This window comes from Brevundimonas sp., assembly GCF_035627475.1.
Taxonomy (GTDB): Bacteria; Pseudomonadota; Alphaproteobacteria; order Caulobacterales; family Caulobacteraceae; genus Brevundimonas.
Map to the genome: position 1 here is coordinate 1 of NZ_DASPLR010000002.1, position 55,551 is coordinate 55,551.

Consider the following 55,551-nt stretch of genomic DNA (forward strand, 5'->3'; position numbering starts at 1 on the left):
GATGGCGCTGTCGTCAATGAGCTCAGCGAGGGCGATATGGGGATTGTGGTACTGGACCACACCCCCTTCTATGCCGAGTCTGGCGGCCAGGTGGGCGATCAGGGCATGCTGCAGGGTGCTGACGGCATATTCTCGGTTGAAGATACCCAAAAGCTCCAGGCTGCCGTATTCGGCCATCACGGCACGCTCAAGACAGGCAGCCTCAAGGTCGGTAGCCAGATCACGGCCAAGGTGGACCTAGTTGCGCGCGGCCGCACCATGCGTAATCACTCCGCCACTCACCTCATGCACAAGGCCTTGCGCGAAGTGCTGGGCGGCCATGTGCAGCAGAAAGGCTCGCTGGTCGACGGTGAAAAGACGCGTTTCGACTTCGTGCATAACGCGCCCATGACGGCGGATGAAATCCGCAAGGTGGAGCAGCTCGTCAATGCCGAGATTCTCGATAATCACGCCACACAGGCGCGCGTGATGCCCATTGACGAAGCCCAAAAAACCGGCGCCATGATGCTGTTCGGTGAAAAGTACGGTGATGAGGTGCGCGTGCTGGACATCGGCTCCTCGCGCGAGTTGTGCGGCGGTACGCATGTGACGCGCACGGGCGATATCGGCTTCTTCAAGATCACCGGCGAGTCTGGTGTCGCCGCAGGGGTGCGCCGTATCGAAGCGACTACTGGTGACATCGCACTGGCCTACATCCAACAGGAAGAAGCCCTGCTCTCGAAAGCGGCTTCCATGTTCAAGGCTCCGCCGCAGGAGCTGCCGGGCAAAATCAGCCAGCTCATGGAAAACGTCCGCACCCTGGAAAAAGAGCTGGCACGCCTCAAATCCAAAGCTGCCGCTAGCCAGGGCGATGAGTTGCTCAGCCAGGTGGTGGATATTGCCGGCATCAAGGTACTGGCCGCAAAGCTGGAAGGCGTGGATGCAAAAGGCCTGCGTGATATGGCTGACAAGCTCAAGGACAAGCTGGGCCGTTGTGCACTGCTATTGGCCGTCACCGAAGGCAGCAAGGTCAGTCTGGTCGCTTCCGTGAGCAAGGATCTGACAGACAAGATCAAGTCTGGCGAGCTGGTGAATTTCGTCGCCCAGCAGGTAGGCGGCAAAGGCGGGGGCCGCCCCGATATGGCCATGGCTGGCGGTACGGATGCCCGCCAATTGCCTCAAGCCCTGGCATCGGTGCCGGGCTACATTCAACAACAATTAGGTTAGAAATCCTTTTATGGCATTGATCGTACAAAAATACGGCGGCACTTCGGTCGCCAACCCCGAGCGCATCCGCAATGTGGCACGCCGTGTGGCACGCTTCCGGGCTCTGGGACACCAGGTTGTGGTCGTTGTATCCGCCATGTCAGGCGAGACCAACAAGCTCATCGCACTCGCCAAGGAAATCATGCCGGATCCCGATCCGCGCGAACTCGATGTGCTTGTCTCCACCGGTGAACAGGTCACCATCGCGCTGCTGTCGCTGGCCCTCATGGATCTGGGTGTCAAGGCCAAGAGTTATACCGGCGCGCAGGTACGCATATTGACTGATGGCGCCCATACCAAGGCGCGTATCCTGCAGATTGACGAAGACAATATCCGCCGCGATCTCAACGCAGGCCACGTCGTTGTAGTCGCTGGTTTCCAGGGTGTGGACGAAGCCGGCGATATCACCACACTGGGCCGCGGCGGTTCGGATACCACCGGCGTCGCGCTGGCTGCTGCGCTCAAGGCTGACGAGTGCCAGATCTATACCGACGTCGACGGCGTCTACACCACCGACCCGCGCATCGAGTCTCGCGCCCGCCGCCTCGAAAAGGTCTCCTACGAGGAGATGCTGGAGATGGCCTCGCTCGGGGCCAAGGTGCTGCAGACCCGCTCGGTGGAGCTGGCCATGGCGAAACAGGTTCCGGTCCGGGTCCTGTCCAGCTTCATCGAACCCGACGAGAATGGCGTCCTGCCCGCCAAGTCCGGCACCCTGATCTGCGACGAGGAGGAAATCGTGGAGAAACGCATCGTATCCGGCGTGACCATGAGCCGTGACGAGGCCCGCATCACCCTGCTGGGGCTGTCCGACCGGGTCGAGGCGCCGGCCGACGTCTTCACCCGCCTGGCCGAGGCCAACGTCAACGTCGACATGATCGTGCAGAGCCAGGCCCGCACCGAGGGCGCGGTCAACCTGACCTTCACCACCGGCCGCCGCGACGCGCCCCGCGCCGCCGAGCTGATGCGCGCCGCCCAGGCCGAGATCGGCTTCGAGGAAATCCGCGTCGACGAGGACGTGGCCAAGGTGTCGGTGGTCGGGGTCGGCATGCGCAGCCACGCCGGCGTCGCCCAGACCATGTTCCGGGCCCTCGCCGACAAGGGCGTCAAGTTCCAGGCCATCTCGACCTCGGAGATCAAGATCAGCGTCCTGATCGATGCGGCCTATGCGGAGCTGGCCGTTCGTGCGCTTCATTCGGCCTACGGTCTGGAAGCGGTCTAGAAACGAAGCCTGGCGGCGCCTATCTGCGCCGATCTGTTGGAGGGGCCATGCCGGTTGGCGGATTGACGACGAGGGGGCCGCGGAACCTCCTTCGCCAGATCCGCGAGGCTATGGCGGGGGCGGCGCCGGCGCAGGAGCGTCTCGACACCGTTGTCAAAATCATCGCCCAGTCGATGGTCGCCGAGGTCTGCTCCATCTATCTGCGCCGCGCCTCGGGCGAGCTGGAGCTGTTCGCCACCCAGGGCCTGAAGCCCGAGGCCGTGCACAGCACCCGCCTGCGACCCGGCGAGGGCCTCGTCGGCGAGGTGGCCCGGACAGCCGAGCCGATCAGCCTGTCCGACGCCCCGTCGCATCCCGGCTTCGCCTACCGGCCGGAGACGGGCGAGGATCCCTACCACGCCTTCCTCGGCGCCCCCCTGCTGCGCGGCGGCCGCGCCATCGGCGTCCTCGTCGTCCAGAACCGCTCCGAGCGTCGCTACGACGAGGAAGAGGTCGAGGACATCCAGACCATCGCCATGGTCCTGGCCGAGACCGTGGCCTCGGGCGAACTGCTGGCCCAGGACGAACTGCGCGACATCGAGGTGGCGCCCCACCGGCCCGAGCGCCTCAAGGGCCAGCGCTTCGCCGAGGGCCTGGCCTACGGCCATGTGGTGCTGCACGAGGCGCCCATTCCGCCCGAGAACCTCCTGGCCGAGAACCCGCAGGTCGAGGAGATCCGCCTGCGCGAGGCGCTGATCGCGCTGAAGGCCAATATCGACGGCCTGCTGGAGGGCGGACAGGGCAAGCTGGCGGGCACCTCGTTCGAGGTGCTGGAAACCTACCGCATGTTCGCCGACGACCGGGGCTGGAACCGGTCGCTGGAGGAGGCGGTGCGCACCGGCCTGACCGCCGAGGCGGCCGTCGACCGGGTCAGGAACGAACACCGGGCCCGCTTCGCCACGGCCCGCGACCCCTACATCCGCGAGCGGCTGCACGACTTCGAGGATCTCGCCAACCGGCTGCTGCGGCTGCTGGCGGGTGACCGGCCCGGCGAGCGTGACCTGCCCGACGACGCCATCCTCGTGGCCCGCAATCTCGGCCCCGCCGACCTGCTCGAATATCCCCGCCACAAGCTGAGGGGGCTGCTGCTCGAGGAGGGTTCGGCCGCCAGTCATGCGGCCATCGTGGCCCGGGCGCTGCAGATCCCCTGCGTCGGCCGTCTGATGGGCCTGCGCGACCGCCTGTCCGAGGGCGACCTGGTCATCGTCGATGGCGAGACCGGCGAGGCCTATCTGCGCCCGCGACCCGACATGCTCTCGGCGGTCCAGTCGCGGATCGAGGTGCGCAGCGAACGGCAGGCCGAGTTCACCCGCCTGCGCGACGTCGCCTCGGTCACCCTCGACGGCACCCGGATCACCCTGCTGACCAACGCCGGCCTCGCCGTCGATCTTGAGAACCTCGACGCCACCGGCGCCGAGGGGATCGGCCTGTTCCGCACCGAATTCCAGTTCATGGTCTCGGAGGAGCTGCCGCGCCTCGACAGCCAGGCGGCGCTTTACAAGCTCGTGCTCGACACGGCCGGCGACCGGCCGGTCACCTTCCGCACCCTCGACATCGGCGGCGACAAGGTCCTGCCCTATCTGGTCACGGAGCGGGAGGAGAACCCCGCCCTGGGCCGCCGCGCCATCCGTCTCGGCCTCGACCGCCCGGGCCTGCTGCGGCTTCAGCTGCGGGCCCTGCTGACCGCCGCCGCCGGGCGCGAGCTGCGGGTGATGTTCCCGATGATCGCCACCGTCGACGAATTCCGCGCCGCCCGCGAACTGGTCGATGTGGAGTGCGCATGGGCGCGGCGGCGGGGGCGGGCCCTGCCGGCCCTGCTGCGGGTCGGGGCGATGATCGAATGCCCGTCGCTGCTGTGGCACCTCGACGCCCTGCTGCCGCTGACCGATTTCGTCTCGATCGGCACCAATGACCTGTTCCAGTACATGTTCGCCGCCGACCGGACCAATCCGCTGGTCTCGGATCGCTACGACGCGCTGTCGCCGCCGGCGCTCAGGGCGCTGGCCGAAATCCAGAAGAAATGCGCCGACACCGGCACGCCGGTTTCGGTCTGCGGCGAGCTGGCGGGCCGGCCGCTGGAGGCGTTCGCCCTGCTGACGCTGGGCTACACGCGTCTGTCGGCGCCTGCGGGCGGGGTCGGGCCGGTCAAGCGAATGGTCCTGTCGGCCGACCTGCCCGCCGCCCGGCGCGGCATGGCCAACCTGCTCGGCTCGTCGTCCGGTTCCATCCGCGGCGAACTGGAATCGCTGGCCCGGAAATTGAACATCACGATCTGAAACGTTCCGGCCAGAGACGCTGGTACGGCTAACAAATCGTTGATCGGTCAGCTCAAATGAGTTATCCACAAGCCGGAACCGGGTGGGCTGCGGGGGCAGACCCGAACTGTCATCCCGATATGATACAGCCCCGGGGTTCGAGTACGGCGCGTGAGGACATCTTCGCGCCGAGTATGGGGTCAGGCCGGATGGCGCTGGATACGGGGAACACCCCCGACGAGTCTCGGGACCATCCCGACTGGAAGGACATGGTTCCTTCCGTCACGGACGCGCCGACTCTCGGTGACGGACTGCGCATCGCCAGAACCCACTCCGGCCGCTCGCTGGCCGAGCTTTCCACCATCACCCGGGTGCCCGCGCGCTATCTGACCGCGCTGGAGCAGAACGACTTCTCGGTGCTGCCCAACCGCGTCTTCTCGATCGGCTACGTCCGCGCCTACGCGGGCGCCCTCGGCCTGGACGAGCAACTGGCCGTCGAGCGCTTCAAGCGCGAGGCGCCCGATCCGTCGGTGCCGCTGCAGCCGCCGGTCGGCGTCGCCTTCGAGGAGGTGAAGCGCTATTCGCCCCGCCTGATCGCTGTCGGCCTGGCGCTGGTCCTGGCCGTCGTCGGCTGGAACGTCTTCCAGCGGGTCAGCCTGATGCGCGCGCCGCAGCCGTCCGACATCGCCGCCGTTCCGGAAAGCTGGACCCTCGGCGCCGTGCCCGGCCAGCAGCAGTTCATGCGCCTGACCGCCCCGCGCCCGGCCCCGCCGGACCAGACGGTGCCCGCCCTCTACATCACGCCGGGACTCGAGGCCGAGCTGACCGGGATTGATCCGGCCTCGCCTGAAGGCCTCGCGGCCGCCGCCGCCGCCGCGCCGCCCGTGCAGAAGGCGTTCAACCCGCGCGGGGCCATCTACGGGGCCCCCGCCAACGCGTCCCAGGTGGTGCTGCAGGCCCGCAAGTCCGCCTATCTGATCGTGCGCATGGCCGACGGGCGCGTCCTGTTCGCCCGGCAACTGGCGGCCGGCGACGCCTGGCGCGCGCCGGCGGGTGTGGCGGCGACGGTCGAGGTGCAGGACATCTCCGCCTTCGACGTCTATCTGAACGGCGAGCACGGCGGCGCCCTCGTGGCCGCCCAGACCCCGCTGAACCAGCTGAACCTGCGCGCCCAGGCTCTGGCCCGCCAGGCCGCCGCCGCCGTCGCCGCCCGCACCGAGGCGGCGCGCACGGCCGCCGTCCAGGCTCAGGCGCAGGCTCAGCTCGAGGCCGCCAGCCAGACCACGGGCGCGGTCGGGACTCCCGTTCCGGCCACCGTCGGAGGCTGATCGCGACGCCTTGTGTCGTGGCCATGCCGCAATCCAGCGCCTATGTTGTCGCCGACATGAGCCACGACCACGCATCCGAACTCGGGCACGTTCGCCCGTGGCGCCACATCGAGCGCCGCAAGAGCCGCCAGATCATGGTCGGCGCCGTGCCTGTGGGCGGCGGCGCGCCGATCACCGTCCAGTCGATGACCAACACCCCGACTTCGGACGCGGCCGCCACGCTCGACCAGATTCGCCGGCTGGAGGAGGCCGGGGCGGACATCGTCCGCGTCTCCTGCCCGGACGAGGACTCCACCGCCGCCCTGCGGACCATAGCCCGCGAGGCCCGCGTGCCGCTGGTGGCCGACATCCATTTCCACTACCGGCGCGGCATCGAGGCGGCCGAGGCCGGCGCCGCCTGCCTGCGCATCAATCCCGGCAACATCGGATCGCCTGACCGCGTGCGCGAGGTCATCCAGGCCGCCCGCGACCACGGCTGTTCGATGCGGATCGGCGTCAACGCCGGCTCTCTGGAGCGCGACCTGCTGGAGAAGTACGGCGAGCCCTGCCCCGAGGCCATGGTCGAGAGCGCCCTCAGCCACGCCCGCATCCTGCAGGACCACGACTTCCACGAGTTCAAGATCTCGGTGAAGGCCTCCGACCCCTTCCTGACCGTCGCCGCCTACCAGCAGCTGGCCGAGGCCATCGACTGTCCGCTGCACCTCGGCGTCACCGAGGCCGGCCCGCTGCGTCCCGGCACCATCAAGTCGGCGATCGGCATGGGGTCGATGCTCTGGGCCGGCATCGGCGACACCATCCGCGTCTCTCTGGCGGCCGATCCGGTCGAGGAGATCAAGGTCGGCTTCGACATCCTCAAGTCGCTCGGCCTGCGCCACCGGGGGGTCAACATCATCGCCTGTCCGTCGTGCGCGCGGCAGGGCTTCAACGTCATCGAGACCGTCGGGGTGCTGGAAGAGAAACTGGCCCACGTCACCACGCCGATGTCGCTGTCGATCATCGGCTGCGTGGTCAACGGCCCCGGCGAGGCGCTCTACACCGACGTCGGTTTCACCGGCGGCGGCAAGGGCTCCGGCATGGTCTATCTGGACGGCAAGATGGCCCACAAGCTGGCCAATGACGGCATGATCGACCGCATCGTCGAACTGGTCGAGGCCAAGGCCGCCGAACTGGACGCCGCCCGCGCCGCCGACCCTCGCCTCGTCGCCGCAGAATAGACGCGGGCTCGGATCGCGCTGGCGCCCGGACGCCCCGACCTGATAAAGCATCGGTTGCAGCCGTCGGGGCTGCGTTCAACCCTGAGGGGGGTCATGTCGTCTCGTTACCTCGCCGGCGCCGCGCTCGCGGCCGCCCTGGCTGTTTCCGCCTGCGCCACATCCGAAGACATCGTGCCGGTGCCCTACACCGTCAGCCAGGCCGCGCGCGTGCCCGGGGCGGAGTCGATCAATGTCTCGGTGGCCGGCGCCGACGCCCGCACTGAGAACCGGGCCCGCATCGGCGTGCAGATCAACGGCTACGGCATGGACATGGCCGCCATCCGGGCCACGGAAGAGGTGTCGGACATCGTCCGCAACGCCATCGCCGCCGAACTCAGCCAGCGCGGCTACAGCGTCGGCGACAGCGGGGCCCGGGTGAACGCCTCGGTCGAGACCTTCTTCAACGACTTCTCGACCGGCATGTGGGCCGGCAAGTCGACCGCCAACGTGGCCATGACCGTGACCGTCACCGGCCGCAGTGGCGCCGAGGTCTACAGCCGCCGGGTCACCGGCTCGGCCGAGCGGACCGTCCAGATCGCCAACGGCGGCAACGCCGCGACGACGCTGTCGCAGGCCCTGTCCCAGGCGGTGGGCACGCTGATGGCCGATCCCGCCTTCACGGCGGCGCTGGCCCGCTGATGGAAACCGGCGCAGGGCCGCGAGGACCCGGCGCCGGACCCGTCGGTTTAGGGGCGTTGGCCGAAGGCGCGCTCGCAGACGTCGGTCGCCAGGGCGGCGCTCATCTGCTCCTCCGCCTCGGCCATGGCCACGGCGGCGATCAGCCCGCCGCCGCCGACCGACCGCGACACGTCATAGTCGGCGACCTTCTCGCCGGTCCCGGGCTCGACCAGCGCGACCTGCGCCCGGATCACATTGGAGTCGCCGACCAGATAGGCCATGGCGGCGTTCGATCCCGTCAGCTCGATGATCCGGACCTCCATGCGCAGTGGCTGGCCGCCGCGGGCGCATTTGTCCATCTGCTCGCGCACCTCGCGCTGGAAGATGGCCGGGAAGTCGGCCGACACCGTCGCCGGCGCCCCGGTCAGAACGATGTCGCCGATCGAGGCCGTCGCGGCCCGCGCCTGCGGCAACGGCAGGATGACGTCGCCGCTGCTGTAGCTGACGCAGCCGGCCAGACCCAGCGCCGCCAGCGACGCGGCCAGAATCCATTTCATGGTGAAACCCCCGTGGTGCGGAACCCACAATCGGCTCCGCCGCGGACACGATAGAGGCGATGCTCCCGCCCCTGCAACCTTGGGCTGCCGGGGCGGGGCCTTCCGGTTCGACCGGCGGCGCGATAGACCGGCGGGATGAAACTCTACATCACGATCCCGTCGCCCTACGCCCGCAAATGCCGGATCGTCGCGCGCGAGAAGGGCCTCGCCGACCGCATCGAGGAAATCGCGGTCGATCCCTACGCCAACGCCCCCGAACTGCTGGCCTCGAACCCGCTGGTCCAGGTCCCGACCCTGATCGCCGGGGACGGCCTGCCGCTCAACGACAGCCCGGTGATCTGCGAATACCTCGACGCCCTCGGCGACGGCCCGCGCCTGCTGCCCGAGGGCGGCGCGGAGCGGCTGCGGGTGCGGCGGCTGGAGACCCTGGCCAACGGCGCGCTCGAAATGGGCGTCAAGCTGGTGCTGGAGAGGCGGCGGCCCGAACACGAGCGCTCGGCCTCGTGGATCGAGCGCTGGACGGTCAACATGGGCCGGGCGCTCGATGGCCTGGAAGCGGCCGCCCCGGACCCGGCCCGGCTCGACGTCGGCGTGATCACCGCCGGCGTGGCGGTGACCTGGATCGGCTTCCGCCATCCGGACTTCGACTGGAAGACCGGCCGTCCGGGACTGGTCGCGCTGCAGGCGGCGCTGGAGGCCCGGCCCAGCTTCATGCAGACCCGTCCGGACGCCTGAGGCGGGTCAGGCCAGCACGCCGGCCAGCTGGAGCGCCTGGAAGCCGGCCAGCGCCAGCAGCAGGCCGCCGACCGCATAGGTCAGCACCCTTCGCGGCACCCGTTTGGCGATCAGCCCGGCGAACGGCGCCGCCGCCAGGCCGCCGACCACCAGCCCGCCGACGGCGGCGGCGTGGTTCTGCAGCGCGTCGGCATCGCGCCAGTGGCCGGACACCAGGGCCCAGACGAAGGCGGCGCTGATGGCGACGGCCAGGAAGAATTCGGCGGTGTTGACGGTGCCGATGGCGCGGCGCGGCTCCTGGCCGGCCCCGACCATGGCGGAGGACACCGTCGGGCCCCAGCCTCCTCCGCCGATCGAGTCCAGAAAGCCGCCGACCAGCCCCAGCGGCGCCATCACCCAGGCGCGGATGCGCCGGATGCGGATGTCGTGCCCGGCCCGCCACAGGATGTAGACGCCCATCGCCATCAGATAGGCGATGACGAACGGCTTGATGACGTCGCCCTCGATCCCGGTCAGCACATAGGCGCCGATGCAGCCGCCGATCACGCCCGCCGTCGCCAGCGGGGCCAGCAGCCGCCAGTCCACATTCCTGTGCCAGACGTGGCTCCCGGCCGAGGCGGCGGTGGTGAAGACCTCGGCGCCGTGCACGCTGGCCGAGGCCGTCGCGGGCGGCACCCCGAAGGCCAGCAGGACCGACGAGGATATGACCCCATAGGCCATGCCCAGGGCGCCATCGACGGCCTGGGCCAGAAAGCCGACCATCAGAAAGAGCAGAAAGGTGTCCATGCGCCCCCAAGGCGTGCCCGAAGCCTTGCTTCTCCGATGAAAGCCGGGTCCGCGCAATTGGTTGCTGCGCCCTCCATCGACAGATCGCCGGCCATCGCGCTAAGGCAGGCCTCCCGCGAAACAGGATATCGCTCCCTTGCGACTGCCCCAGGCCCGGCTCGATCAGGTGCTCGACCGTTTCCACCAGGTGGAGGCGCGCATGGGCGCGGCCACGGACGGTCAGGAGATCGTGCGCCTGTCGAAGGAGCACGCCGAGATCAAGCCGGTCGCCGACGCGGTCATGGCCCTGGCCCGGATGCGGTCCGAGATGGCCGATCTCGAAGCCATGGCCGCCGATCCCGAGATGGCCGACATGGCCGCCGACGAGCTCGAGACGCTGAAGGCCCGCCTGCCGGAGATGGAGCGTGACGTGGCCCTGCTGCTGGCCCCGCGCGACGCCGACGAGAACGCCTCGGCCGTGCTGGAGGTCCGCGCCGGCACCGGCGGCGACGAGGCGGCCCTGTTCGCCGGCGACCTGTTCCGCATGTACTCCCGCTACGCCCAGTCGCGCGGCTGGCGGGTCGAGGTCGACAGCGCCACCGAGGGCGAGGCCGGCGGCTACAAGGAGATCATCGCCACCGTCACCGGCGAGGGCGTGTTCGGCCGGCTCAAGTTCGAGAGCGGCGTGCACCGCGTCCAGCGCGTGCCGACCACCGAGGCCGGCGGCCGCATCCACACCTCGGCCGCCACCGTCGCCGTCCTGCCCGAGGTCGAGGACGTCGAGATCGAGATCCACGACAAGGACATCCGCATCGACACCTTCCGCGCCTCCGGCTCGGGCGGCCAGCACGTCAACAAGACCGACTCGGCCGTGCGCATCACCCACCTGCCGTCCGGCATCGTGGTGACGTCCTCGGAGAAGTCGCAGCACGTCAACCGCGACAAGGCGATGAAGAATCTCCGCGTCCGCCTCTACGACATGCAGCGGCAGGAGAAGGACCTCGCCCGCTCCAGCGCCCGCAAGTCGCAGGTCGGCTCGGGGGACCGGTCCGAGCGGATCCGCACCTACAACTTCCCCCAGGGTCGGGTGACCGACCACCGCATCGGCCTGACCCTGCACAGCCTGCCCCAGATCCTCGAGGGCGACCTCGACCCCATGCTCAACGCCCTGATCGCCGAGGACCAGGCCGCGCGCCTGGCCGATCTGGAAGCGGAGCTGGGGTAAACGGAGTCCCTCTCCCGGCGGGAGAGGGCTTGAGCCTCCGGGAGCGAAGCGACCGGCAAGGCGAAAGGGTGAGGGGCTACGGTTCGAGGTGGCCCTTCACCATCCGACCCTCACCCTTTCACGCCGCCAATCGCCCTTGCGGGCTCTTGGGCGTTCAAGCCCTCTCCCATCGGGAGAGGGTTCCGCAGTCCCTACCCCTCCGCCGTCAGCCCCCCGCCCTCGACCCGCACGAACTGGGCCCGGCCGCGCAGCGGCTCGAACAGCTCCGCCTCCGTCCCGGTCATGAAGGCCTGCAGGCCCAGCGCCTCGATCTCGTCGAACAGGGCGGCGCGGCGGCGGGTGTCAAGGTGGGCCGGGGCCTCGTCCAGCAGCAGGATCGGCGCGGCGGCCTGACCCGACAGCCGGGCGATCTGGGCGAGGATCAGGTTCAGCACCAGCGCCTTCTGCTCGCCGGACGAGCCCTCGGCGGCCGGGCGGTTCTTCTCGCGGTGCAGGGCGGTCAGGTCGGAGCGGTGCGGGCCGTAGAGCGACCGCCCGGCGGCGGCGTCGCGGGCGCGGCTGCGGCTCATGCCCTCGCGGATCGCCCCGGCGATGGCCTCGACGCCGGCCCCGGCGGCGGCCATGGCCTCGGCCTCTCCGGCCAGGCCGAGGTCGGCCTGCGGGAAGGGGCGGTCGTTGCGGGCGTCGATGGCCGACTGCAGCGTGGTCAGGGCGGCGGCGCGGGCGAGGGCGGCGGCGGCCCCGGCCTGGCCGAGGCGCAGCTCCAGCGCATCCAGCCACAGGGGATCGGCGGGCCGCCCTTCCGCCCCGTCGGTCAGCAGCCGCAGCCGCTCGCGCAGCGCCTTCTCATAGGCCGTCACCGAGGCGGCGTGGTCGGGGTCGGCCGCGAACACCAGCCGGTCGAAGAATTTCAGCCGCTCTGCCCGGGCGTCCGAGAACAGCCGGTCCTGTTCAGGGGTGGCCCAGACCGGCCGCAGATGGTCGAGCAGCCGCCCCGGCGGGGCCGTCTCGCCGTCGATGCGCACGATCCGCCGCGCCGCGCCCGGCGACTGCACCCCGGTGCCCAGCCGGATCTCCCCGTCGCCGTCGGTCAGCACCGCCGCCACGGCCCAGGCCCGCCCCCCGGCCTCGCCCGGCTCGCGCCGTCCCATCTCCGGCGCGCTCGCCCCGCGCAGCCCCCTGCCCGGGGTGAACAGGCTCAGCGCCTCCAGCAGATTGGTCTTGCCGGCGCCGTTGGGGCCATGCAGCACCACCGTTCCCGCCGCGACGGGCAGGGTGGCGGCCGCATAGGAGCGGAAGTCGGTGAGGGTGAGGGCGGTGATCAAATGTCTGGCTCACCCCCGATCGGGGCGAGGCTCCGGCGCGTATCGCTTCTTCCAGCGAGACAGCAAGTCCCGCATCTTGTGCGGGGGATCGGGCCAACCGATGCCGATTGAACCATCAACCCCAAAGGTGCTGTTGATCCTCGCGGTCAAGCTCTTCTGACGAGCTTCTTCATGCAGAATCCACGACGCCATTTGTTGGCCCGAGCTTGACCATGTGACGAACCTTTCCACATCGCGCCATCGAACGTGCTGCGTCTGCTTCCAGTCTCTGAGCGTGAAGCCTTCAGGCGTCAGAGTCAGCCGATTTGGCCGGACGAAGCTGATTGCCCACCCGACGGTACAGACTCCGAAGAACACCAAGCCCACGAGGCCAACAAATTTGGCCACGATATCGGGGACCCCAAACAGGAAAATTGCCGATGGGACCAGCATAAGCGGGCAAAGGAGCAATATCCGAAACGCTTTCCAGCGGTCCGAACGGATCACCAGTAAATCCGGCTCCCTAGACCCGCTCTTAGACACGCAGCGGCATCAGCACATACTGCACGCCGGGATCGCCCGGATCGAGCACCAGCGTCGGCGAGGCCGGGTCGGCGAATTTGAAATGCGCGGTCTCGCCGGTGATCTGACCGGCGACGTCCAGCAAATAACGGGCGTTGAAGCCGATCTCGAACGGCTCTTCGGAATAGCCGATCTCGACCTCCTCGACGCCCTGGCCGGCCTCCATGTTGCGCACCGTCAGGGTGACGCGGTCGAGGTCGAAGGCCAGTTTCACCGACCGGCTCTTCTCGGCCGAGATGGTGGCGACGCGGTCGACGGCCTGGGCGAACAGGGTGTTGTCGATATCGGCCTGCTTGTCGTTGCCCTTGGGAATGACGCGCATGTAGTCGGGGAAGGCGCCGTCGATGACCTTGGACGTCAGGCTGGCCTGGCCGAACTCGAAGCGGATCTTCTGCGGGCTGACCATGATCTCGACCGGGCCGGAGCCGTCGTCGAGCAGGCGGCGGACCTGATCCACCGTCTTGCGCGGCACGATGACGCCGGGGCCGCCGGCGGCGCCCTCGGGGGCCGGGGTCTCGGCGAGGGCCAGGCGGTGGCCGTCGGTGGCCACGGCGCGCAGCAGCGGGATGCCGTTCTCGGCCACGGTGTGCAGATAAAGGCCGTTCAGATAGTAGCGGGTCTCTTCCGTCGAGACCGCGAACCGGGTCTTGTCGATCAGCCGGGCGAGGTCTTCCTTGGGCAGGGTGAAGCGTGCGCCCGAGGTGTCGGTCGACATCACCGGGAAGTCGCCGGCCGGCAGCACCGGCAGGTTGAATTTCGACCGGCCCGCCTGGACCACCAGCCGCGGGTCGTCGCCGGAATAGGACAGCGAAACCTCGGCCCCGTCGGGCAGTTTGCGGACGATCTCGTACAGGGTGTGGGCCGGGGCGGTGATCTGGCCCTCGACGTTCACCTGGGCCTCGGCCTCGTCGACCATTTCCATGTCGAGATCGGTGGCGGCGAAGCTGAGCTTGTCGCGGCCCGCGCTGAGCAGGACGTTCGACAGGATCGGAATGGTGTTGCGCCGCTCCACCACGCTCTGCACGTGCCCGAGGGCCTTGAGGAGCGCGGATCGTTCGATGGTCAGCTGCATGTCGTCTCGCCCGGGGTGCGGCGACTCAAGGCGTCACCGCGAATAGAGGGCCTTGGACACTAGCGGATTGGCGGCGCGGGGCAAGGAAGGGGCGGGGGCGGCGGGCCGCGTGATCAGGGACGAGGCCCTGTCTGTCTGTGGACAACCGGCCGCCGGCGTCCGCTTGACCGTGACGCTGTGTTGGCAATCCGCGGATCCATAGTCGGATTGGGCGGAAAACCGGCCGCCTTTCCAGACACATCGCCTTTTCTCGATGCGATCTTCCCGCCTGAGAGAAGAGGGGGCGCATAATGCGGCCGGTATTTGATTGGGTCTTTGAAAACCGAACCCCGCGGCTCCGCCACAGGAGCTGCAGTCGACCCGGCGAAATCGCCAGGTCGCCGGGAGTCCCCGCCGCCGATGCCGACTCTGCCGACTCTGACACAGCGAATTTCACGGAGCCGATGCCGACTCTGCCGACTCTGACACACCGTTTTTTCCTCGCGGACCCGAAGGAGGCCGGGCCGGGGGTCTAACCCCGCAGCTTGCGCGTCAGGGCCTCGACGTCCCGGGCGATCTGGTCGTCCTGGGCCATCAGCTCCTCGATCTTGCGCACGCCGTGCAGGACCGTGGTGTGGTCGCGCCCGCCGAAGCGGCGGCCGATGTCGGGATAGGACCGCGTCGTGTGCTGCTTGCACAGCCACATGGCGATCTGTCGCGGTCGGGCGACGGAGCGCGTGCGGCGCTCCGACAGCAGGTCGGCCTGCTTGAGGGTGAAATGCTCGGCGACCGTCTTCTGGATCTCGTCGACGGTGATGCGGCGCTCGGGTCCGCCGCGCAGGGCCGAGCCGAGCAGGGACTGGACCTCGTCGATGGTCAGGGCCGACAGCCGGGCGCCGGCGACGGCGGCCAGGGTGTTCACGGCGCCTTCCAGCTCGCGCATCGAGCCGGGGGTGCGGTCGACGAGGTGTTCCAGCACATCGACCCGGGCCTCGCCCGAGACCACGCCGAGCGTCGCCAGCGCCTGTATGCGGTTACGCGCCACGGCCAGTTTGAGGGCGCGGTCGGCCGGCTCGACCGGGCAGGTCAGGCCCGAGGCCAGGTGGCTGCGCAGGCGCGGCTCGACCTCGGTCAGGGCCATGGGCGGGCGGTCGGCCGACAGGACGATGCGCTTGCCGTCCTCGATCAGGCTGGTCAGCGTGGCCAGCAGCTCGTCCTGGGTCGAGGCCTTGCCGCCGACGAACTGGACGTCGTCGATCAGCAGCATGTCGGCGCCGCGCAGGCTCTCCTTGAAGGCTGCGGTCGAGCGGTCCTGCATGGCCCGCACGAAGGTCGACAGGAAGCGCTCGGCCGTCAGATAGACCACCTTGGCGTCGGGGCGCAGGCGCTGCGCCTCCCAGGCGATGGCGTTGAGCAGGTGGGTCTTGCCGTAGCCGTAGGGGCCGCAGAAGAAGATCGGGTTGAAGTGGCCGTCGGCCCAGCAGGCCGCCTGGCGGGCGATGGCGAGGGCGAAGGCGTTGCCCTGGCCTTCCACGAAGCTGTCGAAGTTGAGGCGCTCCTGCAGGCCGGCGGCGCGGACGGCGCGGGCGCCGTCGGCCACGGGGCCGACCGTCGCCATCGGCATCGCCACGACGTTGGCGGAAGCGGGAGCCTCGGCGCGGCCGGCGGCGACCTGCGAGGCCGGCGGGGTCGAGCCCATCTCGGCCCGGCAGCGCACCTCGAGACGGCGCGACAGGCCGTCGAGGCCCAGCCACAGTTCATTCATGCGCCGCAGGGCGTTCTTGCGCACCCAGTCGCGGGCGTAGGCGGTCGGGGTGACGAGGATCAGCTGGCCGGCGCCGTCGGTCCGCACCGCCGAGGGGGCGATGTAGGAGCTGAAAGCGCCCTCGCCGATCTCGCTGCGCAGGCGACCCGCCGCCTCGGTCCAGATACGATCCGGATCGGTCATCTCCGCCATTTGTGCGCCCCCCGCCATGTTCAGCCACCCGCCAATAGAATCCATCACCTGACGCCCTTCGAGCGGCCTGGATCGCGGACGACTTCTCCTGTCCGGTGCGGCTGGGCGCCGCCCGGGTGGGGTCATGCTCTCGATCAGACATCTCACGCCGACGCGAAACTGGTCCCGCGCCGTGTTCATCCGTGTGGGGATGGAAGTGCGTTAGAGCCCCAAACTTACGCCGGGAGTGGGGGCCGTCAACGCTGATTCGATTCGCCGAATGCAGTTAAATTGTTTGACTCCGCTAAAGCCAAACGCAGTCAACGAAATCCTCGATTTCGCCACCGGGGCGAGCACGATTTGGTCTGGCGAAGGTTAGCGGCGCACGTGCAAACGGCGAGGGAGCGGTTGCTCCCTCGCCGTTGAATTCGCTCGAATTTACCATGACAGGCCTGTGAAAGGCCGTCCGGCGCCGTTGTGTCAGGCAGCCGACATTTTCTTCAGCTGGGCGGCCAGGCGCGACACCTTGCGCGAGCCCGTGTTCTTGTGAACCACGCCCTTGGTGACGGCGCGCATCAGCTCCGATTGCGCCTCCACGAAAGCGGCCTTGGCGGCGCCGGCGTCGCCGCCCGTCACGGCTTCCTGGAATTTGCGCAGGAAGGTGCGGACGCGCGTGCGGCGCGCCTTGTTCACTTCGGTGCGGGCGGCGATCTTGCGGATCGCTTTCTTGGCGCCGGGGTTGTTGGCCATCAGTCAAACCTTCGAACGGAAAACGCCGCGGAGCACACGTCCACGGCGCGAAAATCTCAAGAGCGCGCGGCTATAGCCGAAAGGGGCGGGGGGTTCAAGGCGAAGAATCGGGCCCCGCTCCCGGTTCCGCTCAGTTCTTGCCCGAGCCCGGCTCCGCCTGTTTGCGGTGCATCTCCGCCAGCGCCGACTCCGGCGTGATGGCGGCCATGGCGGCCTGCAGCTTGTTGCCCATTCCGGCGACCACGTCGCCGTCGCCGCGCTTCATCGCCTCATAACCGATCTTCGCCACCTTCGCCGGGTCCATCTTCCTGCCCTGGCCGACCATGGTGTCCTCCAGCCCGGCTCGCTCGAAGAATTCGGTGTCCGTCGGACCGGGCATCAGCACCGTCACGCTGACGCCGCTGTCCTTCAGCTCGTTGCGCAGGGCGAAGGAGAAGCTGTCCACGAAGGCCTTGGAGCCGTTGTAGACCGCCTGGAAGGCGCCCGGCATCAGGCCGGCGATCGAGCCGGTGAAAAGGATACGCCCGCGGCCCCGCTCGCGCATGTCCCGGCCGACCAGCCAGACCAGCCGCAGCGTGCCGGTTACGTTGGTGTCGATGACCGACAGGATGTCCTCGAAGTTCTGGTCGAGGAAGGCGTGGCCGAGGCCATGGCCGGCGTTGGCGACCAAGGCGTCGACCGGTCGGCCGCCGATCCGGTCGTAAAGGGCCTTCACGCCCTCCGCGGTGGCGAGATCGGCCTGCAGGGGGTCGACCCGCGCGCCGAGGCTCTCGAAGGTCTGCACCGCCTCGGCCAGGGGCGTGTCCGCGGCCACCACCAGGTCATAGCCGTCCTCGGCGAACAGCCGGGCCAGCTCATAGCCGATCCCCGACGACGCTCCCGTCACGACGGCGAGGGGGCGAACGGCTTCGGCGGCGGTGGCGGACAGGTCGGTCATGGAGGGCTCCGGGCTGGTGTTCGGCGCGACAACCGCGCGGTCCGGCGCGTGTTCCCGGGAACGAAGCCCGATCCCGGCGGGTTCGCTGGCCGAAAGGAGCCGTCATGTCCGAACAGCCGATGTCGACCGACGCCGAGGTCGAATCCACCGCCTTCACCGACAAGGACCGGATCGAGGGCGAGCACGAAGCCGCGAGCGTTCGCGCCGTCATGATCAACCGCCCCCGTCAGGAACTGTACGATTTCTGGCGCGACTTCCGGAACCTCCCGGCCTTCATGGAGAACGTGAAGTCGGTCGAAATCATGGAGTCCGGCCGCTCGAGCTGGATCATCGCCGGACCGGCCGGAGCCGACTTCGAACTGGTCAGCGAGATCACCGAGGAGCGTCCCGGCGAATACATCGCATGGCGGTCGCTGGAGGAGAGCGACATCGACCACGAGGGCTGGATCGAGTTCCGCGACAATCCGTTCGGCCGGGGCGCCGAGGTCCGGGTCTTCATCAGCTACGACCCGCCGGCCGGGCCGCTGGGCAAGGTCGTCGCCAAGGTGATGCAGCGCGAGCCGCGCATCCAGGCCCGCCGCGAGTTGCGTCGCTTCAAGCAGTTGATGGAGACGGGCGAGATCCCGACCTCGAAGGCGCCCGACGCCGCGCCTCGCGCCAGCCGCCACTTCTGATTCGGCCCTCAGCGAAAGAGAATTCCATGCGCGCCCTGACCTGGCACGGAAAGCACAATGTCCAGGTGGACACCGTCCCCGATCCGCAGATCGTCAATCCGCGGGACGCCATCATCAAGATCACCGCCACCGCCATCTGCGGTTCGGACCTGCACCTCTACGACAGCATGATCCCCGGCATGTCCAATGGCGACATCCTCGGCCACGAATTCATGGGCGAGGTGGTCGAGGTCGGGCGCGGCAACACCAGCCTTAGGGTCGGCCAGAAGGTCGTGGTGCCGTTCGTCATCGCCTGCGGCAGCTGTTTCTTCTGCGGCAAGCAGCAGTATTCCGCCTGCGACAACTCCAACCCAGCCGACAAATCCGACGCCTCGGAGATCGCCTACGGTTATCCGATGTCGGGCCTGTTCGGCTACTCGCACATGACGGGCGGCTACGCCGGCGGCCAGGCCGAGTACGCCCGGGTGCCCTATTCCGACATCGGCCCGATCGTGGTGCCGGACGGCATCGAGGACGAGCGGGTGCTCTTTCTTTCGGACATCTTTCCTACCGGCTGGATGGCGGCCGAGAACGCGGAGATCGAGCCCGGCGACACCGTGGCCATCTGGGGCTGCGGCCCGGTCGGGCTGTTCGCCATCAAGAGCGCCAAGCTGATGGGCGCCGGGCGGATCATCGCCATCGACCATCTGCCGCGCCGGCTGGAGCTTGCCAGGGCGAACGGCGCCGAGGTGCTGAACTACCACGAGGTCAAGGTGCGCGAGGCGCTGATGGAGATGACCGCCGGCATCGGCCCGGATGCCTGTATCGACGCCGTCGGCATGGAGGCTCACGGCTTCGCGCCCGACAACATTCTGGATGCGGTCAAGCAGGAGACGAAGCTGGGCACCGACCGCCAGCACGTTCTGCGCGAGACGATCATGGCCTGCCGCAAGGGCGGGCGGGTCTCGGTGCCCGGCGTCTACGGCGGCATCGGCGACAAGCTGCCGATCGGGGCCTTCATGCAGAAGGGTCTGACCATCAAGACCGGTCAGACCCATGTTCAGAAATACCTGCCGCAACTGCTGGAGCTGATCCTCGACGGCAGGATCGACACCACCGACCTGATCAGCCACCGGCTGCCGCTGGAGCAGGCCGCCGAGGGGTACAGGAACTTCCACGACAATCCGGACGAATGGACCAAGGTGGTCCTGAAACCCCACTGACGCGGAGCCGTTGTCCTTTCAGCAGCAGGAGAGTGTGATGACCAGCAAGCCTCTGAACGACGATCCACAAAATGACCGCACGCCCGATCCCAGTCAGGCGAAGACAGCCGCGGGCCGTCGTCCCGACCAGGGCGGCGCCCCTCCCGGGCGCGACCAGGCGGAGCCGGCCACAGGCGCCGAGGGCGCGGCCGGCGCCGGCGGTTCCGGCGGCTTCGGAACCTGAAGATGCGCATCTATCGCGTGACAGTCGGCGTCGAGGGCGGCTCCAGCCGGGTGATCAAGGTGCCGTCGAAGACGGATGTGCAGGCGGGCGACGCCGCGGCGCCGCTGATGTCGGAGGGCGAGGCGATCCTCTCGATCGAGGAGACCGACGATCCCTATCAGGAGGTCGATGGCCCGCCGCCGGGCACCCAGACGCATCCGGACCAGATCGTCTGACCCGGCTCCCCGGCCGGGAGTCGGGTCGCCGACTCAGGAACTCCCGGGCTTGCCAGCCGGTTGCCCCGATGCGCATCCGCGCCAATCAACGGAGTAGGGAAATGCCCAATCAGCAAGGCCAGAACCAGGACCAGAAGCAACGCCAGGCGGGCGGCCAGCACCGTCAGGACGAACAGCGCCAGCGTCAGGACGAGCAGCGCCAGCGCCAGGACCAGCAGCGCCAGAAGCAACGGCAATAGGATCGGGTGGGGCGGAGCCCCGCTCCGCCCCTCATCCCGTTCGAGAATGACGACGCCGCCCGAAGCCCTTTTCGCCCCCCAGGTCCGTCTCAACGGCAATGTCGACGACGCCATGTTCTCGGCGTTCCAGGAGCAGTTCCAGGAGGCGGCCGACCTGCCCGATCCGGTCGTGGTGGAGCTGACCACCGTGGGCGGGGACGCCGACGTGGGGCGGCGCATAGCGGCTGATATCCGGCTGTTCCGGGCGCACACTGGTCGCAGTCCGCTGTTCTTCGGCAAGACCACGGTGTTCTCCGCCGGCGCGACCATCATGGCGGCCTTCCGCCGTGGCGACCGCTGGATGGACCGGCACGGGGTGCTGATGATCCATTGCCGCAAGCTCTCCAAGACCCTCGAGCTTTCGAACTTCCTCAAGGCCGAGCGGCCGCGGGTCGAGGCCCTGCTGGCCGAGATCGATCTCGGCATCAAGGTGCAGACCTGGGGGTTCGAGGAATTAATCGCCGGGAGCGACATCGACCTGGACGAACTGGAAGAGAAGGCGGCGGAGAACTGGTACCTGACGGCGGAACAGGCGCTCCAGAGGAGCCTGATAGCCGGGGTCGTCTGAGGCCGTGGAACTCCACCTGCCCATCAGCCCGCCGGTCGAGCGCGGCCCCGGAGGAGCCGACCTCCCGGCCTATGTCGCAAACGGTCTGATCGGCCTGAGAGTGCGCGAAAATGCGCTGGCGGCCGGGATGTGCATCGTCTCCGGCTTTGTCGGCGAGCATCACGAGAAGCGGGTCGAGGCCGCTGTGGCCGCGCCCTATCCTCTGGGCGGCGATGTGGCGATCGACGGCCTGTGGGCGGCTGACCAGCCGCAGTCTGTGGAGCCCGTGGATCAGGCCTACGACTTCTCCACCGGCGAACTCACCAGCCGGCTGGCGGTCCGCATCGGCGAGCGGCGCGCCGACCTCGAGATCGTGACCTTCGCCAGCCGGACCCATCCGACCGTGGTCTGCCAGCAGGTGATGGTCGAGGTCGACGGCGCCTGTGACCTGATGGTCCGCTCGCGGGTGGACACCACCGACCTTCGCGGGCGGATGCTGGAACGCCGGGTGGATACGGCGGGCGAGCCGGAGCCGGTCTGCGACGGCTCGATCCTGTGGGAGTCGGAAGGCGGGCTGGGCCGGCTGGGGGTCGCGACCCTGACCGCCGTGGCCCACGAGGCGCGGCGCACCCAGGAGCCATGGGACGCGCTGGGACCCTTGTCGACCACCTATACGCAGCGGGCGGTGAAGGGTCGGCGGCTGCGCTTTCAGACCCTCACCAGCCTCGTTCCTTCGGTCATGCACAGTCAGCCGCACCGGCAGGCGGTCCGGCTGATCGCCATGGCCGGCCAGCTCGGCTTCGACGAACTGCGGCGCCGCAATCGCGACGCCTGGCGCGAACTCTGGAAAGGCCGCATCCGGCTGATCGGGGCGGAGGAGCGCTGGCAGGCCATGGCCGACGCGGCCTTCTTCTATCTGAACAGCTCGGTCCACCATGCGTCGCCGTCCTCTACGTCGATCTACGGCCTGGCTACATGGCGGAATTATCACTACTATTTCGGCCACGTCATGTGGGATGTCGATGCGTTCGCGATTCCGCCGCTGAGCGTGCTGCAGCCGGACGCGGCGCATTCGATGCTGGAGTTTCGCAGGCGGGGCCTGAGGGCGGCGCGGGACAATGCGCGGATGCTGGGCCGGAGAGGCGCGCAGTTTCCGTGGGAGGCGGGGCCCGCCAGGGGCGAGGAGGCCACGCCGGGCGGGGCCACGGCGGCCGGGCGCGAGGACCACATCAACCTGCACGTGGCGAGGGCCTTCCTCCACCATGTCGACGCCACCGGCGACGCCCGCTTCATGCACGAGGCGGCGTGGCCGGTCGTGTCAGGCGTGGCTGAATGGCTGTGCGACCGGGTGGAGCGGACCCGGGACGGCTATGCGGTGCGCGAGGGCGGCGGTCCGGCCGAACGGCCGGAGCCCGAGGACGACGACGCCCTGACCCTGATGGCCGGCCGTATCGTGCTTGAGCAGGCCGTCGAACTGGCCGCCCGCGTCGGCCTGCCGCCCGATCCGGCATGGATCCGCGTTGCGCGGGGGCTGCATCCGCCGATGCGCGGCGACGGCGTGATCGCCCAGCACGCCGGGTACCGGAAGGACGAGGAGAAGGGCGCCACCCCGTCGCCCCTGATGGGCTTCTTTCCCTATTGGGCGGAGGCCGACGAGGAGACCATGCGGCGGACGCTGGCCTTCTATCTGGGCCTCTGGGAGGACTATGTCGGGGCGCCGATGCTGTCGGCCCTCTACGGCGTCTGGGCGGCCTGGGCGGGCGACCGCGGGCTGTCGCTGAAGCTGTTCGACGAGGGCTACGGCAAATTCCAGTACGGCCGCTTCCAGCAGACCCTGGAGTACCGGCTGGACAAGGCTCCGAACCCGATCGCCTCAGGCCCGTTCTTCGCCAACATGGGCGGGCTGATCACCGGCCTGCTGTTCGGCCTGCCGGGGCTGAAGGTGTCGTCCGCGCCGCCCGAGGACTGGCCCCGGAGACCCGTCGTCCTGCCCGAGGGCTGGGAAGCGATCGAATGCGATCGCCTGTGGGTGCGCGGCCAGCCCTGCCGGCTCGTGGCGCGGCAGGGGGCAGAACGGGCGGAGCTGACCGTCGCTAGCGGCCGGTGAAGTTCGGCTTCCGCTTCTCGACGAAGGCGGCCATGCCCTCCTTCTGGTCCTCGAAGGCGAACAGGGAGTGGAACAGGCGGCGCTCGAACTGCACGCCCTGGGTCAGGGTGGTCTCGAGCGCGGCGTTGACCATCTCCTTGTTGGCCATGACGGCGAGCGGGCTCTGGGCGGCGATGCGGGCGGCGATCTTGCGGGTCTCGTCCAGCAGCGCGTCGTGCGGGACGACGCGGGCGGCGAGGCCGGCGCGCTCGGCCTCGGCGGCGTCCATCATCCGGGCCGTGAGCATCATGTCCATGGCCTTGGACTTGCCGACCAGACGCGTCAGGCGCTGGGAGCCGCCGATGCCGGGGGCGACGCCGAGATTGATCTCGGGCTGGCCGAATTTGGCCTTGTCCGAGGCGACGATGAAGTCGCACAGCATGGCCAGTTCGCAGCCGCCGCCGAGGGCGAAGCCGTTCACCGCCGCGATGATCGGCTTGCGAAAGCGGGTGATCCGGTCGTGGCCCAGCGAGAAGAAATTGGCCTTGTACATGTCGGCGTAGGACTGGTCGGACATCTCCTTGATGTCGGCGCCGGCGGCGAAGGCCTTGTCGCCCGAGCCGGTCAGGATCAGGCAGCGCACGCTGTCGTCGTGTTCGACCGCGTCGAGGAAGTCGGCCAGGTCCCGGAAGAGAGCGGAGTTGAGCGCGTTGAGCGCCTCGGGGCGGTTCAGGGTCACCACCGCATAGCCGTCGGCGTGGCGCTCGATGAGCAGGGTGGAATAGCGGTCGGCCATGGGGGTCTCCTCGTCTGCGGCCTGCATACCGATCCGGTCACGCCGGCGAAAGGCCCACCATCTCGCCCAGCTTCAGCACCGTGTTCCAGTTCCGGCCGGTGCCCATGCCCAGCAGGCGTGGGGAGGCTTTCTTGAAGATCGCCGACTCGCCCTGACCGTTCGGGAACCAGAAATACAGCACGTCGCCGATCGCCTCGACGCGTTCGCCGCCGTCGGCCAGATCGCGGCAGGCCTCGAGCGCGCCCGGCTTGATGCCGTCCTTCATGACCATGGCCAGCACCTTGGCGGGCTGGGTGGCGGCCTCTTCCGGAAATGGATTGGCGGCGGTCATGGCCGCCCATTGTTCGGACGTGCGGGCCATGGCGGCGATCCTGAGGCCGAAACGGCGCTCCATCTCCGCCTCGATCTCGCGCTCCAGCGTGGCCGTCGCCTTGCCGCTCTCGACCACGAGGTTGCCGCTGGCCGCCAGGGTGCGCGGGTTCTTCAGCCCCATGGCCTCGGCCATGGCGCGCTGCTCGGCGACGGGCGCGCGGACGCCTCCGGTGTTCATGCCGCGGAACAGGATGATGCGGTGGGTCATGGCGTCACCGTTTCTGGCAGGAGGGGCACCAGAAGGTAGAGCGACCGGCCTGGACCGTGCGCTTGACCACGCCCGTGCAGCCTTCGCCCGGGCACGGCTGGCCTTCGCGGCCGTAGACGTCGAAGCGGTGCTGGAAATAGCCCTGGCCGCCGTCGGCGTTGGCGAAGTCGCGCAGGGTCGAGCCGCCGGCCGCGATGGCGTCCCCGAGCACGTCGCGGATGACGGCGGCGAGGGTCTCGAGGCGCGGTCTCGACACCTTGCCCGCCTCGACGAGCGGCGAGATGCGGGCGCGGTAGAGGGCCTCGCAGACGTAGATGTTGCCGAGGCCGGCGACGATGCGCTGATCGAGCAGGCTGACCTTGATGTTCTGCTTCTTGCCCGTGAAGGCCTCGGCCAGATGGGCCCCCGAGAAGGCGTTGCCGAGCGGCTCGGGTCCGAGGCCGGCGAACCACGGGTGACCGTCGACCGCGTCGGTCGGGATCAGGCCCATGAAGCCGAAGCGGCGGGCGTCGGCGAAGCCCACTCGGGTGGTCGTCTCGCCCTTCACCGCGCACAGGCTGACATGCTCATGCTTGCCGGCGACGGGCGCGGCCTCCTCGAACTCGCCGAGCTGTTCACCGTCGAGGGTGAAGCGGCCGGTCATGCCCAGGTGGGTGACCCAGGTCTCGCCGGTCGAGAGCGGCATCAGCAGGTATTTGGCGCGCCGGTCGATCCGCGCGACGGTCGCGCCTTCCAGCCGGTCGGCAAAGCGGTCGGGGAACGGGAAGCGCAGGTCAGGTCGGTTCTGGCGCACACGGGTCAGACGGGCGCCGGCCAGGACGGGTTCAAGGCCGCGGCGGACGGTCTCGACCTCGGGAAGCTCGGGCATGGGCGGGTCCGGAGCGGATGAAAAAAAACGAGTCGGCAGAGTCGGCAGAGTCTACATCGCCCGGCTCGGGGTCACCGCCGAAATTCGAGCCGTCAGAGTCGGCAGAGTCTACATAGGCGGGATCCGGCTCAGCGCCGCAATGCGCGTCGACCGACTGGACATGGCGGCGGCTGTCGGGAAACGGGGCGCGGCTCCTCGGCGGAGCGGCGGGGATGGATTGTCAAAGACCCGGCGTCGGAAACAGACGCGAGGGTCATTATGCGCCAGGCCGCTCCTCAGGCGGACAAACAGGTTCGAGAAAAAGTCAGTCGATTGTTCATGTTGGAGAATTTTTCGCCAACCCGACTATAATTCCGCGAACTGTCAGCACAGCGTCCTGCCGGAGGACTCATCCGGCCTTGTAGGCGTCGTGGCACGACTGGCAGCTCTGGCGCACGGCCGCCCATTGGGCGGCGAAGGCGGCGGAGTCCTCGCCGGCGGCGAGTTCAGCCAGCCGGTCGGCGGCGGCGGCGTAGGCGGCGGCCTTCTCCTCGAAGCCGGCGCGGTCGCTCCAGACCTCGGGCTTCGCATTGGTCTGGACGCCAGCTTCGGCCCCCGTCCCGGCCGGGAACATGCCGGGGACGGCGTGGGCCCAACGCGCCAGGGCGCGGCTGTTGAAGCGCTGGCTCGCCGGGGGCTGACCGGCGTCGATCGCCGCCTTCATGGCGCCCATGGCCACGCCGGACAGCATCATCGCCGCCTGGCGTCCCCTGACGATCCCGGCGGGTCCTTCGCCCTCCGCGTTCGCGGCCCCGCCAACGCACAGCAGCCCCAGCACGGCCGCGATCAGGATCCTGCGCATCATGGTCTCTCCCCCGCTACGGCGAAGCTCCGCCCGGCCGGCCCGCGAGTCAATCGGGCGCGGCGGGTTTCACGCCGCCTCTCGACGCCCGGGCCGTTTCCGGCTTACCTCCCGCCAATCAAGGGAGAGGGCCTTCAATGACCGACACACCCGCGAGCGCGCCCATCAGCGGCGGCAAGCGCATCGAACTGACGCTCCGGGCGCTGGTTCTGGGCTGCATACTGGCGGTGATCTTCACCGCCGCGAACACCTATCTTGGCCTGAAGGTCGGCCTGACCTTCGCCTCCGCCATCCCGGCGGCGGTCATCTCCATGGCCATCCTGCGGATGTTCCGGACCTCGACCATCTGGGAGAACATGACCGTCCAGACCGTGGCCTCGGTCGGCGGGGCGATGAGCTCGATCATCTTCGTGCTGCCGGGCCTGGTCATGGTCGGCTGGTGGCTGGAGTTCCCGTTCTGGGAATCGGTGCTGATCTGCGTCTTCGGCGGCATTCTGGGGGTCACCTTCTCGATCCCGCTGCGCCGCGCGCTCGTGGTCGAGGCCAACCTGCCCTATCCCGAAGGCGTCGCGGCGGCCGAGGTGCTGACCGTCGGCTCGCGCGGGGCCGAACAGACCGAGAGCGCCGTGCGCGAGAACGCCTCGGGCCTGTGGGTCGTGATCACCGGGGCGGTCGTTTCGGCGGGCTATGCCCTGCTGGTCGCCGGACGCGTATTCGCGTCCGAGGCGGCCCGGTTCGTCAAATTGCCGGCCTCGCTGGGCGGCGGCGCCACGGGCATCGGCTTCGGCATGCAGTTCGCCCTGCTGGGCGCCGGACACCTGATCGGCCTGAGCGTCGGTCTGGCGCAACTGGTCGGCCTGATCCTGGCCTGGTGCATCGCCGTGCCGATCCTGACGTCGCCCGACACCATCGCCTGGCTGACCGCCCACGGCATCCCCTCGATCGCCACCACGCTGCCCGCCGGCGCCGGCGCGGAGGAGCTGGCCGGCACGGTGTGGAGCCGCGAAGTGCGGTTCATGGGCGCCGGCGTCATCGGCGTGGCCGCCATCTGGACCCTGATCAAACTGGCCGGACCGCTGATCGGCGGCCTGACCTCGGCCCTGGCCGCCAACCGCCGCCGCCAGAGCGGCGAGGTGCTGGACCGCACCGAACAGGACATCCCGATCAACATCGTCGCCGGCCTGTCGGTCGCCTGCCTGATCGGCATCGGCCTGATCCTGGCCTGGTTCGCCCAGGGCAATCCGACGCTGGCCGGATCGACGGCGCTGCTGGTCGGCGGCGGCCTGATCTATGTCGTCTTCATCGGCTTCGCGGTCGCCGCCATCTGCGGCTACATGGCCGGGCTGATCGGATCGTCGAACAGCCCGGTGTCCGGGGTCGGCATCCTGGCCATCGTCATCGCCTCGGTGCTGATGCTCGGCGTACTGGCGCTCGCCGGACTGCCGGCCGATCCCTCGGTGGTGGCCTTCGCCCTGATCGTCACCGCCGTCGTATTCGCCGTGGCGGTGATCGCCAACGACAACCTGCAGGACCTGAAGACGGGCCAACTGGTGCAGGCCACGCCGTGGCGGCAGCAGACGGCCCTGATCGTCGGCGTCGTCGCGGGCGCCATCGTGATCCCGCTGATCCTCAACCTGCTCAACAAGGCCTTCGGCTTCGAGGGCGGACCGGCCGGCATCGCCGACGAGCCGCTGGCGGCCCCGCAGGCGACGCTGATCTCGGCGCTCGCGCGCGGCGTCATCGGCGGCGACCTGCGCTGGGACCTGATCGGGCTCGGCGCGGCCATCGGCGTCGTGATCATCGTGATCGACATGATCCTGAGCGGCGCGACCAGGGGCAAGATGAAGCTGCCGCCGCTGGCTGTCGGCATCGGCTTCTATCTGCCGGCCGCCGTGACCACGATGCTGGTCATCGGCGCGATCTGCGGCTGGGTCTACGACAAGGCGATCAAGACCACCCGGTTCGCCGACGTCGGCCGCCGGATGGGCGTGCTGCTGGCGTCCGGCCTGATCGTCGGCGAGAGCCTGTTCCTGGTCATGACCGCCGGGGTGATCGTGGCCACCGGGGACGACGCCCCGTTCGCCATGCTGCCCGAGGGCTCGACCTGGCCGGCCATGATGGCGGGGATCGCGGCCTTCGCCGTGCTGACCTTGCTGCTCTACGGCTGGGTGCGGAGCCGGTCGGCGAAGGTCTGATTTCGCCCTCTGCCCGCCGCTTTTATCGGCGATAGGAGCCGCCGTTGCGCCAGTGCGTGTCCTCACGCACTGGCGTTTCGCCGTTCGCCCCTGTAAGAGGCGCGCGCCTTCCCGCAATCACGCTCCTTCGCAGCGGCCCGGACCTTCCGGGGCCGAACACAGTCCGCCCGAGTCCGAAATGAACCTGCGCAACGTCGCCATCATCGCCCACGTCGACCACGGCAAGACCACGCTGGTGGACCAGCTGCTCGCCCAGTCCGGCGTGTTCCGAGCCAATGAGGCGACGACCGAGCGCGCCATGGACTCCAACGACCAGGAGCGCGAGCGCGGCATCACCATCCTGGCCAAATGCACCTCGGTGCTGTGGAACGGCAAGGCGGGCGAGACCCGCATCAACATCATCGACACCCCCGGCCACGCCGACTTCGGCGGCGAGGTCGAGCGGATCCTCGGCATGGTGGACGGCTGCGTGCTGCTGGTCGACGCCGAGGAAGGCGTCATGCCGCAGACCAAATTCGTGCTGACCAAGGCGCTGAAGATGGGCCTGCGCCCGATCCTGTGCATCAACAAGGTCGACCGCGCCCATGCCGATCCGGACCGGGTCCACAACGCCGCCTTCGACCTGTTCGCCGCCATCGGCGCGACCGACGAGCAGCTGGACTTCCCGCACATCTACGCCTCGGGCCGGGCCGGCTGGGCGACGCTGGACCTGAACCAGCCGAGCGACAACCTGGCCCCGCTGTTCGACCTGATCGTCGACCACGTGCCGGCGCCGAAACAGGTCGAGAACAAGGACAAGCCGTTCCAGATCCTGAACGTGCTGATCGAGAGCGACCCCTTCCTGGGCCGCCTGCTGACCGGCCGGATCGAGAGCGGCAAGGCCGTTCCGGGCATGGCCATCAAGGCCCTGTCGCGCGACGGCAAGACCATTGAACAGGGCCGGATCACCAAGGTGCTGGCCTTCCGCGGCCTGAAGCGTCAGCCGGTCGACGACGCCGAGGCCGGCGACATCGTCGCCATCGCCGGCATGTCCAAGGCCACCGTAGCCGACACCCTGTGCGCCCTTGAGGTCACCGAGGCCCTGCCCGCCCAGCCGATCGATCCGCCGACCATCTCGATGACGGTCTCGGTCAACGACAGCCCGCTGGCCGGGCGCGAGGGCGACAAGGTCCAGTCGCGCGTGATCCGCGACCGCCTGCTCAAGGAGGCCGAGGCCAATGTCGCCATCCGCGTCACCGAGACCGGCGGCAAGGACGCCTTCGAGGTCGCCGGCCGCGGCGAACTGCAGCTGGGCGTGCTGATCGAGAACATGCGCCGCGAGGGTTTCGAACTGTCGATCAGCCGTCCGCGGGTGGTCTATCAGACCGGCGAGAACGGCGAGCGGCTGGAGCCGATCGAGGACGTCGTCATCGACGTCGACGACGAATACACCGGCGTGGTCATCGAGAAGCTGTCGGCCCGCAAGGCCGAGCTGAAGGACATGGGCCCGTCGGGCGCCGGCAAGACCCGTCTGGTGCTGAAGTCGCCGTCGCGGTCGCTGATCGGCTACCAGGGCGAGTTCCTGACCGACACCCGCGGTTCGGGCGTGTTGAACCGCGTGTTCAGCCACTATGAGCCGCACAAGGGCGCCATCGAGGGTCGCCTGAAGGGCGTGCTGGTCTCGAACGGCGACGGCGAGACCGCCGCCTTCGCCCTGTGGAACCTCGAGGAGCGCGGCGTGATGTTCGTCGGCGCCGGCGAGAAGACCTACCAGGGCATGATCATCGGCGAGAACAGCCGCTGGGACGATCTCGACGTCAACCCGATGAAGGCCAAGCAGCTGAACAACATCCGCGCCGCCGGCAAGGACGAGGCCGTCCGCCTCACCCCGCCGCGCCGCCCCTCGCTCGAACAGGCGATCGCCTACATCGAGGAGGACGAGCTGGTCGAGGTGACGCCGAAGTCGATCCGTCTGCGCAAGCAGGTGCTGAACCCCTCGTTCCGCAAGAAGCGCGTCCGCGAGGAATAGGGCGGCCGTCCGGTCGCGCGGAATTCGGGCAATCCGGGCGATAGCGGGGCCATTTCGGGGCCGACGCAACAATCCCGTCGGCCGCCGAGTTTGCGTTTCGGTGCGAGCCCTTCCGCTCGCTTAACGCAAGGCTGACCATCATGCGAAAGACCGCGCTCCTGACAGGGGCCGCCGGCCTGTTCCTCATGACCGCTCCGGCGATCGCCCAGGAAGGCACGGCCCCGCAGACTCCTCCCGTCCAGACTCCGCCCGCGACCCAGACTCCGCCCGCGACGACGCCGCCCGGTCAGGCGGCCCAGGCGCCCACCCTGACCCTTCAGCCCGGCATGACGGTGCGCGGCGGAGACGGCGAACTCGGCGTGCTGGTCGGCGCCCGGATGAACGGCGGTCGCCAGCAGCTGACCGTGCGGGGCGCTGATGGAACGGTTCGCGCGGTGCCCATCGACGGCATCCGGCAGGAAGGCGATGGCGTCATCGTCGACTTCACAATGGAACAGTTCAACGCCGCCGATACGGTGACCGAGCCGGCCACGCCCGCCACTCCGGCGGAACCCGGCGCGACCCCGGCGACGCCGGCGACGCCCGCCGTTCCCGGCAACCAGACCACGGACGACGGGGATGATGGCGACGAGTCCGACGCCGACCAGGACGAAGACCGCGCCGCCACGCCGGCGACGCCGGCTGTCCCTGCGACCCCGGCCCAGCCCGGCGTGACCCCGGCGGCTCCGGCCACCCCCGCGGAACCCGCGACGCCGCCGGAACAGACCCCGCCGACCCTGCCGCCGGACAACCCGGCCTCGCCGCCCGCGGGTGAAGGTCAGGGCAACGCCCCGGGCAATCCCCCGGCCAAGCCGAACGGCTGATCCGCACCGGGCAAAAGAGAAGGGCGGCTCCTCGCGGAGCCGCCCTTTTTTGCGCCGCCGAAGCGGTGACCGTCAGGCCCGTCGTTTAACGAGCCCCAGCAGGAACAGCAGGATGATCGCGCCGAGCGTGGCGACGATGATGCCGATGATCCAGTTGCCGCCCGCGTCCCCGCCCAGCAGGGTGTTGTAGAGGAAGCCGCCGATCAGGGCGCCGACGATGCCGACGATCAGATTGGTCAGGAGGCCGTGATTGCGCCCCATGATCTGTTCAGCCAGCCAGCCGGCGATAATGCCGATGACGATCCACGCAACCCATCCAAACCCGCTCATAGTCCGCTCCTTCCAAGGATGATCGATGGCCGTTTAATGCGTCGGAAGCGCAACGGTTGCTCAAGCCTGCGAGAACCCGGTTCACCGGTTCTCGCCCCTCGCGGGAAGGCGGCACGGCCCTTGCCCCCGGAAGGGCGAGCCGTCCCGCATCGGGACAGGCGGGAACAAGGGGAATTGGGGCCATGGCCACCGACATCGACCTTCATCTCGGACGCCGTCTGCGCCGCCGCCGGCGCCTGCTGGGCCTGACCCAGCAGCAGCTGGCCACCCAGGTCGGCATCCGCTTTCAGCAGATCCAGAAATACGAATGCGGCGCGAACCGGATTTCGGCGGCGCGCCTGTGGCAGCTGGCGGAGGCGCTGGAATCGCCGGTCAGCTATTTCTACGACGGCCTGGAAGAGGCCATCGAGCGCCGGGAGGCCGCCAACCAGGGCGGCGAGATGTTTTCCCGCAAGGAAACGCTCGACCTGATCCAGGCCTACTATCAGCTGGGCGAGCGGCCGCGCCGGCGCCTGCTGGACCTCGCCAAGTCGCTGCACACCGAGGGCGAGGCGGCCTGACTGTCGCGCAATGACGCCGTGACATGAGGGCGGGGCGTGAGTATCCCGCCTGCATGACCGAGTACGAAGCGTTCGCCGTTGAACTGGCCCGGGAGGCCGCCCGCGTGTCCCTGCCGTATTTCCGGGGGGTCTGCGAGGAAACCGACAAGGGCGGGGCCGCCGGCTTCGATCCGGTGACCCAGGCCGACCGCGAGGCCGAAGCGGCGATCCGGCGCCTGATCGCCGAACGCTATCCCGCGCACGGCGTGATCGGCGAAGAGTATGGAGAGGATCGGCCCGAGGCCGAGCACGTCTGGATCCTCGATCCCATCGACGGCACCCGCGCCTTCATCGCGGGCCTGCCGCTGTGGACCAATCTGATCGCCCTGAGGACGGAGGGCCGGCCGACCGTCGGCGTGATCGGTCAGCCCTACCTCGACGAGATATTCGTGGGCGGCCCCTCCGGCGCGCGCCTGCTGAAAGCCGGCGGCGAGACGCCGCTGCGCGCGCGCGCCTGCGCCCGCCTCAACGAGGCCCTGATCGCCACCACCGACCCGGACCTGTTCACGGGAGCCGAGCTGGGCGCCTGGACGCAGGTCCGCGCCGCGGCCCGGCTGGCGCGGCTGGGTTGCGACGCCTACGCCTACGCCATGCTCGCCTCGGGCCGCATCGACCTGGTCGCCGAGAGCGCGCTGAAGGTCTGGGACTGGTCCGCCCTGGTTCCGGTGATCGAAGCCGCGGGCGGCGAGGTCACCAACTGGCGGGGCGAGGCGCCGGACGGCTCCGGCCAGGTACTCGCCGTGGGCGACGCCCGGCTGCGGGAACAGGCGCTGGTGGCGCTACGCCGGGCCGCCCTCTAGGCGGCCTCGGTCGGCTCGCCGGCCACCGGGGGACCGGGGATCGGCGACAAGTCCTCGACCGGCGAGACATAGGCGCCCATGGCGTCGAACTCGTCGAGGAAGACCCCGCGCAGTTCGTCGGTTTCCATGACGACCTCGTGCTTCGCCCCGGGAATCTCGACATAGCGGCCGCGGCCCAGTCGGCGGGCGGCCCATCTGTTGGTCTGCTTCCAGACGCGGTCGTCCTCGCCGGCCTGGACGATGGCCACCGGGATGCGGACCGACTTCAGCGCCTTGGGCTTCAGCGCCCGTTCTCCGGCGTCGAGCGCGAAGGCCAGCCAGCCCCAGGTGGGGCCGCCGACGGCGAGATGCGGGCAGGCGTACAGCTGCTGGCGCCACTGTTCGTAGCGGCTCTCGTCGGTGGTCAGGGCGTCCTTCTCGAAGGTGTGATCGAAGGGGTCGTCCGGATTGTCGAGCACATAGTCGCCGGCCTTGCCGTGGCGCAGGTTCCAGCGCACCGCCAGCTTGACCGACCACATAGAGCGTTTGCCGGTCTTGATGCGCAGCATGGGGCTGGTCAGCAGGGCGCCGGAGAAGCGCTCCTCGCCGGCCTGAAGCGTCATCAGGTTCAGCACCGCGCCCATCGAATGGCCGACCATGATCCACGGCTTGGGCGCGCGGGCCTCAAAGGCATCCAGCAGGCGGGCGTAGTCGTCGAGGAATTCCTCGACCGCCCGGGCGTGGCCCTTCAGCCGGTCGGGCAACAGCCGGGCCGAGAGCCCCTGGCCGCGCCAGTCGTGAGCCAGAACGCACCAGCCACGGGCCAGGAAATTGCCGATGACCTCGAAATATTTCTCGATCGGTTCGGTACGTCCCGGGCTGACGATGACGGTGCCGCGGGGCTTGCGGGCGGCGAGTGTCGAAGGCGTCCAGAAGGCGGCGCGCAGCCGCAGGCCGCCGGCGCCGCGGAACCATTCGCCGGTTCCGCCCGGAGGCGCGGAGGCGCCCGGAACCCCCATCAGGGGGGCGTTGGCGGCATAGGCGGCGGCTCGGCTCACTCGGGTTTCCTGAACTTCAAGGTCATTCGGTCGCTCTCGCCGATCTCGTCGTATTTCGACCGGTCGAAGGTCGGGTCCGGCGGCGATCCTCGCGGCGCCGTCAGACCCATCGGAGGCAGGGTCTCGACGCCGAACGGATGATCCTTGGTATCCCTTTCATTCGCGTTGATTTCCGAGGACGCGACATAGGCGAAGCCGGCCTCGGCGGCCAACTGCCTGACAAAGGCCTCCTGGACATAGCCGTCGGCGGCGGTGGGGTCCTGATCCTTGTCCGGTCCGAGCCGATGCTGCTCGACGCCGAGCACGCCGCCGGGCCGCAGGGCTGCATAGGCGTCGGCGAAGGCCTTCTCGGCGATGCCCGCCGCCATCCACGCATGAATGTTGCGCATGAACAGCGCCAGATCGACCGTGCCGGCCGGGGCGACGGGTCCGGAGGTCGGACCGAACGCCGACAGTTCGACTTCGCCGTACAGCCGCCGGTCGTTGGTGAACCGCTTCTGGAAGGCGGCCGCCAGCGCGGTCTGGGCCGGATCGGCGCCGGGGCCGGTCTGGAAGCCGGCGGCGATGTAGCGACCGTCGCCCTCGGCCAGATAGGGGGCGAGTATCTCCGTCCACCAGCCGCTGCCGGGCCAGAATTCGACCACCGTCATGCTGGGCTGAAGACCGAAGAAGCGCAGCGTCTCCATCGGATGGCGCCAGGCGTCCCGGACGCGGTCCTGGGCCCGCCATGGCCCGGCCACGGCCCACTCCAGCGATCCCTTGGGCGGGCCGTCCGGTTGCGGCGGCGGCTCGGCGGTCTTCTCGCGGCTGCACCCGGACAGGGCGAGCAGACCGATGGCGCCGGAAAGCACGCTCCGACGCGACGCAAGCGGTCGCCAGACCTCGGTTGATTTACCCATTCACGTCCCCCGCGACGCGTTCGCGCCGTACGGTTCGTCCCCGTTCGCCACGGGCTTAACCCTGTTCCCGTGGCCGGTCAAAGCCGTTGCGTGGTCAGTTCGCATTACGCCGGCTTGCGGAATCGGAGGGTCATCCGGTCGCTCTCCCCGACAGCGTCGAGGGCGGCCCTTTCGGTCTCCGTCAGGGGCGTCGGACGGTCGGTGGCGACGCCCTCTCGAGGCGCGCTGACGCGGGTCGGGGGCAGGGTCCAGACGCCGTACGGATGATCGTGGTCGTCCCTGGGATTGGCGTTCAGCTCGCTGCGCGCATCGAGCACGAAGCCGGCGGCCAGCGCCGCCCGGATCACATAGCTTTCCGGCACATAGCCCGTCGGAGCGGTCTCGTCCGGGTTCAGGCCGTCGACGCTGCGGTGCTGCTCCACCGCCAGCACGCCGCCGGGCCTCAGGGCCTTGAAGAAGGCGGTCATATAGGGCTCCGTCCGCCCGGCGCGATGCCAGTTATGGAAGGCCCGGGCCACCACGACCAGGTCGGCGGTCCCATCGGAGACGCCCATGCCTTCCAGCGGCCGGTTGACGGCGTGGTAGGTTCCGCCCGTCGCGGCCGCATAGGGCTCGAGGATGTTGCGCCACCATCCGGCGCGCCCGGGCTCGATCTCGACGATGGTCGAGCCGGGCGTGAGGCCCCAGAAGGTCAGGGTCTCGAACGGATGGCGATGGACGTCGCGCGCCACGTCCGCGGCGGGGCGGGCGGAGGACCCCACGGCCGCCTGCAAGGCCGTGTCCTCCTGAGGGACCGGCGGAGTCATGGCGTCGCGGCGCGCCGTCCGCTGGGCCGGGGTTTCGTCGAGCGTCGGCAGGTCCGGAAGCGTCTGGGCGGCGGCCATCGCGGGCAGGGCGATCACGGCGGTGACCACGAGGGCGAACAGGCGCATGGGTCGTCTCCAATGGAGGAGGAATGAAGGCCCGACCCTGCTGGGTTCGGGCGCGCCGGGCAAGTCACGATGCCGGACGGGCGACAGAATGAAGCGCCTGCAGGCGCCCCTTGACGCATTTTCCGCGCATCCCACATCTGCGGGCGAGGACGCCGGCATCGGGTCCTCCAGACCGGACGGGGCCGAGCACGGGCCGCCCGGACTGATCCCCCACCGCCGTCCCGGGCCGAAAACGCAGGGGCGGCTCAACCTTGCTGATCCTCAGGAGGATGACATGCGTACCTATGATTTCACCCCGCTCTACCGTTCGGCCGTCGGCTTCGACCGGCTCGCCAACCTGCTGGAAAGCGCTGCGCGAACCAGCCAGGAGAACGGGTGGCCGCCCTACAACATCGAGACCACGGGCGAGAACGCCTACCGCATCGAGATCGCCGTCGCCGGCTTCAAGCCCGACGAGCTGAACATCGAGGTGAAGGAGAACCTGCTCACCGTCACCGGCCGCAAGACGGCCAACGACGACGGCGCCGGGCGGAATTTCCTGCACCGCGGCCTGGCCGAGCGCGACTTCGAGCGCCGCTTCCAGCTGGCCGACTATGTGGTCGTGAAGAATGCCGACCTGGTCAACGGCCTGCTGTCGATCGATCTGGAGCGCGAGCTTCCGGAAGCCCTGAAGCCCCGCCGCATCGAGATCGGTTCGGGCCAGGCGCTGATCGAAGGCAAGAAGGGCAAGGCGGCGTAACCGCCCGGACCCGTTCTGAACCACGGAAGGGGCGGCGCGTGCGTCGCCCCTTTTTCGCGTCAGGCGGCGGCGTCGATCTCCATGCCCCGCGCACCGGCCGTGATCGTTCCGGTCAGCTCGGCCTGACGCAGGCAGGCGCCGCGAAGGGTGGCGCGGGTCAGGTCCGCGTCGGTCAGGTTGGCGCGCTTCAGGTCGGCTCCGGACAGGTCGGCCCCCTTGAGGCAGGCGCCGGTCAGGTCGGCGGGCAGCAGGCGGTCGGCGGCGATCATCAGCGGGCCGAGCTGGGCCTGGCGCAGGTCGGCGCCGTTGAGGCGCGCCCGGGCCAGCCGGGCGCCGCGCAGGTCGGCCCCCTTGAGATTGACCGAGCGCAGGTCGGCGCCCTCGAGGTGCGCGCCCTGAAGCTGCACCCCCTCCATGTCGAGGCCGTAGAAGACCGCCCCCTTGGCCGACAGGGCGGTCAGGTTGTAGCCGGTGATCGACTTCAGGGCCCTGAGGTCGACGCCGTCGAAGACGGAGGGCTGGCCCGCGGCGCCGCCGGTCTCGCACCAGCGGGCGTGCTCGGCCAGCATCTCGGCGGCGGGCATCTTGTCGATCGGACTGCCGGCCGAGCGGTCGTCGGTCAGGGCCCCGGTCATGTCGGCCCCGTCGGTGCGCCACATGGCCATCCTGGCCCCGACCAGCACGGCGTCGCGCAGGTCCGCGCCCGACAGGTCGGCGCCGGACAGGTCCGCTCCGGCCATGTCGGCGCCGCGGAAACTGGCCTGCTTCAGATTGGCCCGGACCAGCTTGCAGTCCTTCATGATGGCGTCGGAGAAGTCGGCGGCGACGGCGACGATCCCGGTCAGTTTGGAGCGTTCAAGGTTGGCCCCGGCCAGGCAGGCGCCGGAGGCCTGGGTGTCGTTGCGCGGCCTGGCCTCGACGACCCTGAAGCCCAGCCTGGAGTCGGCGGCGGCGATGGTGCCCTCGCGCAGGTCGGCCTCGAACAGGTCGGCTCCGGTCAGGTCGGCGCCGCGCAGGCAGGCCCCGCGCAGGTCGGCCCGGCGCAGGCTGGCCTCGACGAAGACGGCGTCCTGCATGTCCGCGCCGAAGAAGGTGGCGTTGTCCAGCTTGGCGCCCGACAGATCCGCGCCGATCAGGCTGGCGGCGGCGAAGTCGGCGTCGGCGAGGTTGCGGCCGGCCAGGGACAGGCCCGAGAGGTCGAGCCAGGCGAACACCGCCCGGGCCCCGCCGGGCTTGGCCTGCCACAGCCGGTCGTGCCGGGCGCAGATGGCGTCCAGTTCCTGCTGATCGATCCGCCTTCGGGCGGCGATGGGGGCGGTGGTTCCCGACATTGACCCAGAATGGCACGTCGCCGCTTAAGGAATCGTGATGAATCAGGAGGGTTATCGGGTCAGAAGGCCCTGGGCGGCGAGGGCGTCGGCGAGGTCGCCCGGACTGACCCAGACGCGGGTGTAGCCGGCCTCGCCGAGACGCTTCAGTTCGGTGGCGAGGTCGGCCTTGGGCGAGGCGGCGAAGCGGGCGTCGAAGCCTTCGCCGTCGTCGCTGACCCGGACCATGGGCCGCCCGGTCTCGACGCGGTGCAGATAGCCCTCGTAGAGAACGGCGGCCTCCGGGGCGAGGAGGCCGGTCTCGACCTCCATGCCGGCCTTCCGGAGCCGCTCGACGCCGCGGCCCGAGGCGAAGGGCGAGGGATCGACCGCGGCGACGACGACCCGGGCGACGCCCGCCTCGATCAGGTAGTTGGAGCAGGAGGTGCGGCCCGAGGACCGGGCTCCGCAGGGCTCCATGGTGACATAGGCGGTCGCGCCCTTCGCCTTCTCGCCGGCGGCGGGCACGGCCTGCTCCTCGGCGTGGGGACGGCCGCCGGGGGCGGTGGCGGCCTCGGCGACGACCTCACCGTCCCGGACGATGACGCAGCCGACCGCGGGGTTGGGCCAGGTCTGGCCCATCCGCGCCTTGGCCAGGGCGATGGCCCGGCCCATGAAGCGGATGTCGTCGGAGGCCTGCTGCGCGTCGGTCATGGGTTCAGGCTCCCGGCAGGGGCGGCAGGTCGGTCGCCCGGGACTCGTCGAGATAGCGCGCGGCGACGGGTTTCAGTTCGGCGTCGAGGTCGATCTCCAGCGGGTTGCCGGTGGGGATCTCGACGCCGACGATGCGGTCGTCCGGCACGGCGAACAGGTGTTTGACGATGGCGCGCAGCGAGTTGCCGTGGGCGGCGATCAGCACGTCCTCGCCGGCGCGAAGGCGCGGGGCGATGGCCTCGTTCCAGTAGGGCAGGACGCGGTCCAGGGTGGTCTTGAGGCTTTCCGTGTCCGGGATGGCCTGACCGGCGTAGCGGGCGTCCGAGGCGAAGTCGAACTCGCCGCCGGGCGCCAGCGGCGGGGGCGGGACGTCGTAGCTGCGGCGCCAGATCTTCACCTGGTCCTCGCCGTGTTTCGCCGCGGTCTCGGCCTTGTCGAGGCCGGTGAGGCCGCCGTAGTGGCGCTCGTTCAGGCGCCAGTCCTCGACCACCGGCACGTCCTTCAGCCCGGCGGAGTCGAGGGCCAGGGCGCCGGTGCGTCTGGCCCGTTTGAGGACCGAGGTGAACATCACGGCGGGAGTGAAGCCGGCCTGCGCGATCAGCTCGCCGCCGCGGCGCGCCTGGGCCTCGCCCTCGGCGGTCAGGTCGACGTCGACCCAGCCGGTGAAGCGGTTCTCGAGGTTCCACTGGCTCTGGCCGTGGCGCAGCAGGATCAGGCGGGGCATTCAGGTCTCCGTTGAGGTCGGACCGGGGTAGGCCCGCCCCGGGAACCGGTCAAGGTTGGCCCGGTTTCACGCCAACGCCGCACCCATAGCGGCGTTCCAGCGTTGTTGTGACCCTCCGGCGGCCTGTCTATACCGGGCCGCGCCCAGCTCCAGGACCCATCATGATCAAGCCCCGCCAGGACCTTCGCCCGAACACGGCCGACTACGAGACCGTGCCGCTGGTGAGGCCGACGGGCTTCCGCGAATACGACGCGCGGTGGATCCTCGAGAAGGAGATCAACCTGCTGGGCGTCCAGGCGCTGGGCCTCGGCCTGGCGACCTATGTGCACGAGGTCGGGCAGCGGCCGCGGATCGTGGTCGGGCACGACTACCGCTCCTATTCGCTGGCGGTGAAACAGGCCCTGACCCTGGGGTTGCTGGAGGGCGGGATGGAGGTGGTCGACATCGGCCTTGCCCTGTCGCCGATGGCCTATTTCGCCCAGTTCGAGCTGGACTGCCCCTGCGTGGCCATGGTCACCGCCAGCCACAACGAGAACGGCTGGACCGGGGTCAAGATGGGGGCCCAGCCCCCGCTGACCTTCGGCCCCGACGAGATCGGCCGGCTGAAGGACATCGTGCTGAACGGGGAGGGCGTGAGCCGGGACGGCGGCAGGCTGATCCGGGTCGAGGACTTCCGCGAGCGCTACATCGCCGACATCGTCTCGAAGACGAAACTGACGCGGCCGATCAAGGTGGTCGCGGCCTGCGGCAACGGAACGGCGGGGGCGTTCGCGCCGGAGGCCCTGCGCCGGATGGGGGCCGAGGTGATCGAGATGGATACGGAGCTCGACTACACCTTCCCGAAATACAATCCGAACCCCGAGGACCACGCCATGCTGATGCAGATGGCGCAGAAGGTGCGGGACACCGGGGCGGACCTGGCGCTGGGCTTCGACGGCGACGGCGACCGCTGCGGGGTAGTGGACGACACCGGCGAGGAGATCTTCGCCGACAAGATCGGCCTGATGCTGGGCCGCGACCTGTCGGCCCTGCACCCGAACGCCACCTTCGTCGTCGATGTGAAGTCGACCGGCCTGTACAAGACGGACGAGGTCCTCAAGGCGAACGGGGCCGAGACGGTCTACTGGAAGACCGGGCACAGCTATATCAAGCGCAAGACGGCCGAGCTGGGCGCGCTGGCCGGGTTCGAGAAGTCGGGCCACTTCTTCTTCAACGCCCCGCTGGGCCACGGCTATGACGACGGCATCGTCGCGGCGGGGGCGGTGCTGGCGATGCTGGACCGCAATCCGGGCAAGACGCTCAGCGAACTGAAGGCGGCCCTGCCGGACGCCTGGACCAGCCTGACCATGTCGCCGCACTGTGACGACGAGCTGAAGTACGAGGTGCTTGAGCGGATCGTCGCCGAGTATCAGGCGCTGGCCGACAGCGGCGGCGAAATCCTCGGCCGCAAGATCGTCGAGGCGATCACCGTCAACGGGGTGCGGGTGCATCTGGAGGACGGCAGCTGGGTGCTGGTGCGGGCCTCGTCCAACAAGCCGGAGCTGGTCGTGGTGGTCGAGAGCATGCGGTCGGAGGACGACATGCGCGCCCTGTTCCGCGACGAGGTGAAGCCGCGGCTGGCGAAATACGGCGAGATCGGCGCCTACAACCAGGAGATTTGACACCTCCCGGGTCCGGCACCAACGTCAGCGGGAGCGAAACGGGGAAACGCGAATGTCCGTCCTGATCATGCTGGCTGCCTTGACGATCGGGGGCCAGGCGGCCGAACCGGCGGCGGCGTGCGAGGTCACCGGGGAACAGCGGGCCGCCAACCGGATGCTGTCCTTCATGGATTTCGATCAGCGCGGCGTGACGCCGCAGACGGCGCGCAAGCTCGGCGAACGGAAATGCTATGCGGAGGCGGCCGCCGCCTCAGAGGACTATCTGCTGTTCGGTCCGGATCTCACCCGGCGGGAGGCCGATGTCGTGAGCTGGCATCTGGCCCAGTATCTGGCGTCCGCCGGACGGGAGACCGAGGCGGCGCGGGTCATGGCCACCACGCGGCGGGAACCGGAAGAGACGCCGGACGGGTTCGACTGGAACACCTATCTGATCGGCAGCTACGCCTTTCTGGTCCGTGACCGGGCGATGCTGGACGAGGCGGTCGAGCGGCTGAACGCGCAAGGCGGGCAGCGCAACATCATGAACGGCCGGGTGCTGCGGCGTCTGCAGAAATGCTTCGGCCGTTCGTATCTCGAGGCCTACGAAGGTGACGCCTGCGCCGTGGACTGACCGGTCGGGCGGCAGGGTGGGCGAAAAAGCGCGAAGCCCTGCCATTCCGACACTCCGGTGAACTTTGACATCGGACGGTCGGGCGCCCTTGGAGGCGGATAGGACCGGTTCCTGAAGCGGAAGCGGCGGCGGTTGACTGTCAAAGACCGTCCCCGTGGGGATCAGGACATTCAAGCACGGGGATACGTCAGACGCGGACGTGCGCCCAACCGGCGGTGACCGGGATGACAGGGTCTGGCCGGGTTGGCAGGGTCGCGGATGGCCGGGTCCGGCCGGCGATCTCAGACCAGGGCCAGCAGGTAGATCAGGCCGAGGGCGAGGCCGACGATGGTCAGCAGCGACAGGGTGACGACGGCGGCGATGCGGGCCCCGGAACGGGCCACGGCGCGGGCGTCGGTGCTGAGGCCGAGGGCGGCCATGGCGATCACGGTCAGGGCGGTGGTCAGCCAGTCGATGGCGGGCAGGACGGCGGCGGGGATCAGATCGAGGGAGCGGGCGCCCATCATCAGCAGGAAGCCGACGATGAACCACGGCAGCAGGTGGCGCAGAGGGATGCGCGGAGCCGGCGCGCCCGCTGCGGCCCCGGGCGCCGACCGGCGGCGGAGGGCCACCGCCAGGGCCAGCGCCAGGCAGACGGGGCCGAGCATCAGCACCCGGACCAGCTTGATCAGGGTTCCGGCCTGGGTGGCGACGGCGCCGACCGGCATGGTGGCGGCCAGCACCTGGGGCACGGCGTAGACGGTCAGGCCGGCCAGCACCCCGTACCGCACGCCGTTCATCTCCAGGGCGGCGCCAAGCAGCGGCAGGGCGAGGACGGCGACGACCCCGAGAACGGCGGTGAAGGCGATGGCGGCGGAGACGTCGCGGGCGTCGGCGTCGATGACCGGGGCGACCGCGGCGATGGCGGAGTTGCCGCAGATGGCGTTGCCGCAGGCGATCAGGACCGCCATGCGCCGCGGCAGGCGCAGCAGCCGGCCGAGGCCGTAACTGACGGCGATGGCGAGGGCGACGATCACGGCCGTGCCCGCCAGCAGGCCGGGACCGATGGCCATCACGGTCGCGGCGCTGACCGAGGCGCCGAGCAGGACGACGGCGATCTCCAGCAGGGTCCGGGCGCTGAACTCGACCCCGGGACGCAGGGTGGCGGGCGGCGTCCACACCGAACGGACGGCGGCCCCGATCAGGATGGCCAGCACGATGGCGTCGATCCATCCGCGCCCGAACAGCCGCAGCTCCAGCGCCTGGATGGCGAGGGCCGCGAGGGTGACGGCTCCGCAGAGGGCGACGCCGGGGATCAGGGACAGAACGGGCGCGCCGCGGGCGGGAATCATCGGGAGAGACTGCGCTGGTCGGGGGTCGCTTTCCACCCGTCATGCTCGGGCTTGCCCCGAGGATCGGAGGAAAGAGGCGGGCTGTGCGCCGGGTGCGGCCCCGCGACAGTCCCCCCTGCGTTCTTCCGCGGAGCACCGGACGGTTCTGATCTCGGGTCGAGCCGGAGGATGACGGCGGGCGTGGTTACGGACGCCACGCGATCCAGGCGGTATCCGTGGCCGACCTTGGGGGCACGGAAACGGCTCAGCCGCGTTGACCCTGGATGTCCAGCGTGCCCGCCGCCTTCGCCTCCCGGATCATCGAAAACATGCGGGGCTACGCCATCGTGGCCCTGGCGGAGGACGGAACCGTCACCGGGTGGCTGGCGGACGCCGAGGCCCTGACCGGCTATTCCCGCGACGAGGCCGTGGGTATGAACATCGGGGCCATCTTCACCGAGGCGGACCGGGCGGCGGGCGCCCACCTGACGGAGATCCGCAGGGCGCTCGACGAGGGGCGTTTCGAGGATTCCCGCTGGCACCTGCGCAAGAATGGCGAACGCTTCTGGGCCAATGGCCTGACGCTGCCGCTGCTGGACGGCGACGCCGTCGCCATGAAGGTATTCCGCGACGAAACCCCGCTGAAGCGCGCGGACGACCAGCGCATCCTGCTGCTCAACGAGCTGAATCACCGGGTGAAGAACTCGCTGGCCACCGTCCAGTCGGTGGTCGACCAGACGCTGAGGTCGGCGGGCGTGGACGCCAGGGTCCGGAATGACCTCACCGCGCGGATCATGGCCCTGTCGAGCGCCCACAATGTGCTGGTCGACCAGAATTGGGCGGGGGCCGAGCTCGAGGCCATCGTCCGGGATGTGACCCGGGCCTTCGACGGTCCGCAGTCGCGGCTGCGGCTGGAGGGGCCGCTGGTGCAGCTGCATCCCTCACAGGCGGTGACCCTGTCCCTGGTGCTGCACGAGCTGGTCACCAATGCGGCCAAGTACGGGGCCCTGTCCGTCCCGCAAGGCAATGTCGAAATCAATTGGAACCTGTCCCACGATTCAGAGGGGCACCGTTTCCTGACCTTGCTGTGGCGCGAGCGGGACGGTCCTCCGGTCACGCCGCCCACGCGGGCCGGGTTCGGCACCCGGCTGCTGGCCAGCGCGCTGAGCCATCAGCAGGGCGGCGCGCGCGTCCGCTACGATCCGGAAGGCGTGTGCGCGGTGCTGTCCTTCCGCCTGGTGGAGAGGGCGCCGGCCGTGGAGATGACCGGGGAGGGCGTATCGGCTCCGGCCTAACCCGCCGCCTTCACCGCCGCGGCCACCTCGGCGACCACCGCCTTGACCAGTTTCGCGTCGTCGCCCTCGGCCATGACGCGGATCAGCTTCTCGGTGCCGGAGGGGCGGACCAGCAGACGGCCCTGGCCGGCGAGGCGGGCCTCGGCGTCGGCGATGGCGGCCTTGACCGAGGCGGTCTCGAGCGGCTTGCCGGCGGTGAAGCGGACATTCTCCAGCTTCTGCGGCACCGGCTCGAACTGGCGGGCCAGCTCGCTCATCGGCTTGCCGCTTTCGGCGAGGATGGCGAGCACCTGCAGCGCCGACATCAGGCCGTCGCCGGTGGTGGCGTGGTCGTGCAGGATGATGTGGCCGGATTGTTCGCCGCCGAGGTTGAAGCCGCCCTCGCGCATCCGCTCCATGACGTAGCGGTCGCCGACCTTCGTCCGCTCCAGCGTCAGGCCCTCGGCCTGCAGGCGGCGTTCGAGGCCGAGATTGGACATGACGGTGGCGACGAGGCCGCCGCCCTTGAGCTGGCCGCGCTTCGCCCAGTCGAGGGCGATCATGGCCATGATCTGGTCGCCGTCGACGACGCGGCCGTTCTCGTCGCAGATGATGACACGGTCGGCGTCGCCGTCCAGCGCAATGCCGATGTCGGCCCGGTAGGTGCGCACCGCCTCGGCGATGGCGTGGGGGTGGGTCGAGCCGCAGTCGGCGTTGATGTTGAGGCCGTTCGGCTCCACGCCCACGGCGCAGACCTCGGCGCCGAGTTCATAGAGGGTGGTCGGGGCCACCTTGTAGCCGGCCCCGTTGGCGCAATCGACGGCGATGCGCAGGCCCTGCAGGCTGAGGCCCTTGGGGAAGCTGGCCTTGGCGATCTCGACGTAGCGGGCCTGGGAGTCGTCGATGCGCTTGACCCGGCCAAGGCGGTCGGCGGCGGCGAGGCCGGAGCCCAGCGCCTCGTCCATCATCGACTCGATCTTCAGCTCGACGGCGTCGGACAGCTTGTAGCCGTCGGGGCCGAACAGCTTGATGCCGTTGTCGAGGTAGGCGTTGTGCGAGGCCGAGATCATCACCCCGATGTCGGCCCGCATCGAGCGTGTCATCATGGCCACGCCGGGCGTGGGCAGGGGGCCGAAGGTGCGCACGTCCATGCCGGCGGCCGAGAAGCCGGCGACCAGGGCGGGCTCGATCATATAGCCGGAGAGGCGGGTGTCCTTGCCGATGACGACGAGGTGGCGGCGGTCGTCCGAGGACATGAACATCCGCCCCGCGGCGAGGCCGACGCGAAGGGCGACCTCGGGCGTCATCGGGTGGGTATTGGCGCGGCCCCGGATGCCGTCGGTGCCGAAATAGCGTCTCTCAGCCAAGTGTCGTCTTCCTGTGGGCGCGGATCGCAGAAATCTTGCGAAACCGCTTTTTAGGTGCAAACCGGGACCGCTGTCGCCTACATCGGCGCCAACAGTCAGGGTCGGCTTAGACCCTCATGCGTCCGCGCGCAAAGCGCCGGATTTCAGATTTCCGAGGGTCTTTTCATGTGCGGCATCATCGGCGTGACCGGTACGGGCCCGGCGGTTCCCCGCCTGATCGACAGCCTGAAGCGGCTGGAATACCGCGGCTATGACTCGGCCGGCGTGGCCGCGCTGGTCGACGGCCGGATCGAACGGCGCCGGGCCAAGGGCAAGATCCGCGAGCTGGAGGCGGTGCTGGCGGCGGAGCCGCTGAACGCTACGGTCGGCATCGGCCACACCCGCTGGGCCACCCACGGCGCGCCGACGACGGAGAACGCGCATCCACACAAGTCGGGCCGGGTGACGCTGGTCCACAACGGCATCATCGAGAATTTCGCCGAGCTGAAGGCCGAGCTGAGCGCCGAGGGCCATGTCTTCGAAAGCCAGACGGACACCGAGGTGGTGGCCCACCTGCTGGACCGCGAGCTGGGCAAGGCCAACGACCCGCTGGTGGCGTTCAAGAGCGTGCTGGACCGGCTGACCGGGGCCTATGCGCTGGCGGTGCTGGTCGAGGGCGAGGAGGGGCTGATCATGGGCGCCCGCCGCGGCAGCCCGCTGGTGGTCGGCTGGGGCGAGGGGGAGATGTACCTCGGCTCCGACGCCCTGGCGGTCGGACCGTTCACGCAGAAGATCTCGTATCTGGAAGAGGGCGACTACGTCGGCATCGACCGCTCGGGGGCGCGCATGTTCGACGTGGCCGGAAATCCCGTCGACCGCCCGGTGGTGCAGGTCTCGGCCTCCTCGGCCCTGGTCGAGAAGGGCGAGTACCGGCACTTCATGGAGAAGGAGATCCACGAGCAGCCGGACAGCGTGCAGCACACCCTGTCGGAATATCTCGACTTCGTGAACGGCAAGGCCAAGACCGGCGGGACGGACTTCACCGCCGTCGACCGCATCCAGATCGTGGCCTGCGGCACCGCCTTCTACGCCGGCCAGATCGGGCGCTATGCTTTCGAGAAGCTGGCCGGCCTGCCGTGCGACGTCGAGATCGCCTCGGAGTTCCGTTACCGCCAGCCGGCGCTGACGCCGGGCACGCTGGCGGTGGCGGTCAGCCAGTCGGGCGAGACGGCCGACACCCTGGCCAGCCTGTCGTGGTGCAAGGCGAACGGGCTGAGGACGGCGGCCCTGGTCAATGTGCATTCCTCGTCGATGGCGCGGGAGGCGGAGACGCTGTGGCCCACCCATGCCGGGCCCGAGATCGGCGTGGCCTCGACCAAGGCCTTCACCGCCCAGGTGGCGGCCCTGCTGGCGCTGGCGGTGTCGGCGGGAGTGCAGCGCGGCAGGATCGACGCGGCGAAGGAGGCCGAACTGGTCAAGGCCCTGTTCGAGGCGCCGCGCCTGATCGCCGAGGCCATGCTGATGGAGGACGCGCTGAAGGCGGTGGCGCACGATGTGGCCAAGGCCACGGACGTGCTGTTCCTCGGCCGCGGGGCGATGTTCCCGCTGGCCATGGAGGGGGCGCTGAAGCTGAAGGAGATCAGCTATATCCACGCCGAGGGCTATGCCGCCGGCGAGCTGAAGCACGGGCCCATCGCCCTGGTCGACGAGCTGACCCCGATCGTGGCCCTGGCCCCGATGGACGAGGTGTTCGAGAAGACCGCCTCCAACCTGCAGGAGGTGGCGGCGCGCGGCGGGCCGGTGATCATGATCGCCCCGAAGTCGGCCCCCGATCCGCACGGCGCCGGCATCCGCCGGGTCGACGCGCCCGAGTGCCACTCGCTGATCGCGCCGCTGGTCTACGCCGTGCCGGTGCAGCTGCTGGCCTACTATGTGGCGGTGCAGAAGGGCACGGACGTCGACCAGCCGCGCAATCTGGCCAAGTCCGTCACGGTCGAGTGACGGACCCGGCCAGGATCGGCAACCGGCTCTAGTTGCGGTCGCGCGGGTCGCGGGGGCCCTGGGTGGCGTAGCCGCCGGAGACCGGGACGGCCGTGCCGGGAGGCACCGGGCCGCCGGGGCGCGGCGAGGCGCTGTCGTTGACCGGGCCCGTCGTCGCCGAGGAGGCGCTGCCGGTGGCCCCGCTGGCCGAGCCGCCGCTGGTCGGGCCGCCGGTCATCGAGCCGCCGGTCATCGAGCCGCCGCTCGTCGAGCCGCCGCTCGTCGATCCCCCGCCGCCGCCCGTGGTGGCGCGCGAGCCGCCGGAGGTTCCGCCCGCGGCGGCCGCCGAGCCGCCGCCGCTTTCGGCGCCGGCCATCGCACCGTCGGCGGACATGGCGCCGCCGGCGGCGTCGGTGGTGGCGCTGGTTTCTGCGCCTGCGTCGGCAGCGGAGTCCGCGGCCTCGTCGGTCCGGTTGCAGGCGGCGAGCGCCAGCAGGGCCGAGCCGGCCACGGCGGTGATCAGGATGGAGCGTTTCATGGCTGGTTTCCCTTGTTCAACCTTCCGTGAGAGCGCGCCTTCGCCACTTCGGTTCCGCCGACCGGCGTTCGCGGGAGGGGCCCTCGTCGGAGGGTTTGGCCCGCCGCGCGGCGCCCGCTATGAACCAATGGCGACCGTCGTCGTTTGAGAGCGCCATGACCTCCACTACCCGCCGCCTTCGCAAGGCTGTCCTGCCCGTCGCCGGCCTCGGCACCCGCGTGCTGCCCGGCACCAAGACCACGCCGAAGGAGCTGCTGAACGTCGTCGACCGGCCGATCCTGAGCTACATCGTGGAGGAGGCGCGCGAGGCGGGGATCGAGCATATCGTCTTCGTCACCGGCCGTTCGAAGGGCGCGATCGAGGACTATTTCGATCACCAGATCGAACTCGAGGCCCAGCTGCTGGCCAAGGGCAAGACCGACATCCTCGACATGATGAACGCCGAGCTGGCCAGCGCCGGCGAGATGAGCTTCACGCGCCAGATGCAGCCGCTGGGCCTCGGCCATGCGGTATGGTGCGCGCGCGACATCGTCGGCGACGAGCCGTTCGCCGTGCTGCTGCCGGACGTGATCGTGGACGCGGCGCCGGGAGCGCTGAAACAGCTGGCGGACGTCTATGCCGAGGTCGGCGGCAACGTCATCGGCGTCGAGGCCGTTCCGGAGAGCGAGACCCACAAATACGGCATCGTCGACCCGGATAACCGCGACGGCCGGCATATCCGCATGAAGGGAATGGTCGAGAAGCCGGCCCGGGGCGAGGCGCCGTCCAACCTGTCGATCTCGGGGCGCTACATCCTGCAGCCGGAGATATTCGGCATCCTCGAACACCAGCCGCGCGGGGCAGGCGGCGAGATCCAGCTGACCGACGGCATGGCCCGGCTGATGAAGGACCAGACCTTCACGGCCGTCGAATACGAGGGCGCCACCTACGACTGCGGCGACAAGATCGGCCTGCTGCGGGCCAATGTCGCCCTGGCGCTGACGCGGCCGGACCTCGGCGAGCAGGCGCGCGCGGCCATCACGGCGCTCCTTTAGACAGGTCCGGCGGGCAGGCGCGCCGGGGGGGCGCGACCGCGGCCCTGCCCTTACCGTCAGCCGCCGGTGCGGCCCGAGGGCTGGCCGGTGATCTTGCAGACGTTGTCCAGCTGCGGACGGCCGCTCTGCTGACCGGTCGGCGACAGGATGCCGCCGCGGGCCTCGCAGTCCGCCGCGAGCCGCTGCAGTTCGGTTCCGTACCGGTCGCCCCCCATGCCGGAGGCGCAGGCCGACAGGGCCAGGGCGAGGGCCGCTGGAGCGGCCAGAAGGATGATACGCATGGCGATCTCCGGGTTGATCTCAGAGCAATATAGAGCTTGAGCGGCGGTTCCGTTCAACGGCTTCGATCAGGCGCTCGAGAGCGGCGGGCGTCGACAGGCGGTGATCGCCGCCCTCGATCAGGTCCAGCCGCACGTCGGCCCCGGCGAGCCGCTCGACCAGGGCGACCTGGCGCCGCCACGGCACCACGTCGTCGTCGCGGCCCTGCAGGATGTGGACGGGGGCGGTCACCGGCAGCGCTTGGCGCAGCAGCAGCCAGTCGCGGGCTTCCTCGAACATCCGGCGGGTCAGGACGTATTCGCCCAAGCCATCCTCGACCACCAGGGTCTCGCCTTCGCGCAGGACGGCCTGGCGCTCGTGATCGGCCAGGCCGGGCCACATCAGGTCCTCGGTGAAGTCCGGGGCCGGATTGACCAGGACCAGACCCGCCAGCCGCTCCGGCCGGGCCAGCGCCAGCAGCAGGGCGACCCAGCCGCCCATCGACGAGCCGACCGGAACGACCGGCCCCTCGAGGCTGTCGATCACGGCGATGGCGTCCTCGCGCCAGCGGCCGATGGTGGCCTTACGCCAGTCGCCCGAGGATTGTCCGTGGGCGAAATGGTCGTAGCGGAGATAGTTCCAGCCCCGCTCGCGGGCCGCGGCGTCGAGGGCCATCGCCTTGGTCCCCTCCATGTCCGAGCGGAAGCCGCCGATCCAGACCACGGTCGGACCAGAGCCCCGGACGCGCCGCAGGGCCAGGGTTTCGCCGTCCGGCCGGGTCAGGCGTTCCAGATCGTCCATGGTCGTCCTCTCGCGCAAATCTTCCGGGACTGATAGCGAACCATCGAAAGCGAAGCGAAGGCCAATCCGCGTGTCCGAACCCAGGGTCCTGTTCGTCACCTCCAACCGCATCGGCGACTGCGTCATCTCCTCCGGGGTGATCCGCGAGATCGGCCGCCAGCTGCCGGGCGCGCGCATCACGGTCGCCTGCGGTCGTCCTCCGGCGCCGCTGTTCCGCTCCGCTCCGGGCGTCGAGCGGGTCATCATCCTCGACAAGAAGAAGTTCGCCGGCCACTGGTTCGACCTGTGGAAGCAGGTCTGGCGCACCCGCTGGGACATGGTCATCGACATCCGCGGCTCGGCGCTGGCGTTCCAGCTCCGGGCGAAGAGCCGCAAGGTCTATCACCGGGGTTGGGAGACCGGCCTGCCCAAGGTCGAGATGGTCTCGCGGATGATGGGGGCGGAGCGGACGCTGGACCCCGAACTGTTCCTCGACGACCGCGCCCGGGGGGAGGCGGCGGCGGTGATCGATCCGCAGCTGGCCACGGCGCCGGGGCCGATCCTGGCCCTCGCGCCGATCGCGCACCAGCCCGGCAAGAGCTGGCCCGCCGACCGCTGGGGCGCGCTTGTGGAACGGCTGAAGGCCGAGCCTCGCTTCGACGGCTGGCGCTTCATGCTGGTGGGCGGGCCGGGGGATCATCCGCCGGCCGCGCCGGCGCTGGCCGCCGCAGGAGGGCGCGGGATCGACTTCGTCGGCAAGGGCGACATCCTCGCGTCGGCCGCCGCCATCGACCGGGCGGCGCTGTTCGTCGGCAACGACTCCGGCCTGATGCACGTGGCCGCCGCCGCCGGGCGGCCGACGCTGGGCCTGTTCGGTCCGACCGAGTGGTGGCTGTACGGTCCATGGGGTCCGAAGACCCGCACCGTGGCGTCCAACGAGACGCGCGGCGAGTTCGCCCCGATCGAGGCGCTGACCGTCGATCACGTGTTCGATGCGGTTCTGGGGCTACACGACGCCTTCATCGGCTCCGGAACGCCGGTCAAACCTTGAAGAGACGGGCATTCGCGGTCATATAGGCCGCTTGAGGGGAGGACCGCGATCCGTCGCGCGCCTCGTCTCGCCGACCTCCGTCCACACAAGGAAACGACGCCCATTCGCCGTCCGATGAACCAGCCGCCCGTCAAGGACGGGCCGCCCATGAACCAAGACATCCGCGCGCCGCGCGTTCTGCTGATCGACCAGAACGGCGAAAAGCAGGGCGTCATGCCCACGTCCGCCGCGCTGGAAGCCGCCGAAGAGGCCGGCATGGACCTGGTTCAGATCGTCTCCACTTCCGAACCGCCGGTGGCGAAGATCCTCGACTACGGCAAATTCCGTTTCCAGGAGCAGAAGAAGAAGGCCGAGGCCCGCAAGCGCCAGAAGGTCGTCGAGCTGAAGGAAATCAAGCTCCGGCCGAACATCGACACGCACGACTATGAGGTGAAGGCCAAGGCCATGCACCGCTTCTTCGACGAGGGCGACAAGGTCAAGGTGACCCTGCGCTTCCGAGGCCGCGAGATGGCTCACCCGGAACTGGGCATGAAGCTGCTCAACAAGGTGCAGGCCGATTTCGACGAGATCGCCAAGGTCGAATACGCGCCGCGCATGGAAGGCCGGCAGATGATCATGATCCTGGCGCCGAAATAGACGCCTGATCGAAATCGCGTTCGAACGCCCCGGCTCCCGCAGCCGGGGCGTTTTTCGTTGGAACGCCGGTCGCCCCTTGCGCGGCTGTGTCGAGTGGCGGACAGATCGCTTCCCCGCTCCTCCCGGACCTCGCCGTGACACCGACGCCTGCCGCTCCCCCGACCTCGCGCTCCGCCCTGGCCGTGCTGTTCGGCGTGGTGTTCATCAATCTGGTCGGCTTCGGCATCGTCATCCCCTTGTTGCCCTTCTACGGCCAGACGCTGGATGCGCCGCCGTGGCAGGTGGCGCTGATGTTCTCGGCCTATTCGCTGGGCCAGTTCGTCGGCGAGCCGTTCTGGGGCCGGCTGTCGGACCGGATCGGCCGCAAGCCGGTGCTGCTGATCACCATCCTCGCCAACGCCGCCGGCTATCTGGCGCTGGCCTTCGTGCCCAACATCTGGCTGGCCATCGCGGTGCGGCTGTTCACCGGTCTGGGCGCCGGCAATATCTCGACCGTGCAGGGCTATGTGGCCGATGTGACGCCGCCGGAGCGCCGGGCCGGACGGATGGGGCTGATCGGCGCCGCCTTCGGTCTCGGCTTCATCTTCGGACCGGGACTGGGCGGTCTGCTGACCCGGCCGAACCTCGGCGCCCTGGGCTACCAGTTGCCGATCTTCGTGGCCGCCGGCCTGTGCCTGCTGGCCGCGCTCGGCGTCGTGGTCCTGCTGAAGGAGAGCCGGGCGAAGGCCGACCCGGCGGCGCCGCGCCCGCCCTTCCTCGGTGGCGTGCACGACGCGGTGGCCAATCCCGTGGTGTCGCGGGTGCTGCTGGTCACCCTGATCTACATGGCCGGCTTCTCGGGCATGGAGTCGACCTTCGGCTTCTGGACCGAGGCCCGCTACGGCTGGGGCGCGCGCGAGGTCGGACTGTGCTTCATGGCGGTCGGGGTCGTCTCGGTCATCTGCCAGGGGTTTCTGGCGGGTCGGCTGGCCCGCCGCTTCGGCGAGGCGCGCGTGCTGGCGGTGGGCTGCCTGATCTTCGGCGCCGGCCTGGCGGGCCAGGTCGCGGCCAGCCGGCTGCTGCCGGAGGCCGAAATGCTCGTGCCCGTGATCATGGCCTTCGGAGCCTTCGGCATGGCCGTCACCATGCCCAATATTTCCGCCCTCATCTCCCGCTCCGTCGATCCGGACCGGCAGGGGGCGATGCTGGGCCTCAACATGGCGGCGAGTTCAAGCGCACGGATCTTCGGCCCCATGGCGGCGGGCGCCATCTTCTCAGGCCTGGGTCACGACTGGCCGTTCCTGATCGGCGCCGTCCTGACCATCCCGGCCGCGGTGATGGCGATCAACGCCGGCCGGGCCTTCAGCCGCCGCCCGACAAGCTGACCGCCGGGCCGGGGTTCCCGCGCTGCTTGCCTGAAGAGCTCCGGGCAGCCTAAGGTCGCTGCGGGATCGGGGGCCGGAGCGGGGGCCATGCGGCTTTACGGCCAGACGCCGCCTGATGCCGGGGGCACTGGACCATGTTGCGCATCTGTCTGGCCGTGATGGCCTCACTCGCCTTGCTGGCCCCGGCCGCCGCCCGCGCGCAGACGCCGCCGATCGAGGCCTATGCGGCCCTGCCGACGATCGCCATGGTCGAGGTGTCCCCTGATGGCTCGACCCTGGCCTATCTGCGCCGCGAGGGGGCTTCGACCAAGGTGGTGGTGCAGACGCGGACCGGGGAACTGCTGGCGGCGGTGGAAACCGGCGCCTTGCGGATCGCGGAGATCGACTGGGCCTCGCCGGACCATGTGGTGGTCGGCTGGCTGACCAACGAACATTTCCCGCTGGGCGGCAACAAGGGCCGCTTCATGATCCTCGACGTGCTGAACGTCCGGACGCAGACCTATGAAAGGGTGCTGAAGCGGGCGGACCACAACGCCTATACCAGCATCTTCGACTGGCGGCCGGGGACCTACCGCGGCGAGCCGACCCTGTTCGTCACGGCTCCGACCTTCGAGGGGGGCGATCTCACCTATGACGTCTACCGCGTGGATCTGGATACCGGCCGGGGTTTCCGCATGCACCGCGGCGACAGCGACACGCGCCGCTATGTGGTGAGCAGCACGGGCGAGGCGTTGGCGCGAACGGCCTACCAGTCCGACTCCGGCTTCTGGCGGCTGTCGACGCGGACGGGGACCGGGTGGCGCGAGATCTACACCGAGACGGCGCTGCTGGACGGGCCTGGCCTGGGCGGCCTCGGCCGGACGCCGGACACCCTGGTCCTGGCCCGCAAGGAGGGTGACCGCGGCTACATCTATTCCGAGATCGCCCTGGCCGACGGTTCGGTCCGCGAGACTTTCGATTTCGCCGCCGAGCCGGACGGATTCTTCCACGACGCCTCGGGCAAGCTGGTCGCCGTCGGCTGGACCGACACCTATCGCCAGTACCGCTTCTTCGAGCCGGCGCTGCAGACGGCCTTCGACACCCTGAGCCAGGTCCTGCCGGGGCGCCAGCTGCAGCTGACCTCGTTCAGTGACGACTACTCGGTCGTGGTCTTCTACGTCGAAGGCTCCGGCGAGTCCGGCGGCTATTATCTGTACGACGCGGCCCGGCAGAGGGTGTCGGTGGTCGGCCGGTCCTATCCCGGGGTGCCGGGAGACGCCATGGCCGAGGTGCGGGCGGTCCGCTACGCCGCCGCCGACGGGCGCCAGCTGATGGGATATCTGACCCTGCCGCCGGGCCGCGAGGTCCGCGACCTGCCCATCGTGGTGATGCCGCATGGAGGTCCGGCCAGCCGGGACTACGCCGGCTACGACTGGATGGCCCAGGCCTTCGCCTCGCGCGGCTATGCGGTGTTCCAGCCCCAGTTCCGTGGCTCGGACGGCTTCGGCCTCGACCTGCTGGAGGCCGGCTACGGCGAATGGGGCCGCAAGATGCAGTCGGACGTGTCGGACGGGCTGCGCTACCTGGTCGAGCAGGATGTGGTCGACGCCGACCGGGCCTGCATCGTCGGCTGGAGCTACGGCGGCTACGCGGCCCTGGCCGGGATGACGCTGGAGGCGGGCGCCTACCGTTGCGGCGTGTCCATCGCCGGGGTGTCGGACCTGCGCGAGATGCTGCGCGAGGAAGAGCGGCAGGGCGCCAACGGCGACCGCAACCCGGCCGTCCGCTACTGGAAGCGGTTCATGGGGGCCAGCGGCCCGGGAGATTCGAGCCTGGACGAACGGTCCCCGGCGCGGATCGCCAGCCGCGCCCAGGGGCCGATCCTGCTCATCCACGGCCGCGACGATCTAACGGTCCCGTTCCGCCAGAGCCAGATGATGCTGGAGGCCCTGGGCGGCGAGAGCGAGCGGGCGCGGCTGATAGCCCTCCCGGGCCAGGATCATTCGGTGCTGGAGAACCAGGCGGAACGCACCCGGCTGCTGCGCGAGACCATCGCCTTCCTGGAGGCGCACAACCCGCCGCGGTAGGAGAAACCTTGCCATCGGGCCGCGCTTCGACTAGAAGCCGCGCCTTCGCGTACCGAACCGCCGGGCTAACAGGCATGCCTGGGCGGTTCATAATCAGGGTCTGCCTCCCCCATGGGCTCAAGTAGCCGATAGGCGGTAGCCCACTCAAAAAGAGAGTGAAAATGCCGAAACTGAAGACGAAGTCGGGCGCCAAGAAGCGCTTCAAATTCACGGCGACTGGCAAGGTGAAGGCCGGCGTGGCGGGCAAGCGGCACCGCTTGATCAGCCACAACAGCAAATACATCCGCCAGAACCGCGGCACCTCGGTCATGGCCGACGCCGACGCCAAGAAGATCAAATCCTACATGCCGTACGCCTGATCGGCGCGCGCTGTTCGACTGATCTCAT

Annotated in this window: 55 protein-coding genes; 31 read left to right on the forward strand and 24 right to left on the reverse strand. The window is 69.5% G+C overall.

Translation table 11 applies throughout. The features are described 5' to 3' along the window. The 6 genes from VEA62_RS00455 to VEA62_RS00480 form a co-directional block, all read left to right on the forward strand. Positions 1-1,206: DHHA1 domain-containing protein (locus VEA62_RS00455; RefSeq protein WP_324816974.1), on the forward strand; the 1,206-nt coding region annotated here is incomplete at its 5' end. A 10-nt stretch (positions 1,207-1,216) separates the two neighbouring features. Next, positions 1,217-2,464: an aspartate kinase gene (locus tag VEA62_RS00460; protein WP_324816976.1), complete on the forward strand. Its 1,248-nt coding sequence runs from the start codon at positions 1,217-1,219 to the stop codon at positions 2,462-2,464. 110 nt (positions 2,465-2,574) lie between these two features. Then, on the forward strand, positions 2,575-4,779 hold the full coding sequence (gene ptsP, locus VEA62_RS00465) for a phosphoenolpyruvate--protein phosphotransferase (RefSeq protein WP_414641761.1): 2,205 nt from the start codon (positions 2,575-2,577) through the stop codon (positions 4,777-4,779). A 248-nt stretch (positions 4,780-5,027) separates the two neighbouring features. Further along, on the forward strand, positions 5,028-6,086 hold the full coding sequence (locus tag VEA62_RS00470; RefSeq protein WP_324816981.1) for a helix-turn-helix domain-containing protein: 1,059 nt from the start codon (positions 5,028-5,030) through the stop codon (positions 6,084-6,086). A gap of 56 nt (positions 6,087-6,142) precedes the next feature. Further along, complete coding sequence (gene ispG / locus VEA62_RS00475) at positions 6,143-7,300, forward strand: flavodoxin-dependent (E)-4-hydroxy-3-methylbut-2-enyl-diphosphate synthase (protein WP_324817105.1); 1,158 nt, start codon at positions 6,143-6,145, stop codon at positions 7,298-7,300. Positions 7,301-7,393: 93 nt separating this feature from the next. Further along, complete coding sequence (locus tag VEA62_RS00480; RefSeq protein ID WP_324816984.1) at positions 7,394-7,978, forward strand: YajG family lipoprotein; 585 nt, start codon at positions 7,394-7,396, stop codon at positions 7,976-7,978. A 47-nt stretch (positions 7,979-8,025) separates the two neighbouring features. Here VEA62_RS00480 and VEA62_RS00485 read toward each other — a convergent pair whose 3' ends face one another. Next, the gene (locus VEA62_RS00485) at positions 8,026-8,514 is read right to left on the reverse strand and encodes a hypothetical protein (protein WP_324816986.1); all 489 of its coding nucleotides are present in this window, start codon (positions 8,512-8,514) and stop codon (positions 8,026-8,028) included. Between the two features lie 135 nt (positions 8,515-8,649). Between VEA62_RS00485 and VEA62_RS00490 the strand changes: the two genes are divergently transcribed. Beyond that, positions 8,650-9,249 carry a glutathione S-transferase family protein gene (locus tag VEA62_RS00490; protein WP_324816988.1) on the forward strand — a complete coding sequence of 200 codons (600 nt, stop codon included), beginning with the start codon at positions 8,650-8,652 and terminating at the stop codon, positions 9,247-9,249. Positions 9,250-9,255: 6 nt separating this feature from the next. On the opposite strand, the gene VEA62_RS00495 is transcribed toward VEA62_RS00490, so the two are convergent. Further along, positions 9,256-10,035 carry a sulfite exporter TauE/SafE family protein gene (locus tag VEA62_RS00495; RefSeq protein ID WP_324816991.1) on the reverse strand — a complete coding sequence of 260 codons (780 nt, stop codon included), beginning with the start codon at positions 10,033-10,035 and terminating at the stop codon, positions 9,256-9,258. Positions 10,036-10,171: 136 nt separating this feature from the next. Here VEA62_RS00495 and prfA point away from each other — a divergent pair, with 136 nt between their 5' ends. Beyond that, positions 10,172-11,239: a peptide chain release factor 1 gene (gene prfA, locus VEA62_RS00500; RefSeq protein ID WP_324816992.1), complete on the forward strand. Its 1,068-nt coding sequence runs from the start codon at positions 10,172-10,174 to the stop codon at positions 11,237-11,239. Between the two features lie 191 nt (positions 11,240-11,430). Here prfA and recF read toward each other — a convergent pair whose 3' ends face one another. The 6 genes from recF to VEA62_RS00530 form a co-directional block, all read right to left on the reverse strand. Beyond that, a complete protein-coding gene (gene recF, locus VEA62_RS00505; RefSeq protein WP_324816995.1) occupies positions 11,431-12,564 on the reverse strand; it encodes a DNA replication/repair protein RecF in 1,134 nt (377 codons plus the stop codon). A 9-nt stretch (positions 12,565-12,573) separates the two neighbouring features. Further along, the gene (locus VEA62_RS00510) at positions 12,574-13,050 is read right to left on the reverse strand and encodes an STM3941 family protein (protein WP_324816997.1); all 477 of its coding nucleotides are present in this window, start codon (positions 13,048-13,050) and stop codon (positions 12,574-12,576) included. Positions 13,051-13,078: 28 nt separating this feature from the next. Then, positions 13,079-14,197 (reverse strand): DNA polymerase III subunit beta, encoded by a 1,119-nt coding sequence (gene dnaN, locus VEA62_RS00515; RefSeq protein ID WP_324817000.1) that lies wholly within the window; start codon positions 14,195-14,197, stop codon positions 13,079-13,081. Between the two features lie 511 nt (positions 14,198-14,708). After that, the gene (gene dnaA, locus VEA62_RS00520; RefSeq protein ID WP_414641765.1) at positions 14,709-16,178 is read right to left on the reverse strand and encodes a chromosomal replication initiator protein DnaA; all 1,470 of its coding nucleotides are present in this window, start codon (positions 16,176-16,178) and stop codon (positions 14,709-14,711) included. A gap of 414 nt (positions 16,179-16,592) precedes the next feature. After that, positions 16,593-16,862, reverse strand: coding sequence for a 30S ribosomal protein S20 (gene rpsT, locus VEA62_RS00525; protein WP_324813111.1), 270 nt, complete (start codon positions 16,860-16,862; stop codon positions 16,593-16,595). A 130-nt stretch (positions 16,863-16,992) separates the two neighbouring features. Further along, a complete protein-coding gene (locus tag VEA62_RS00530) occupies positions 16,993-17,799 on the reverse strand; it encodes an SDR family NAD(P)-dependent oxidoreductase (RefSeq protein ID WP_324817006.1) in 807 nt (268 codons plus the stop codon). Between the two features lie 104 nt (positions 17,800-17,903). On the opposite strand from VEA62_RS00530, the gene VEA62_RS00535 reads away from it, so the two are divergent. The 7 genes from VEA62_RS00535 to VEA62_RS00565 all read left to right on the forward strand — a co-directional run bounded on the left by VEA62_RS00535 (position 17,904) and on the right by VEA62_RS00565 (position 23,045). Beyond that, on the forward strand, positions 17,904-18,473 hold the full coding sequence (locus VEA62_RS00535) for an SRPBCC family protein (RefSeq protein WP_324817009.1): 570 nt from the start codon (positions 17,904-17,906) through the stop codon (positions 18,471-18,473). A 26-nt stretch (positions 18,474-18,499) separates the two neighbouring features. After that, positions 18,500-19,675: a zinc-dependent alcohol dehydrogenase gene (locus VEA62_RS00540; protein WP_324817012.1), complete on the forward strand. Its 1,176-nt coding sequence runs from the start codon at positions 18,500-18,502 to the stop codon at positions 19,673-19,675. Positions 19,676-19,712: 37 nt separating this feature from the next. Continuing rightward, on the forward strand, positions 19,713-19,898 hold the full coding sequence (locus VEA62_RS00545) for a hypothetical protein (protein ID WP_324817014.1): 186 nt from the start codon (positions 19,713-19,715) through the stop codon (positions 19,896-19,898). Positions 19,899-19,900: 2 nt separating this feature from the next. Then, the gene (locus tag VEA62_RS00550) at positions 19,901-20,113 is read left to right on the forward strand and encodes a hypothetical protein (RefSeq protein ID WP_324817016.1); all 213 of its coding nucleotides are present in this window, start codon (positions 19,901-19,903) and stop codon (positions 20,111-20,113) included. A 101-nt stretch (positions 20,114-20,214) separates the two neighbouring features. Beyond that, complete coding sequence (locus VEA62_RS00555) at positions 20,215-20,352, forward strand: hypothetical protein (RefSeq protein ID WP_324817018.1); 138 nt, start codon at positions 20,215-20,217, stop codon at positions 20,350-20,352. A 46-nt stretch (positions 20,353-20,398) separates the two neighbouring features. Then, positions 20,399-20,959: a peptidase S14 gene (locus VEA62_RS00560; protein WP_324817021.1), complete on the forward strand. Its 561-nt coding sequence runs from the start codon at positions 20,399-20,401 to the stop codon at positions 20,957-20,959. A 4-nt stretch (positions 20,960-20,963) separates the two neighbouring features. Beyond that, a complete protein-coding gene (locus VEA62_RS00565) occupies positions 20,964-23,045 on the forward strand; it encodes a glycoside hydrolase family 65 protein (RefSeq protein ID WP_324817024.1) in 2,082 nt (693 codons plus the stop codon). Here the strand turns inward: VEA62_RS00565 and VEA62_RS00570 are convergent. The 4 genes from VEA62_RS00570 to VEA62_RS00585 form a co-directional block, all read right to left on the reverse strand. Next, positions 23,032-23,820, reverse strand: coding sequence for an enoyl-CoA hydratase-related protein (locus tag VEA62_RS00570; RefSeq protein WP_324817026.1), 789 nt, complete (start codon positions 23,818-23,820; stop codon positions 23,032-23,034). The genes VEA62_RS00565 and VEA62_RS00570 overlap by 14 nt on opposite strands. Before the next feature lie 37 nt (positions 23,821-23,857). Next, entirely contained in the window at positions 23,858-24,400 is a 543-nt protein-coding gene (locus tag VEA62_RS00575) for a DUF1697 domain-containing protein (RefSeq protein ID WP_324817028.1), read from the reverse strand. A gap of 4 nt (positions 24,401-24,404) precedes the next feature. Further along, positions 24,405-25,268: a bifunctional DNA-formamidopyrimidine glycosylase/DNA-(apurinic or apyrimidinic site) lyase gene (mutM, locus tag VEA62_RS00580; protein WP_324817030.1), complete on the reverse strand. Its 864-nt coding sequence runs from the start codon at positions 25,266-25,268 to the stop codon at positions 24,405-24,407. Positions 25,269-25,656: 388 nt separating this feature from the next. Next, positions 25,657-26,109: a cytochrome c gene (locus VEA62_RS00585; RefSeq protein WP_324817032.1), complete on the reverse strand. Its 453-nt coding sequence runs from the start codon at positions 26,107-26,109 to the stop codon at positions 25,657-25,659. 137 nt (positions 26,110-26,246) lie between these two features. Here VEA62_RS00585 and VEA62_RS00590 point away from each other — a divergent pair, with 137 nt between their 5' ends. From VEA62_RS00590 to VEA62_RS00600, 3 genes are all read left to right on the forward strand, one after another. After that, on the forward strand, positions 26,247-28,304 hold the full coding sequence (locus VEA62_RS00590) for an OPT family oligopeptide transporter (RefSeq protein ID WP_324817035.1): 2,058 nt from the start codon (positions 26,247-26,249) through the stop codon (positions 28,302-28,304). Positions 28,305-28,482: 178 nt separating this feature from the next. Next, positions 28,483-30,312 (forward strand): translational GTPase TypA, encoded by a 1,830-nt coding sequence (gene typA, locus VEA62_RS00595; protein ID WP_324817038.1) that lies wholly within the window; start codon positions 28,483-28,485, stop codon positions 30,310-30,312. A gap of 140 nt (positions 30,313-30,452) precedes the next feature. Continuing rightward, on the forward strand, positions 30,453-31,175 hold the full coding sequence (locus VEA62_RS00600; RefSeq protein WP_324817041.1) for a hypothetical protein: 723 nt from the start codon (positions 30,453-30,455) through the stop codon (positions 31,173-31,175). 72 nt (positions 31,176-31,247) lie between these two features. Here the strand turns inward: VEA62_RS00600 and VEA62_RS00605 are convergent, their stop codons facing one another. Next, on the reverse strand, positions 31,248-31,505 hold the full coding sequence (locus VEA62_RS00605; protein ID WP_324817044.1) for a GlsB/YeaQ/YmgE family stress response membrane protein: 258 nt from the start codon (positions 31,503-31,505) through the stop codon (positions 31,248-31,250). A 182-nt stretch (positions 31,506-31,687) separates the two neighbouring features. Here VEA62_RS00605 and VEA62_RS00610 point away from each other — a divergent pair, with 182 nt between their 5' ends. Together VEA62_RS00610 and hisN are read left to right on the forward strand one after the other, a co-directional pair. Continuing rightward, on the forward strand, positions 31,688-32,065 hold the full coding sequence (locus VEA62_RS00610; protein ID WP_414641762.1) for a helix-turn-helix domain-containing protein: 378 nt from the start codon (positions 31,688-31,690) through the stop codon (positions 32,063-32,065). A gap of 53 nt (positions 32,066-32,118) precedes the next feature. Beyond that, the gene (gene hisN / locus VEA62_RS00615) at positions 32,119-32,904 is read left to right on the forward strand and encodes a histidinol-phosphatase (protein ID WP_324817046.1); all 786 of its coding nucleotides are present in this window, start codon (positions 32,119-32,121) and stop codon (positions 32,902-32,904) included. Here the strand turns inward: hisN and VEA62_RS00620 are convergent. The 3 genes from VEA62_RS00620 to VEA62_RS00630 all read right to left on the reverse strand — a co-directional run bounded on the left by VEA62_RS00620 (position 32,901) and on the right by VEA62_RS00630 (position 35,772). After that, positions 32,901-33,941 (reverse strand): alpha/beta hydrolase, encoded by a 1,041-nt coding sequence (locus tag VEA62_RS00620; RefSeq protein WP_324817047.1) that lies wholly within the window; start codon positions 33,939-33,941, stop codon positions 32,901-32,903. The two genes, hisN and VEA62_RS00620, sit on opposite strands and share 4 nt — an antisense overlap. Then, complete coding sequence (locus tag VEA62_RS00625; RefSeq protein ID WP_324817049.1) at positions 33,938-34,840, reverse strand: methyltransferase; 903 nt, start codon at positions 34,838-34,840, stop codon at positions 33,938-33,940. The genes VEA62_RS00620 and VEA62_RS00625 overlap by 4 nt, the downstream gene beginning before the upstream one ends. A 104-nt stretch (positions 34,841-34,944) precedes the next feature. Further along, positions 34,945-35,772 (reverse strand): methyltransferase, encoded by an 828-nt coding sequence (locus tag VEA62_RS00630; protein WP_324817052.1) that lies wholly within the window; start codon positions 35,770-35,772, stop codon positions 34,945-34,947. Between the two features lie 274 nt (positions 35,773-36,046). Between VEA62_RS00630 and VEA62_RS00635 the strand changes: the two genes are divergently transcribed. Next, positions 36,047-36,511 (forward strand): Hsp20 family protein, encoded by a 465-nt coding sequence (locus VEA62_RS00635; RefSeq protein WP_324817055.1) that lies wholly within the window; start codon positions 36,047-36,049, stop codon positions 36,509-36,511. Positions 36,512-36,570: 59 nt separating this feature from the next. Here the strand turns inward: VEA62_RS00635 and VEA62_RS00640 are convergent, their stop codons facing one another. From VEA62_RS00640 to gpmA, 3 genes are read right to left on the reverse strand one after another with little or no spacing between them, the layout of a single operon-like run. Further along, on the reverse strand, positions 36,571-37,842 hold the full coding sequence (locus VEA62_RS00640) for a pentapeptide repeat-containing protein (protein ID WP_324817058.1): 1,272 nt from the start codon (positions 37,840-37,842) through the stop codon (positions 36,571-36,573). 51 nt (positions 37,843-37,893) lie between these two features. After that, positions 37,894-38,532, reverse strand: a complete 639-nt coding sequence (gene ribD / locus VEA62_RS00645) for a bifunctional diaminohydroxyphosphoribosylaminopyrimidine deaminase/5-amino-6-(5-phosphoribosylamino)uracil reductase RibD (RefSeq protein WP_324817061.1) — start codon at positions 38,530-38,532, stop codon at positions 37,894-37,896. A gap of 4 nt (positions 38,533-38,536) precedes the next feature. Further along, the gene (gene gpmA, locus VEA62_RS00650) at positions 38,537-39,256 is read right to left on the reverse strand and encodes a 2,3-diphosphoglycerate-dependent phosphoglycerate mutase (protein ID WP_324817064.1); all 720 of its coding nucleotides are present in this window, start codon (positions 39,254-39,256) and stop codon (positions 38,537-38,539) included. Positions 39,257-39,417: 161 nt separating this feature from the next. On the opposite strand from gpmA, the gene VEA62_RS00655 reads away from it, so the two are divergent. Beyond that, positions 39,418-40,917, forward strand: coding sequence for a phosphomannomutase/phosphoglucomutase (locus VEA62_RS00655; protein ID WP_324817066.1), 1,500 nt, complete (start codon positions 39,418-39,420; stop codon positions 40,915-40,917). A 52-nt stretch (positions 40,918-40,969) separates the two neighbouring features. Then, positions 40,970-41,527, forward strand: a complete 558-nt coding sequence (locus VEA62_RS00660) for a hypothetical protein (protein WP_324817069.1) — start codon at positions 40,970-40,972, stop codon at positions 41,525-41,527. Between the two features lie 281 nt (positions 41,528-41,808). On the opposite strand, the gene VEA62_RS00665 is transcribed toward VEA62_RS00660, so the two are convergent. Next, positions 41,809-42,858 (reverse strand): YeiH family protein, encoded by a 1,050-nt coding sequence (locus tag VEA62_RS00665; RefSeq protein WP_324817072.1) that lies wholly within the window; start codon positions 42,856-42,858, stop codon positions 41,809-41,811. Positions 42,859-43,121: 263 nt separating this feature from the next. Here VEA62_RS00665 and VEA62_RS00670 point away from each other — a divergent pair, with 263 nt between their 5' ends. Beyond that, positions 43,122-44,132 (forward strand): sensor histidine kinase, encoded by a 1,011-nt coding sequence (locus VEA62_RS00670; RefSeq protein ID WP_324817074.1) that lies wholly within the window; start codon positions 43,122-43,124, stop codon positions 44,130-44,132. Here the strand turns inward: VEA62_RS00670 and glmM are convergent. Then, complete coding sequence (gene glmM, locus VEA62_RS00675; protein ID WP_324817077.1) at positions 44,129-45,478, reverse strand: phosphoglucosamine mutase; 1,350 nt, start codon at positions 45,476-45,478, stop codon at positions 44,129-44,131. The two genes, VEA62_RS00670 and glmM, sit on opposite strands and share 4 nt — an antisense overlap. A gap of 165 nt (positions 45,479-45,643) precedes the next feature. On the opposite strand from glmM, the gene glmS reads away from it, so the two are divergent. After that, positions 45,644-47,458, forward strand: coding sequence for a glutamine--fructose-6-phosphate transaminase (isomerizing) (gene glmS / locus VEA62_RS00680; protein ID WP_324817079.1), 1,815 nt, complete (start codon positions 45,644-45,646; stop codon positions 47,456-47,458). Between the two features lie 28 nt (positions 47,459-47,486). On the opposite strand, the gene VEA62_RS00685 is transcribed toward glmS, so the two are convergent. Beyond that, entirely contained in the window at positions 47,487-47,975 is a 489-nt protein-coding gene (locus VEA62_RS00685) for a hypothetical protein (protein WP_324817081.1), read from the reverse strand. Positions 47,976-48,130: 155 nt separating this feature from the next. On the opposite strand from VEA62_RS00685, the gene galU reads away from it, so the two are divergent. Next, the gene (gene galU / locus VEA62_RS00690) at positions 48,131-49,009 is read left to right on the forward strand and encodes a UTP--glucose-1-phosphate uridylyltransferase GalU (protein WP_324817083.1); all 879 of its coding nucleotides are present in this window, start codon (positions 48,131-48,133) and stop codon (positions 49,007-49,009) included. 56 nt (positions 49,010-49,065) lie between these two features. Here the strand turns inward: galU and VEA62_RS00695 are convergent, their stop codons facing one another. Together VEA62_RS00695 and VEA62_RS00700 are read right to left on the reverse strand one after the other, a co-directional pair. Next, positions 49,066-49,290, reverse strand: a complete 225-nt coding sequence (locus VEA62_RS00695; RefSeq protein WP_324817086.1) for a hypothetical protein — start codon at positions 49,288-49,290, stop codon at positions 49,066-49,068. 19 nt (positions 49,291-49,309) lie between these two features. Then, positions 49,310-50,068: an alpha/beta hydrolase gene (locus VEA62_RS00700; protein ID WP_324817089.1), complete on the reverse strand. Its 759-nt coding sequence runs from the start codon at positions 50,066-50,068 to the stop codon at positions 49,310-49,312. A 70-nt stretch (positions 50,069-50,138) separates the two neighbouring features. Between VEA62_RS00700 and VEA62_RS00705 the strand changes: the two genes are divergently transcribed. From VEA62_RS00705 to rpmI, 5 genes are all read left to right on the forward strand, one after another. After that, positions 50,139-51,098: a glycosyltransferase family 9 protein gene (locus tag VEA62_RS00705; RefSeq protein WP_324817092.1), complete on the forward strand. Its 960-nt coding sequence runs from the start codon at positions 50,139-50,141 to the stop codon at positions 51,096-51,098. A 114-nt stretch (positions 51,099-51,212) separates the two neighbouring features. Then, positions 51,213-51,734: a translation initiation factor IF-3 gene (infC, locus tag VEA62_RS00710; protein ID WP_324795859.1), complete on the forward strand. Its 522-nt coding sequence runs from the start codon at positions 51,213-51,215 to the stop codon at positions 51,732-51,734. Positions 51,735-51,868: 134 nt separating this feature from the next. Next, a complete protein-coding gene (locus VEA62_RS00715) occupies positions 51,869-53,098 on the forward strand; it encodes an MFS transporter (protein ID WP_324817094.1) in 1,230 nt (409 codons plus the stop codon). Positions 53,099-53,256: 158 nt separating this feature from the next. Continuing rightward, positions 53,257-55,164: an alpha/beta hydrolase family protein gene (locus VEA62_RS00720; protein WP_324817097.1), complete on the forward strand. Its 1,908-nt coding sequence runs from the start codon at positions 53,257-53,259 to the stop codon at positions 55,162-55,164. A gap of 161 nt (positions 55,165-55,325) precedes the next feature. Then, positions 55,326-55,523, forward strand: coding sequence for a 50S ribosomal protein L35 (gene rpmI / locus VEA62_RS00725; RefSeq protein ID WP_003166435.1), 198 nt, complete (start codon positions 55,326-55,328; stop codon positions 55,521-55,523). Positions 55,524-55,551 lie beyond the last annotated feature (28 nt).

Coding starts and splice junctions, on each gene's coding strand:
- VEA62_RS00460 (WP_324816976.1), top strand. CDS start 1,217: ATGGCATTGATCGTACAAAAATACGGCGGCACTTCGGTCGCCAACCCC.
- ptsP (WP_414641761.1), top strand. CDS start 2,575: ATGGCGGGGGCGGCGCCGGCGCAGGAGCGTCTCGACACCGTTGTCAAA.
- VEA62_RS00470 (WP_324816981.1), top strand. CDS start 5,028: ATGGTTCCTTCCGTCACGGACGCGCCGACTCTCGGTGACGGACTGCGC.
- ispG (WP_324817105.1), top strand. CDS start 6,143: ATGAGCCACGACCACGCATCCGAACTCGGGCACGTTCGCCCGTGGCGC.
- VEA62_RS00480 (WP_324816984.1), top strand. CDS start 7,394: ATGTCGTCTCGTTACCTCGCCGGCGCCGCGCTCGCGGCCGCCCTGGCT.
- VEA62_RS00485 (WP_324816986.1), bottom strand. CDS start 8,514: ATGAAATGGATTCTGGCCGCGTCGCTGGCGGCGCTGGGTCTGGCCGGC.
- VEA62_RS00490 (WP_324816988.1), top strand. CDS start 8,650: ATGAAACTCTACATCACGATCCCGTCGCCCTACGCCCGCAAATGCCGG.
- VEA62_RS00495 (WP_324816991.1), bottom strand. CDS start 10,035: ATGGACACCTTTCTGCTCTTTCTGATGGTCGGCTTTCTGGCCCAGGCC.
- dnaN (WP_324817000.1), bottom strand. CDS start 14,197: ATGCAGCTGACCATCGAACGATCCGCGCTCCTCAAGGCCCTCGGGCAC.
- dnaA (WP_414641765.1), bottom strand. CDS start 16,178: ATGGATTCTATTGGCGGGTGGCTGAACATGGCGGGGGGCGCACAAATG.
- rpsT (WP_324813111.1), bottom strand. CDS start 16,862: ATGGCCAACAACCCCGGCGCCAAGAAAGCGATCCGCAAGATCGCCGCC.
- VEA62_RS00530 (WP_324817006.1), bottom strand. CDS start 17,799: ATGACCGACCTGTCCGCCACCGCCGCCGAAGCCGTTCGCCCCCTCGCC.
- VEA62_RS00535 (WP_324817009.1), top strand. CDS start 17,904: ATGTCCGAACAGCCGATGTCGACCGACGCCGAGGTCGAATCCACCGCC.
- VEA62_RS00540 (WP_324817012.1), top strand. CDS start 18,500: ATGCGCGCCCTGACCTGGCACGGAAAGCACAATGTCCAGGTGGACACC.
- VEA62_RS00545 (WP_324817014.1), top strand. CDS start 19,713: ATGACCAGCAAGCCTCTGAACGACGATCCACAAAATGACCGCACGCCC.
- VEA62_RS00550 (WP_324817016.1), top strand. CDS start 19,901: ATGCGCATCTATCGCGTGACAGTCGGCGTCGAGGGCGGCTCCAGCCGG.
- VEA62_RS00555 (WP_324817018.1), top strand. CDS start 20,215: ATGCCCAATCAGCAAGGCCAGAACCAGGACCAGAAGCAACGCCAGGCG.
- VEA62_RS00560 (WP_324817021.1), top strand. CDS start 20,399: ATGACGACGCCGCCCGAAGCCCTTTTCGCCCCCCAGGTCCGTCTCAAC.
- VEA62_RS00570 (WP_324817026.1), bottom strand. CDS start 23,820: ATGGCCGACCGCTATTCCACCCTGCTCATCGAGCGCCACGCCGACGGC.
- VEA62_RS00575 (WP_324817028.1), bottom strand. CDS start 24,400: ATGACCCACCGCATCATCCTGTTCCGCGGCATGAACACCGGAGGCGTC.
- mutM (WP_324817030.1), bottom strand. CDS start 25,268: ATGCCCGAGCTTCCCGAGGTCGAGACCGTCCGCCGCGGCCTTGAACCC.
- VEA62_RS00585 (WP_324817032.1), bottom strand. CDS start 26,109: ATGCGCAGGATCCTGATCGCGGCCGTGCTGGGGCTGCTGTGCGTTGGC.
- VEA62_RS00590 (WP_324817035.1), top strand. CDS start 26,247: ATGACCGACACACCCGCGAGCGCGCCCATCAGCGGCGGCAAGCGCATC.
- typA (WP_324817038.1), top strand. CDS start 28,483: ATGAACCTGCGCAACGTCGCCATCATCGCCCACGTCGACCACGGCAAG.
- VEA62_RS00600 (WP_324817041.1), top strand. CDS start 30,453: ATGCGAAAGACCGCGCTCCTGACAGGGGCCGCCGGCCTGTTCCTCATG.
- VEA62_RS00605 (WP_324817044.1), bottom strand. CDS start 31,505: ATGAGCGGGTTTGGATGGGTTGCGTGGATCGTCATCGGCATTATCGCC.
- VEA62_RS00610 (WP_414641762.1), top strand. CDS start 31,688: ATGGCCACCGACATCGACCTTCATCTCGGACGCCGTCTGCGCCGCCGC.
- hisN (WP_324817046.1), top strand. CDS start 32,119: ATGACCGAGTACGAAGCGTTCGCCGTTGAACTGGCCCGGGAGGCCGCC.
- VEA62_RS00625 (WP_324817049.1), bottom strand. CDS start 34,840: ATGGGTAAATCAACCGAGGTCTGGCGACCGCTTGCGTCGCGTCGGAGC.
- VEA62_RS00630 (WP_324817052.1), bottom strand. CDS start 35,772: ATGCGCCTGTTCGCCCTCGTGGTCACCGCCGTGATCGCCCTGCCCGCG.
- VEA62_RS00635 (WP_324817055.1), top strand. CDS start 36,047: ATGCGTACCTATGATTTCACCCCGCTCTACCGTTCGGCCGTCGGCTTC.
- VEA62_RS00640 (WP_324817058.1), bottom strand. CDS start 37,842: ATGTCGGGAACCACCGCCCCCATCGCCGCCCGAAGGCGGATCGATCAG.
- ribD (WP_324817061.1), bottom strand. CDS start 38,532: ATGACCGACGCGCAGCAGGCCTCCGACGACATCCGCTTCATGGGCCGG.
- gpmA (WP_324817064.1), bottom strand. CDS start 39,256: ATGCCCCGCCTGATCCTGCTGCGCCACGGCCAGAGCCAGTGGAACCTC.
- VEA62_RS00655 (WP_324817066.1), top strand. CDS start 39,418: ATGATCAAGCCCCGCCAGGACCTTCGCCCGAACACGGCCGACTACGAG.
- VEA62_RS00660 (WP_324817069.1), top strand. CDS start 40,970: ATGTCCGTCCTGATCATGCTGGCTGCCTTGACGATCGGGGGCCAGGCG.
- VEA62_RS00665 (WP_324817072.1), bottom strand. CDS start 42,858: ATGATTCCCGCCCGCGGCGCGCCCGTTCTGTCCCTGATCCCCGGCGTC.
- VEA62_RS00670 (WP_324817074.1), top strand. CDS start 43,122: ATGTCCAGCGTGCCCGCCGCCTTCGCCTCCCGGATCATCGAAAACATG.
- glmS (WP_324817079.1), top strand. CDS start 45,644: ATGTGCGGCATCATCGGCGTGACCGGTACGGGCCCGGCGGTTCCCCGC.
- VEA62_RS00685 (WP_324817081.1), bottom strand. CDS start 47,975: ATGAAACGCTCCATCCTGATCACCGCCGTGGCCGGCTCGGCCCTGCTG.
- galU (WP_324817083.1), top strand. CDS start 48,131: ATGACCTCCACTACCCGCCGCCTTCGCAAGGCTGTCCTGCCCGTCGCC.
- VEA62_RS00695 (WP_324817086.1), bottom strand. CDS start 49,290: ATGCGTATCATCCTTCTGGCCGCTCCAGCGGCCCTCGCCCTGGCCCTG.
- VEA62_RS00700 (WP_324817089.1), bottom strand. CDS start 50,068: ATGGACGATCTGGAACGCCTGACCCGGCCGGACGGCGAAACCCTGGCC.
- infC (WP_324795859.1), top strand. CDS start 51,213: ATGAACCAGCCGCCCGTCAAGGACGGGCCGCCCATGAACCAAGACATC.
- VEA62_RS00720 (WP_324817097.1), top strand. CDS start 53,257: ATGGCCTCACTCGCCTTGCTGGCCCCGGCCGCCGCCCGCGCGCAGACG.
- rpmI (WP_003166435.1), top strand. CDS start 55,326: ATGCCGAAACTGAAGACGAAGTCGGGCGCCAAGAAGCGCTTCAAATTC.